Raw genomic sequence first — 57,671 nt, 5'->3', positions numbered from 1 at the left:
AATTCCCCTCCCCAAACCGTCCCGTCCCAGCCCAGACCGGTCCCGTCCCAGGCCACCCCGAGCACGGGTGGCTCCAACTCGTTTTCGACCAACACGGCAAGGACGTGGGCCAGATGATGCTGCACCGCGCGGCAGAACGGCGGTTGTGGTGCCGCCGGGTCGGCGGCAGCAGTCTCGCCAAGATGGGCCATTCGCAGGGCGTGCCGGGTCGAAAGGTAATCCGGGTGCAGGTCGCAAATCACAACTGCGGGCGGCGCGTTGTACAGTCGGGGCAGGTCCCGAACCACGCTCCGGAAGGCCCGTTCCGCGGCCTCGGTTTCGAGATCGCCGATGTGTTGGCTGAGAAACGCGTCCCGGCCGATCGCCAGGCCCACGGTGTTTTTCAGGTGGGCCCCCACGGCCAGCACGGACGGGGGCGTCTCCGAGGTCGCCGGGGTGCCGGATGCGGCACGCACGGGCAGGGGAACGGGCAGCGGTGCGTAACCGCGGGCCCGGCGCAGCAGAAGTTCGCGGCCATCCACCACACGGACCACGGAATCGTCCACGTGCCGTGCAATGGGACGGTTGTGGACGAGGAACAGGTCGGCAATGCCACCGAGCCGTTCGAGGGCTTCCTGCTCGTCGGTGCAGATGGGTTCGTCACTGAGATTGCCGCTGGTGGCCACCACGGGTTCGGCCAGTTCGCGCAGCAGCAAATGATGGAGCGGCGTGTACGGCAGCATCACGCCCAGGGACGGATTGCCCGGAGCCACCGCCGGAGCAATCTGTGGCGCGCCGGGATCCGGCCGGGCATGCCTCCGCAGCAGCACGATGGGAGCCTCCGGCCCGGTCAACACGCGCAGCTCCGTCGGCTCCAGCCGGCAGACCTGGCGAATCTGGGCGACCGAGGGAAACATGAGCGCAAAAGGCTTGGCCTCGCGGTGCTTTCGCTGCCGGAGCCGTTGGACGGCCTCCTCCAGGCGGGCCAGCACCATCAGGTGGAATCCGCCCAGCCCCTTGACCGCCACGATCGCGCCGGACCGCAACGCGTCGGCCACCTCCCGGAGCAAACCCAGCGTGGCTGCGGCCGCAGCCGAGGAATCGTTCCGTCCTTCCGGAGGCCGGCTGCTGGCGAGTCGGCGGCCCTGGGGCGACCAAAGCTCCAGGTGCGGACCACAGCGGGGACACGCATTCGGCTGGGCGTGGAAACGGCGGTTGGCGGGGTCGTGGTATTCGGCCTGACAGGCCGCGCACATGACGAACCCGGCCATGGTAGTGTGCGGCCGGTCGTAGGGCAGCGCGGTGATGATGCTGTAGCGCGGGCCGCAGTGGGTGCAATTGATGAAGGGGTACGCGAACCGGCGGTCCGCCGGGTCGAACAGCTCGCGCAAACAATCGTCGCAGGTGGCGATATCCGGAAGCACCAGGGCCCGGACTGGACCGACATGCTCACTGGGCTGGATCGTGAATCCCTGGTGACCGAGCGGGTCGAGCCACGTCGTTTCCAGGCTTTGAATGGAGCTGTGGGCCGGCCGTTCCTGCACAAGGCGGCTCAGGAAGAGCTCCAGGGTTTCCCGGGGGCCTTCGACTTCCACGGTCACGCCCTGAGGAGAGTTTCGCACCCAGCCCCCCAGCCCCAACTCGCAGGCGAGCCGATGCACAAACGGGCGGAATCCGACCCCCTGCACCACCCCGCGAATGGAGAGCCGTAGTCGCTCCATGGCAGCCTGCCGTTCCGGGTTCAGCCGGTGACGAGGCGGGGAGAGCTCGTCAGCCACGCGGCGTGAGCCGCCGGGGAGGGACCCCCGGCGGACGCGACGCCGTCCCGGCCGGCGCGTCGGCCAGCAGGGCCCGAACCCCGCCACTTCGTTCTTGTGTCAGTGAGCGAGGCGATAGAACCGGGCCCGGCTCTCGAGGGGCACGGTGTAGGGACTGGCGGCGTTCGCGACATCCGTGTACGGCCCTTGTACCTCGTCGGCTTGTTGCAATCGCAGCTCCGGCTGGTTCCAGCGCAACACCAGCCGCTGTCCGTCCCAACTGTACTGCAGCCGCTCCGGTTCCGGCGCAGCAGCCTCCCACACATCGCTCCATTGCGTGCCGATCTTGAGGTCGTCCACGCTCAGCTCCCCGATGCCGCCACTTTCCCGGAGGCTGAAGAAGTACAGCGTCACCGGCGTGGTCGGATCCGTCGCCGTAACCCCGCCGCTGGACTCCTCGGAGGGATTCACCCAGAGCGTCGTTTCGGCGGTGTCCACGTTGTAGCGGGTCAGGACGAGGTAGGTCGTGTTGGGTTGGAGATCGCGGGGCAGCACCGCGTTGGGCGTGGGACCGCCGTTGGCGACGCCCACTCGATACGTCCCCGGGGCCGCGCCGTTGGTGGTCACGAAGATGCGTCCCCGGTAATTGATGGTGCCGATGTCGCGGAAGTGCGCGAAATAGTCGCCGTTGGCCCCAGTGGGGAGGCTGGTGAGGTTGAGCTTGAAACTGGTGAAGAGCACGATGCCTTGGCCGACCGCCTGCAAAAAGTTGGTAAACGCAGCGCTCACATCCTCGGTTTGGGTCCGGGTCAGCAGCACCCGACCTTGCACCACCTGCAGCTGGCCCGTGGTGCCACTGTGGGTGCTCCAGAACCCGCCCGAGCTTTCGATCAACGGCCCGTCGGGGTAGTCGAAGGGATCGGCCAGGACCTGACCGAACTTCGGATAGAAGGTTACCTGAAAACTCGTGGGGATGTTCCAGGTTCCGTCGCTGAGGGTGAGGGTGATGGTTGCGGTGCCGGAGATGTCGGCAGCCGGGACAATGCGGACCGTCCGTTGCGTGCCGGAGCCGCCGAGCAGGATGTTGCCGGAGGGCACGAGCGCTTCATTGGAGGAGCTGGCCGTGACCACCAGTTGGTTGGGCGTTTCGGCATCCTGCACGGTGAAGGCAAGCGGGCCAATCACCGTATTGGTGGGCGCAACCTGATTGGCCAGCGAGGAGATCGTGGGTTCGCCCACGTAAACGCGGAAGCTGATGCTGCTTTCGAAACCCTGTCCATCGCGCACGGTCACCTGGATCGTGGCCAGCCCCTCCCGACCGGGCACCGGGGTAACGGTCAGGGTGCGTTGTTTGCCCGTGCCGCTCAGCGTCAGATGCTCTGGTTCGTTGGGCACCAGCAGCGGATTGTCGGACACCGCGGCGACCTGCAGCTGGTCGACTGGAGTCTCGACGTCGTCCACTTCGAAGGGCAGCGGTCCGGTGGTGGTTCCGGCGGCCAGATGTTGGTCAGGGATGCCGCTGATGGTGGGTGTGCCGCCCGGGGTGTGAACGTCCAAAAACTCGGTGCCAATGCGAAGATTGTCGAGAGAGAGGCTTCCCATCCCGTTGCCGCCCGAAAGCGCCTGGCGCATGGCCACGAACACAATGGGGACGCTGGTGGTATTGTCCGAGCCCTGCGCGCGGTTCACGGCGGACTCCTCGGAAGACGGATTCAACCACAGCGTGGCCACCGCGGTGGCCACGTCGTAGCGCACCACCAGTTTGTACTCGGTGTCGAGGTCGCAGTCGGTGGGGATGATCACCGGGGTGTTCCCCCCGTTGGCGATGCCGAAGCGGAATTTGCCCGAGCCGGCCCCGGTGGTCGTGGCGAACACCCGCGCGCGGAAATTGAAGGTGCCCGTGTCGCGGAAATGCCAGAAATACGTGCCGGCGCCGGAGGGCAACGCGGTGAAACGGACGGTGAACCCTGCATAAAGCAGCCCTTCGGTAATCGCGGCGCCGGGGACGTTGGTGATCGCCAGACTGACGTCTTCCGATTCAGCCTGGGTCAGGGACGCCGCGCCCGAGACCACGTCCACTTGCCCTGTAGTCCCGCTGTGGGTCACCCAACGGCCGCCGGAGACTTCGCTCAGTGGACCGTCGGGATAATCGAAGGATTCATCGACGTAAACGGTGGCCCGGGCGGCGCAGAGCCCGACCACCAGGCCGGCAACAAGGTGAATGGGTTTCATGGTTTGTCCGTGGTTGGGCGTTGGGGAGCGAGGTGGGAAAAGAACCGGGGATCGTGGCTTTGCGGCCAATCCACCCGTTCCGCAGGGAGCGGCCGGGGGCCGGGCATCCCGGGTGGATTTTCCGCGCGTACGCGATCCGTTTTAATTGGGCGTGGTTTCACTCGGGTACCAGTACATGCGGCGCTGGATTTTCCACTCTTCGGCCGCGCTGTTGGATTCGGCGGCCGTGCGCAGGAACTCGTTTGTGCGGGCCACGCGGCCACTGCCGTCCGCCATGGCGAAATTCCCCCGGTGATCATGCCGCGCCACGGCGTACTGCCCGGTCACATTGGACTGGGCCGGGGCGGTGTTTTGCGGAGAGTTCGGGTCCACCTCCGCCACTAGGATGGTGTCAACGGGCTTCTTGATGCTGGAGAAGCGCGTGTTGACGATGCCCAGTTGCGCACGGGTGTTCCGGTTGATGCAGAGTCGGCCGTTCTCGCCGTACATGAAGAAGGCGCGCGTGTAGTTCGGCGGGTTGGCATAGGGTATGGCCGCCCGAGAGGGATCCGGAGTGCTGGGACAGGAAAAGACACTCTTGGTGGTGGGCAGCGGGGGCGCCGGTGGCGTCCGCATGTAGAGGTCCGCCAGGCGGGGTTGGTTGATGTAAACGGCAACGGTGTTGTACCAGGCCTCCGTGTTTTGCGGGTCGATGATGGAGACCGTGGTGTTGCCCTCTTCAGGCACGAAGTCGCTGTTGTCGTCGGCGTACATGCGGAACCCGAGGGACCATTGCCGCATGTTGTTGAGGCAACTGACCGCCTGGGCCTTGCTTTTGGCACGGCCGAGAGCGGGCAGAAGCATGGCTGCCAGAATCGCGATGATGGCGATGACCACCAGCAACTCGATCAGGGTAAATGCCCCCGGCCGGCGCAAGCCGTTCCGGTGACCTTCGGTTTTTTGGCGCATCCGTCCTCTCAAATACCATCCAGTGTGCGGAGCCGCGAGTGCGGGTCGGATCCCCCGGATCCGCGCGGCGGTTGCGGCAACCGGCCCGAGGGTCGGGCCCGGCCCCGTGTCCGGGCCGCGACACCGTTCTACCCTAGCGCCTTTGCGGCCGGCGGGGCAAGCGCGACGGGCAGCTGCGGGTTGAAGTGTCACCCTCCCGTGACTATGCTGCCACACGCAGGCATGAAGACGTTTGCCCAACTCGGGTTCCCCGGACGCCTCATCGCGGTCGAGGGCATTGACGGTTCCGGGAAATCCACGCAGCTCCATCTGTTGAAGCGGTGGCTGGAGGACCAGGATCTCAAAGTTTTCCTCAGCGAGTGGAACTCCTCCGAACTGGTCAAGAGCGCCACCAGCCGGGGCAAGGCCCAGCAGTTGCTCACGCCCACGACGTTCTGCCTGATCCATGCCACCGATTTCGCCGACCGGTACGAGCGCCATCTGGTTCCGCTGTTGCGGGCCGGTTACCTGGTGCTGTGCGACCGCTACGTGTTCACCGCCTTTGCGCGCGACGTGGTCCGCGGCTGCCCGCCGGCCTGGGTGCGCGGCATCTACAGCTTCGCCGCCCTCCCGGACCTGACCTTTTTCTTCAAAGCCGACCTGGAGGTCTCCCTGGCGCGCATCCTCGACGGCCGGCCCCAGCTGAAGTTCTACGAGGCCGGCATGGATCTGCGGCTCTCCAGCGACATCTACGAGAGCTTTCGCATTTTCCAGGGACGGTTGTTGGAGCAGTACCTGGCCATGAGCACCGAGTTCCGGTTTCACGTGGTGGACGCCAACCAGACGATCGAAGCCCAACAACAGATCGTGCGCGCCATCGTCTCGGCGCGGCTGAACCTCGATGACTTCCGCCGCACGCGGCTGCCCCGGCGTTCCGCCGCGCGTTCGACCCGCACCTCTTGAGTCCCATGACAGGCAAGCCTGCTTCCCCCCGCCGGCCCTACGTCATCGTGCCCCGCCGCACGCCGCACCGTTTTTACGGGCACGGCATCCCCGGCGTGCAACCGGAGAAACTGATCGGTCACCTCATCGTGATCGAGGGGGCGGACGGCTCCGGCCGATCCACGCAGATCCGGTTGCTGGTCGATTGGTTGGAAAGCTGCGGGCATTCCACCGTACAGGTGGGGCTCAAACGCTCGCGGCTGGTCAGCGAGGAGTTGGAACGCGCCCAACAGGGCAACATCCTCAGCCATACCACGCTGAGCCTGTTTTACGCCACCGATTTTGCCGATCAGTTGGAGAACCAGATCCTGCCCGGGTTGCGCGCCGGCCAAATGGTGCTGGCCGATCGGTACATCTACACGCTCATGGCCCGGGACCTGGTCCGCGGCATGGACGAGGCCTGGCTGCGCAATCTGTACGGCATGGCGGTGGTGCCCGATGCGGTTTTTTACCTGAATGTCGCTCCGGAGGAACTGGTGCAGCGCACCTTCGCCAAATACGCCGCCCTGGATTACTGGGAAAGCGGGATGGACCTGGGCCTGTCCCGCGACATGTTCGACAGCTTCCTCAAGTATCAGACGTTGATGGCGGAACAGTTTCGGAGGCTTCAGAAGATCTACGGGTTTCACATCATCGACGGGCATCGGCCCATCGAGGTGATCAACGCGGAGCTGCGCCGCAAAATCCAGGCGGTCCTGTCGGGACGCCCCCTGAAGTGACGAGCCATGGCGAAACGGGACTCCGGTTGCTGGGTGGGGGTGGACCTGGGGGGAACGAAGATCCTGACGGGGGTGTTTGACGCGCAGCTTCGCTTGTTGGGCACGGCCAAGGTCAGTACGCGCGCCGAGCGCGGGGTGGAGGTGGTGCTGGAACGCATCGTGCGTTGCGTTCGGGAGGCGCTGGAAGCCGCGGGCAAAAGCACCGGGGACGTCGCGGCCATCGGCGTCGGCGCTCCCGGGGCCGTGGATGCCGCCCGCGGCACGGTCCGGTTTGCTCCCAACCTGCCGGGGTGGCGCAACATTCCGCTGGGTCGCAAACTGACCCGGGCCCTAGAGCGGCCCGTTGTGATCGGCAACGACGCCAACGTTTGCGCCCTGGGCGTGTACGAGGTGGAACTGCGGGCGCGTCCGCGTCATGTGGTGGGCGTCTTTGTGGGTACGGGCATCGGCGGCGGGTTGATTCTGGAGGGCCGGCTCTACGAGGGCTGCTCGCACACCGCCGGAGAGATCGGCCACATGATCGTCGAGGTCAACGGCCCCAGGTGCGGCTGCGGCAACCGCGGCTGTTGGGAGGCCGTGGCCAGTCGCACCGCGATTTTCCGCCGCATCCGCGAAGCCGTGGAAGGCGGGGAGAACACCGTCCTGACCGAGTGGCTGGGAGAGGATTTGGAGGACCTGCGGAGCAACGATCTGCGCAAGGCCTGGAAGCGGGGGGACAAACTCGTGCGCCGCATCCTGTTGCAGGCCGCCGATTATCTGGGCATCGGCGTGGCCAATCTGATCAATCTGCTCAACCCCGAAGTGGTGGTCCTGGGCGGCGGCCTCATGCAGGCGCTGGGGCCGGAACTGTTGCCCCGCATCAGTCGCACGGCTCGGGAACATGCCATGCCCGGAAGTTGCGCCCGACTCAAGATCATGGCCTCCCGGCTGGGCGACGACGCGGGGATCACCGGCGCAGCCGTTCTGGCCCGCCGGTGGGCCCTTTCCACCTCTTCCTCCTGAGACACGCGCCGTCACCGGCCGGCCATAGCGCCGGGACCTGTTGGCTCGGTCCCCGCCTGCCGTCCATGGCTCGCTTCTGCTGTTGCCCGGCCCCTCATGGGTTCGACTCCCCGGAAAGGTGGCCATGCATGCCGACCCCAAAAGGGGGCCTCAACAGCAGACCACCTTGCGGGCCGGGTGGAACAGGGGCCGGGTTTTCGAGGAGCTTCCAGCACGCCCCGGGCCGGGCCGGACTGCGGCCGCCCGCAGGACACGCCGGGAACCGACCGTGAGGGTCGAGGCCTTAACGACGCTCCCGCTCCAGCCGCTGCACGAAGCGCGCCAGCCGCTCCATGGCTTCCTTCAGTTTGTCCATGCTCGTGGCATAGGCACACCGCAGGAAGCCTTCGCCGCATTCTCCAAACGCCGTGCCCGGAACCGCGGCCACTTTCTCCTCGCGCAGCAGGCGCAGGGCGAAGTCCTTCGACGAAAGCCCGAACCGCGAAATGTTGGGGAAGGCGTAGAAAGCCCCCAACGGGCGCGTGCAGGGCAGACCGAGATCCGCCAACGCCGAGGCGATGAAATTTCGGCGGCGCCGGTATTCCTCCACCATCTCGGCCACGTCCTGTTCCGGCCGACTGAGCGCTTCCAGGGCCGCCTTCTGGCTGAGGGACGAGGCGCAGAGCATGGTGTATTGGTGGATCTTCATCATGGCCTCGGTCAGTTCCGCCGGAGCGCACGCGTAGCCGAGCCGGAAACCGGTCATGGCCCAGGCCTTGGAAAAGCCGTGCAGGAGGATCGTTCGATCCCGCATCCCGGGCAGGCTGACGATGCTGGTGTGGGGCTGATCGTAGGTCAGTTCGGCATAAATGTCGTCAGTGATCACCAACAGGTCGTGTTCCCGCACGAAAGCGGCGATTTCCTCCAGGTCCTGTCGGCTCATCACCGCGCCCGTGGGATTGTTGGGGAAATTGAGCAGAAGCACCTTGGTGCGCGGGGTTACCCGGGCCTCCAGCATCGCGCGGGTGAGACGGAACCCGTCTTCGGCGCGGGTTTCCACGGCCACGGGCACGCCGTGGGCAAACAACACCAGGGCCCGATAGGACACGTAGCAGGGCTCGTGGTACAGGACCTCGTCACCGGGGTTGAGCAGGGCGCGCAGGGCCAGGTCGAGGGCCTCACTGACGCCCACGGTCACGAGGATCTCGGTCTCCGGGTTGTATTCGGCACCGAACTGCCGGGCCACGTACCGGGACAGGGCGCGCCGCAACTCCAGGTAGCCGAGGTTGCTGGTGTAATGGGTGGCCCCGCGTTCCAGCGCGAAAACCGTGTACTCTCGCACATGCCACGGGGTGTCGAAATCCGGCTCGCCGATGCTGAGACTGATCACGTCCCGCATCGTGCTGACGATGTCGAAGAAATCACGAATGCCGGAGCGCGGGATGTCGCGCACCTGCCGGGCCAGCCGGTCACGGAGAGACAGCGAGGCGTTCATCGGGGGTCTCCGGATGCATCAACACACCGAGGCGCTTGTACGTCTTGAGCATGAAATGCGTGGCCGTGGACAACACCCCCTCCAGCGGGGCCAGTTTTTCGCTCACGAAAGCGGCCACCTCCCGCAGATTGCGTCCCTCGACAAACAGCAGCAAATCGTAGGCCCCGCTCATGAGATACGCGGAGCGCACCTCGGGAAACCGGCTGATCCGCTCCGCGATCCGGTCGAAGCCGCCCTCCCGCTGCGGGGTCACCTTGACCTCGATCACGGCCGTGACCTTGTCCAGGTCCAGCTGGTCCTCGTTCAGAATCGCCTGATACCCGCGGATAATCCCTGCGCGCTCGTACTCGGCAATGCGGGCCTGAACCTCTTCCACCGACAGGTTCAGCATGCGGGCAATCGTCTCCCGCGATTCCAGCGCGTTGCTGGCCAGGATCTTCAACAGCTCGTCCATAGGCGTGTCTTTGTCCACATTGGGCGGCAACGTACCGACCGGTCCGGGACGCGTCGAGAAGGAAACGGCGATTCCCGCCCGCCCTGATCGCCCGGAGCCGGCAGGCCGCGGCCGTCGGGTCCAACCGCTCACTTTGCGGTTGCCTTGCTTCGGCGGGGGTTATTAGTTGGAGGTCAGCAAACTGGCAACCGCAACCAAACGAACCAGAGGACAACCATGGCACAGCAAGTCTTCCACCCGAGCATCGAAGGAGCCCAGCACGGGGCCAAGTCGTTGGCGGAGTTCCTCGCCTATGCCAAACGTTCCGGCGCCACCGGAGCCCAACCTTCCAACTACATGTTGCAGGGCGGCAAGCTCTTCAAGAGCGCCAAGGAAATCAAGGACACCTTCGAGGAAGCCGGCCTGACTCTGGACGGCATTTCCTGCCACTGCCCCTTCTGGGTGCACACCACGGCCTGGACGGGCAGCCCCACCATTCGCCCCTTTATCCCGGCCGACGTGGCCAAGAAATCCCCGCCCGAAATCGAAAAGTGGGCCGAGAACTATTTGCTGAAGCTCTTCGACCTGGCCGCCGAGCTGGGCGTCAAAACCCTGCCCATGTTCTGGGGCGTGGCCTTTGGTTGGGAAGTGGCCACCGGCTACCCGTGGGGCTTCTGGAAAGGGGCCGACTACGACCTCATCAAGGAAGGCCAGGAGCGGTTCGTGAAAAAGACCGCCAAACTGCGCAAGGCCGCCAATGAACGCGGGCTGTTTCTGTGCCATGAAATCCACCCGGGCACCGCGGCCATGTGCGCGGATGACTTCCTGATGCTGGTGGACATCTGCGACGGCGACAAATGCCTGGCGGTCAATGCCGACCCGTCTCATTGCTGGGAGGGCGAAAGCTGGGAGACGCGCTTCCTCAAAGTCGGTTCGCGCGTGTATGCCGCGCACATCAAGAACTTCGTCATCCGCCCCGGCTTCCCGCTCCGCGCCATTCAGGCCGAATGGCCCAAACGGGCCATGCAGTTTGTGGACCTGCCCTCGGGGGACATCAACATGCAGCGCTACGCCGAATTGCTCCTGCACATCGGCTATCCGTCGCGTTACTGCCAGGTCACCGGCCGGTCCACCGCCCCATTGGTCGTCGAGGCCGAGAGCGCGCACAAGGACCTCGACTGGACCAGCGCCAATGGCATCGCCTATGTGCGCGATCACCTGACCTGGCCGATGGCCGCGGCGTCCTTCGAGGAAGGCATGGGCGCTTGAAGGCCCGGACCCCGGCACCCTTGAAGGTGCGCCGGGACCGGTTCATTTCCCTCGCGCCGTGCTGGCAGGCCAGCACGGCGTTCTTGTTTCCGAAGTGGCCGGAGAAGGCCGTAGCTCCTCTTCGCGGCCCGGCGCAGCGCAAGCTCGCTTGCCCATACCGCGCCCGGCCGAGCCCGGCGTTTCCGACATCCCTCCCCTCGGCGGACGTGCGCGGAGCCTGCCGGGGCCTCAGCCAGCCCCTGCCTTGTGCCCGCTTACCCCGTCCCGCGGCGCAGCAGCGCCCATGCCCCGAGGGCGTCTTACGGCCGGCGCACGTCAGGGTTTGGACGCCCACGGAAGCGCGGCGGAACTCTGGGCGTCCTCGGCACGTGGAAGCCGAGAGAAGACAGGATGCCGTATCCACGGCCCAAAGACGGAAATTCGCCCTCTGCTGTCCAAGGATTGCACGGGGCCATCAACGCGCCGAAGGCCCATCCCTTCCTCAGCCCGGGACAAACGCCCCGGGGACTCGGGCCCCTTAAAAGCCGCCGCGCCCTGAAAGGGCGCCACCCGGAGACGCCCATCCCATGGGCAGGGTGTGTCCAACCGAATCCCGCCCCTTCAGGGTGGAATCAATTGCGGAACCCGGTTACCCAGGGCGTTGCCCTGGGCTAATGACTCACTGCCCCGTTGGGGCGGACACGGACCGGGCCGAAGGCGCAAAACATGATCCGGGTCTTGGTACGTTGAGGTGGAATCGTTTTGGATGACGGTGGATTCGAGAATCGCCACTCTCAGGGCTGACGCAGGCCGGCTCCCGCCGTGCGGCGCCTCTCCACGAGGGCCAACATCGTGATGCCCCACTCATTAGTCACGCGGACGAATCCACGCGCCGAAGGCGCACGCATTCGTCAGCCCGGGGCAATGCCCCGGGGACTTGTGCCCCTCGAAAGCCGCCGCGCCCTGAAAGGGCGCAACGCCTTGCCACCAACGCAGGGCCCGGGCCTGTCAAAACGAATCCCGCCCCTTCAGGCCGACGTGAATCCGGTTTGACTGCCCGCTCTGGGCATTGCATTGGGCTGATGAAGCCTCGCCCCGTTGAAGCGGATCCAGAGCACGCTGAAGGTGGAGCCATGGATCCGGTATCGTGCAATGCGCTCTTTGTGCAGGGCCCTTGCGCTGGAACGCTCCACTCCAGCCCCGGTGGCGAGTGCACCGCCCCGTCGAAGAATCTCTGTCGCCACTTTATGCCACAAGACAGCCGGCCGTTTTTCCCGCACTATTTGAGCCGTGGATGGGGGCCCGCTACACCGGGACCCCAGGAAAGCTTGCTCCAGCCCATTTTGAATCGGAGGTCCGAGATGATGACACGCCGTCCTGACTTCGGTCCGATGGAAGTACCGTTCTTCCGCTCCAACTCTGCTACCGGCGCACCATGGCGCAGGTTCACGGCTCCCCTGCTGGTTGCCCTCTGCCTGGTCGGTGCCGGGCCGGTCTCCGGCGCGGTCTGGACCGGCACGGTGGGCTATTGGGATGACCCCGCCAATTGGGACACCGGAGTGCCGGACGCCGCAGGGGGCTGGGCCATCGGGAACGTCAACAACGGTGGCACCGCGATCGTGCGCACCGCGGTCCCGGCCGTGAACGAAGCGTGGGCTGGCAATGGCGGCGGCCCCGGCACCATCATCGTCACCAACGGCGGGGTGTTGACCGTGAACAACTGGTTGGTCATCGCCCGCATGTATCAGTCCACGGTGGAAACCCCGCTGAGCCGGCTGATCATCGAGAACGGCACCCTCAACAAGAGCGGCGACGGCCTGATCGTGGGCGACAATTTTCAGGGGCTCAGTTCGCCGGGGGAAATGATTGTGGCCGGCACGGCGACCGTGAACGTCACCGGGGGTTGGTGGGGCATCGGGAACGGCGCCGCCAGTCGCGGACTGCTGGTGCTGCGCGATCAGGCCACCGTCAACGCCTCGGGCTATGACTTCAACGTGGGCGATTACGGGGGTGCCGTGGGGCGCTGTTTCCTCTCCAACCAGGCCACGCTCAACGTCTCCAGGTTTTGGGTGGGGAAGTTCGATACGGTTTCGGGCGCACTCTGGCAAAACGGCGGCGCGGTGATCGGCACCGGGGCCAACGCCAACGAGTGGTGCATCGGCGGTGAAAATGCCGCGTCCGCTACCGCCTACGGATTCTATGCCCTGCAAGACGGTACACTCATTTGCCCGTTTAACTTCCAAGTGGGCCGATACGGGTACGGGGTGTTCTATCAAAGCGGCGGCACCAACGTACAGTCGGGCTGGTGCGACACCGCCCGGTTCCCCGGCAGCTTTGGTGTGGCCTGGTTTTCCGGGGGCCGGTTTCTCCACAACGGCGCGAACACGCGCTACATGATCGGTGAAAACGGGCGCGGCGAGGTGTCGATCACCGGCACTGCCGAGGTCGAAACCCTGCGGCCGGTGGCCTTCGCCAACGGGCAGGCACTCCTCGTCCTCAAAGGCGGGACCCTGACCGTGCCGGGATTCGAAAAATGGGCGGGCACTGCGTTTCTGGCCTGGGACGGCGGCACCTTGCGCGCCACCGCGGATCATCCCGACTTTTTGCCGGCGGGGGTCAATGATGTTCGCGTGTTTGCCGGCGGTGCGGTGGTGGACACGGGCAACCGCGAGATCACGTTCCGGCCCGCCCTGCAGGCGCCCGTCGGCCAGGGCATTCAAAGCATTCGAATTCTGAATCCCGGCTCCGGGTACATCGGCGCTCCGCTGGTGCAAATCCAGGGCGACGGCACCGGCGCCATGGCCGTGGCCCAGGTCGATCCGGCCAGCGGCCAGTTGACCAATATCGTCGTCACCTGCCCGGGCTATGGGTACACGTACGCATTGGCGATGCTGGTGGGCGGTGGGACCTCCGACCCGGCCACCCTGGACACGCCCGTGCTGGGCCCGGTCAGTTCCGGCGGCCTGACCAAGCGCGGCAGCGGCACTCTGACCCTGGCCGGCGCCAACACCTACTCCGGCCCCACCGTGGTCGAGGCCGGGCAACTGCGGATCTCCACGGAGCATGCTGGCGCCGGGGCCTTCGACGTCGCCGGAGGCGCCTCCCTGGTCGTCCGACGCTCCGGCAGTTCGTCCACACTGATCGTGGCCTCGCTGGCCGTGGGCGGCACCGGGTCCACGTCCCTCGGACTGGATCTCGACGATGCCACGGCGCATTCCGCGCCCCTGCTTGAGGTTCAGGGCACCCTCAACCTGCGCGGCCCCGTGGTGCTGCAGGTGGATGCCAGGAACCTCCGCCCCGGCAGCTATCCTCTGATTCGGTACGGCTCCCGCACCGGCGCCGGGACCTTCGCGCTCGGCCAGCTCCCCGTGGGTGTGCAGGCCTCCCTGGTGGACAACACGGCAAACCGCACCCTGGATCTCCTCGTTACCGCGGTCGGGCAGCCCCGATGGGATGGCCTGGCAGGGTCCGTTTGGGACGTCGGCCAGACCACGAACTGGATCGAGATCAGCACGGGCGATCCGACCGTCTATCAGGATGGCAATCCCGTGCTGTTCGATGACAACGCCCGGGGCACAACCTCGGTCACCCTGGACACGGTGGTGCGGCCGGCGGCGGTGGTGGCCGATCACAGCACGCGGGACTACACCTTGAGCGGCTCGGGCCGCATTAGCGGCGCCACCGGATTGATCAAGCGCGGCACCGGCACGCTCAACCTGCTGCTGCCCGCCAATGATTACACCGGACCGACGCGCATCGAGGGCGGCACACTGGTCGTCACGAACCTCGCCCCGGCGGGACAACCCAGCGCCATCGGCGCGGCCTCCGCCTCGCCCACCAACCTCGTGTTGGCGGGAGCCACGCTGCGCTTCGAGGGTGCGCCCGCGCAAACCGACCGCGGTTACTCGCTCCAAAGCACCAACAACGTGCTGGATGTCCGCGGCGACCTGACCCTGGGCGGCCCCGCCACGGCCCAGGCCGGAAGTTACGTTCACAAAACCGGTCCGGCCCGGCTCACCTACACTTACCCGGGCGTGTTGGACCTGTCCGGCGGGGGTTGGCCGGGTTACACCATCGGCGCCGGCACGGTCGTCTTCGACGGTTCCGCCGGCAGCCAGCTCGTGCGCGTGGCGCCCGATTTGTGGGTCGGCAACCAACCCGATCAGGGCGCCGCGCTCGTCCTGACCAATACCGCGGTGCAAGTGGATGCCTGGGTCGCCGTGGGCCGGGGCAACGGCAGCCTGGGCAACCTTTCCTCGCTCACCCTTCACAACGCCCAACTGCGCTCCGGCAACTTTGCCATGGGATTCGACGCCGGTTTGCCGAACAACCTGGCTCGACAACAACTGACGCTGCGCGGCAACTCCAGCATCACCAACCTGGGCGACATGAACCTCGGCGAGAGCACCGGTTCCGAGGCCCACATTCTGCTGGCCGATCAGGCCACGGTGTTCTCCGACTGGCGAGTCTTCATTGGATGGCACTTCAACGCCACCGGTCATCTCGCCCTTGTCAATCAGGCACGCATGTTCGTGGACGCGTGGCTGTCTTTCGGACATGAAGGCGGGCACGGCACCGCTTCGCTGCGCGACGACAGTTATCTCTGGGTCCTCTGGGACCTGAACGTGACCGACGTGGGCACCGGATATGGCCTTTTCGAACTCCACGACCGCGCCGTGGTGTCGGCGAACAACCTCTTTGTCGGCAAGGGCGCCGGAAGCACGGGCCTCTGGCGGCAGGACGGCGGACGGGTCGAACTCCGCAACACGGGCGATGTGTTCCAGATTGGTGCCAATGGACAAGGTATCTGGGAACAATCGGGGGGCACCGTGATCGCGCCGCGGCATTGGGTGGCCATCGGCCGTTACCCGGGGGTCAACGGCACGGTGAACCTTTCCGGCGGCGAGTTCACGCATACCGATGCCGGTCGGCTCTTGTTTGTGGGTGAGGAAGGGAATGGCACGCTCAATCTCAGCGGCACCGGCGTCCTGACGACCCTGGGCGACCGTTTGGTGGTGGCCCACACCGCCAGCGCCTCGGGGACGGTCAACCTCGATGGCGGCGTTCTGCGGGTCCGCCGCGTCGCCGGCGGTCAGGGCGTCAGCACCTTCAACTTTAACGGCGGCCTCCTGCAAGCCCTGCCCAATGCCGGGCCCGACCTGATGTACCAGCTCGGTGCTGCGTACGTGCTGCCGGGGGGTGCCGTCATCGACACGGACACCAACCAGCTCAGCCTCTCGCAACCCTTGCTCGACGGAGGGGGCGGTTTGATCAAACTCGGCAGCGGGACCCTCACCCTGTTGGGCGACAACACCTACAGCGGCGCCACCGTCATCAGCAACGGCACGCTCCGGATCAACGGCAACTCCGCCTCGGCGAGTATCACGGCACGGGCCGGCGCCACGCTCGGGGGCACCGGGACCCTCGCCGGCACCGTGACCATCGAGCCGGGGGCCAGCTTGAGTCCGGGCGAGAGCCTCGGCACGCTCACCCTGAGTCGCGCGCCCCAACTCCAGGGCACCGTCGTCATGGAACTGGATCGGTCCGCGAATCCCAGGGCCGACCGGCTCGTGGTGCAGCAGGGGCTCACTTACGGCGGCCGGTTGCACCTCATCAACGTGGGCCCGCCCCTGGCCGCCAACGACACCTTCCAACTTTTCGTGGCCCCGTCCTACGCCGGTGCCTTCACCACCGTCACCGCGGAAACCCCCGGCCAGACGGTTCAGTGGGATGTGTCGAACCTGGCGGTGGACGGGACGGTCCGGGTGGCTTCGGTGGCCCCTGCCGAAGTGAGCCTGAACTGGGTGCTGGCAGACGGCCAACTCACGCTCTCCTGGCCCGAAGCCCAGCGGGGTTGGATCCTGCAAGTGCAGACCAACAGCCTGACCGTTGGCCTGAGTACCAACTGGGTTTCCGTTCCCGGCTCCGAGCTGACGAATCGGGTCGTCATCTCCGTGGATCGCCAGGCCGGCAGCGTGTTCTACCGGCTTGTCCAGCCATAGACAAAGCGAGGATCCTGCTGCGAACGTATCCGGATTCCCGGCCCTCCTGAACGAGGAAAGGGCCGGCTCCTGCTGGAGCACCCTTTCCCCGTGGACTTGGGTGAATTGGGCACAAGCTCGATGAGGCTTCGGTTACCCGGCCCGCGTCCGGCGCGGGCATTCCGACCAAGAGAGGATTACCGCCGCAGTCGATGGAATTGCGGCCCGGTGGGCAACGGCAGGGTCAACTCCCAGAAATCGTCCCGTAACACGGGGCCGTAAGGTTGACGCATCCAGAGGCCCGCACCGCCCAGCGCATCCGTGCTCTCCAACTGAAACCCCAGAGCATAAGCCGGCCAGCGAAGCCGCAAGGTCGCGTCCCGTCGGTCCATGGCGAGTTTCACTGCCAGGGCGGCCTGACCCGGACCGGCCCATGCATTCGCTCGAACCTCTTCCGGGGTCAGCCGCCCACCATACACCCGGAAATCCCGCACCACCGCGCGCAAGGGAGGACTGTCCCCGAGAAGCGACCGGCCCAGATACGCCCGCTCCGTTCCGACCCCCAACAAGGAAGGCACGACCCCCTCGTACACGAGGGCTTGAACGCCGTTGGTGTACACCGTGACACGCCCTGCCGTCGAATCCAGCACGCAGACCAAATGCATCTCCTGCCCGTCCATGGCAGGGCCGACATCCAGTTGCGCGCCCGCGCCGGAATAGCTGAACGCAAAACGCGCCGTGCCCGATGCCGTGCGGGGAACGAATTGAACCCACCGCACGGGCGAGCCGCGCTGTACATCGCCAAATTCGAACAACCGCGCTCCGGGCAGATTCGTTCCAAACCGCACAAAACACTCCACGGTCACCGGATGCGACACGCTGATCAGACCACCCGGAAACTCGACTGACGCTTCGCTCGTTCCGTGAAAGACCAGGCCGTCGGAGGACTGGGTTACGCCGATCAGAGCCCGCGGATGCGCCGTGCCGATCCGGTCCCGCGTGTCCACGGCAAAGTCGTACCAGTGCGCCAACGCCGGGTGCACCCACGCCAGCCGCTGCACTTCGGTCGCCGTCAGCGCCCGACCATGGACGCGCAGCGAATCGATCCAGCCCCGGTAAGAAGGATCCGGCCACTGGCTCAATCCGAGATAGTTGCTCCGGGCCTGAATTTGCCAGGGCAGCAGGGCAACGTTACTGCGGATGGCCACTGGAATCCCGTTGAAATACAGCACGGCTCTCCGCGACTCGAAGGTCACGGCCACGTGCGCCCAACTGCCCGTGGGGAAGGCCATTGGCGCATCCAGGCGCAACTCGCCCGCCGGACCGCTGGTGGTCAGCGCACACCGCAGGCGTCCATTGTCGGCCCGCGGCGTAAGGAAGAAATATCGGCTGGTGCCGTCTCCGAAATCGAGGAATCGCTGCCAGTTCGGTCCGCCGTCCCACCGGGCCCAGAAAGCCACCGTCCGGGCGTTGGCCAAGGGGGTGGGCAGGCTCACATACTCACCCGTTCCGTTCAAGCGAGCGGCTTGTCCCCGGTCCGGCACCGCTTCCAACCGGGCACCGTTGTGCAACGCGCCATCATACAGCCGGCCATGGTCGCGGGCATCGGTTTCCAAAGAGTAAAACGCATTCCAATCCAACCCGGCGACCGGCCAACCATCGCTGGTCCATTCCACGCGTGCCATCCCCAGCTTGGGGATCCCCCGGTCCAGGCCGTCGTAGTAATGGAACGTGACCCAGGACAGGGAGCCATCATGGAACAGGGCCGCATGACCGGGGCCCACGAACCGGCCGCTGCTTTCCAGGAACACCTCGCCCCCGCGCTGGACCAGATCCACGCCGTTGCGATCCCGAAACGGACCGGTCGGCGACAGGGCCCGGCCGACGCGAATCTGGTACGTGCTGTCGATCCCGGCGCAGCAGGTGCCCCAGTTGACGAAGAGGTAGTAGTAAGGCCCGCGCCGGGTCAGGTGGGCCGCCTCGATCTGGTCGTTCCACGCCAGTCGCACCGGGGGTGCCGAGGGCTGGAGACGCATGCCGGTTTGCGGATCCAGCTCCACGATGTAAATGCCCTGCCAATAAGATCCGAACACCAGCCAAAGCCGACCATCCCAGTCGCGAAACACACTCGGATCGATGCAGTTGTACGGATCGCCCACGCGGGATTGAATCACCGGCCCCTGATCGGTCCACGGGGAGACCCCCTGGACGGGCTCGATCGTCGGGCTCGTGGCCAGGCCGATGGCGGAGACCTGACTTCCCCAGGAGGAGACCGAGTAGTACAGCAGATATCGGCCCTCGACATACACCACGTCCGGGGCCCAAAACGTGCCGTCGAACTGTGGGACCGCGTTGGTGGTCCAGGCCGGGGCACGATCGACCGGGAATACCGTCCCTGCGGACGACCAATGCAGACGGTTCGTGGAGACTTTGATGGGGATTCCGCGCCCCGTGGTGAAGACGTAGTACCGGTCCCCCGCCTGAATCATGGAGGAAGGATCGTGGGCGCCGAGGCTGCCGGTCAAAGGTTCTTGGGCCTGTGCAGAGCCACGGGAGAGGAACAGCCCCATGAAGAATCCACAGAGCGCCAGTCGGGCCCCTCGGCAGGTGGAATGCGAGTTACCAAACCTCATCGGCACCCTCAAGGTGGTGTTTCTTCGCGGACCTCGCAACTGCGAAGGACCGAAGTTCGAAGCCAGGGTCAGCGGTCGCTTCCGATCCGTCGTCTCTTTGGTGTGGAACATCGGCGTGCTGGCGATCGGCCGGGCCGCGGAATGCACGGCTTCCCCGGCGGTGCGCTCTGCTGGACGGCGCAGTCAGTTCGCAGGCGGCAAAGGGAGCTTCCCCGGTGTCCAAGAGCGGTTCCGCCACCGCATCGGCACCGGGACCGGCACCGCAAAAGTCAAAGGCAGGTGCAGCCGGGGCCACCTCCCTGGAGGGGGCGCTTTCGTGCCGGCTCATCCCTCGGGCTGCAAGACCAACACGGCCAACGGCGGCAGCGTCAACGCGGCGGACCAGCCTTGACCGTGCCAGGGAACCGGCTCGGCATGAACTCGGCCGCCATTGCCGAGGTTGCTCCCTCCGTAGTGGGCGCTGTCGGTGTTCAAGCGTTCCCGCCACGCGCCGCCCCGGGGCAGGCCCACCCGGTATCCGTGCCTCGGCACGGGAGTCAGATTCAGGATCACCACGCACTCGGGGGCCGGACGCAGGGCGCGTCGGATGAACGAAAGCACGCTCTGTTCGTGGTCGGAGCAATCGATCCATTGGAAACCCGCCGGATCGTGATCACCCTCCCACAGGGCCGGCTCGGCGCGATAAAGTTGATTCAGGTCTGCCACGAGCCGTTGCAGTCCCTGATGAAGCGGCTCCCGGTCCACCAGGTCCCAGGGGAGCTCCGCGTTGGCGTCCCACTCGGTCCGTTGCCCGAACTCGCCGCCCATGAACAGGAGTTGTTTGCCCGGAAACAGCCATTGATACGCCAGCAACGCCCGCAGATTGGCGGCGCGCTGCCAGTCGTCGCCCGGCATCTTGCCCCAGAGCGAACCTTTGCCGTGCACCACTTCATCGTGCGACAGCGGCAGGATGAAGTTTTCGTGATGATGATAGAGCATGGCAAAGGTCAGCTCGTTTTGATGATACTTGCGATAAATCGGATCGCGCCGGAAATACCGCAGCGTGTCGTGCATCCAGCCCATGTTCCACTTGAAATGGAAGCCGAGCCCGCCCAGGTGGGGCGGCCGCGTCACCATGGGCCAGGCAGTGGACTCCTCGGCGATGGTCAGGACCCCGGGGAAATGCGTGTGCACGAGCTCATTGGCCTGACGGAGGAACTCGATGGCCTCGAGGTTCTCGCGACCGCCGTAGCGATTGGGGATCCACTCGCCCGGTTTGCGGGAATAGTCCAGATACAGCATGGAAGCGACGGCATCCACCCGTAACCCGTCCACGTGATAGCGATCGCACCAGAACAGGGCATTGGCGGTGAGAAAATTCCGAACCTCGTGCCGGCCGTAGTTGAAAATCAGCGTACCCCAGTCCTGGTGGGCGCCCAGCCGGGGATCCTCGTGTTCATACAGTGCGGTGCCGTCGAAACGGGCCAGGGCCCACGCATCCCGCGGGAAGTGAGCCGGCACCCAGTCCAGAATCACCCCGAAGCCGGCCTCGTGCAGGGCATTGACCAGGTATTGGAAATCCTCCGGAGTGCCATAGCGACTCGTCGGGGCGTAAAAGCCGGTGACCTGATAGCCCCAGCTGGGGTAGTAGGCATGCTCGGCCACCGGAAGGAACTCCACGTGCGTGAAGCCCATGCGGCGCAGGTAATCGATCAAAGGCCCTGCCAGCTCCCGATAGCCGAACGATTCGCTCGGGGATTTTTTCCGCCACGAACCCAGATGGACTTCGTAAATGCTCAGGGGCGAGCGAAACGGATCCCGCCGTTGCCGCTCCGCCATCCAGTCGCTGTCGGTCCACGGAAAGCCGCGCGTGTCCCAAACGATCGCAGCATTTTTCGGCGGCACCTCGAAAAACTGGCCGTACGGGTCCGTCTTGAGGGTGATCTCCCCGTGGCAGTTGCGAATCTCGAACTTGTAGAGCGCACCGCGGCGTACCCCGGGGATGAAAATCTCCCACACCCCGGAGGCCCCCAACCGCCGCATCGGATGCCTTCGGCCGTCCCACTGGTTGAAATCCCCCACCACGCTCACCCGCTGCGCATGCGGAGCCCACACCGCGAAACTTGCCCCCGGCACGCCGTCCAACTCGCGAAGCTGCGCCCCCAGTTTCTCGTAAATCCGGCGCTCGTCCCCCTTGCCGAACAAGTAGAGGTCCATCTCCCCGATGGTGGGCAAAAACGAGTACGGATCCCGGGTCCGCATCACCCGGCCCGCCTTGTCCGTGATTACCAGGTCATAGGCGTACACCCGTTGGACCTCGCGGCTGACGCCTTCGAACAATCCCACCTCGTGGATCTGCTTCAAGCGGATCCGAGGCATCTGCGGCTCGTGGACCGGGACCGCCTCGATGGCGGCGGCTTCCGGGACCAGCGCGCGCACGACCACCCCGGATCGGTCTCCCAGGACGTGCATCCCGAGCAAATCATGGGGGGTGGCGTGACGGAACTCGACCAGACTGCGCAGCTCATCAGCGCTCAACAGCATGGCCGCAGCATAAGACCGGGTTGGCATGGCCTGCAATGCCAACGCCATCGAACGCCGGTCCCGGGGCGCATTTCCTGCTTTCGAGCCCGGCATGCGTGTCCGCCCCAAACGGGGCGGCGAGTCAATAGCCCAAGGGCAACGCCCCGGGTGACCGGGTTTGCGCAATTCATCCCGCCCTGAAGGGGCGGCATTCGTTGCAGGATGGCCGGCCCTTGGGATGGGCGTCCTCGGGTTGCGCCCTTTCAAGTTGCCTTGGCGGCAAGGGGTCGCTAAGGTGGGGCCGTCTGCGTGAATCAGCCGAGGCCAGGCCGGAAGAACCAGTAGGTCATCAACCAACAGCCGGTGTTATGAGCGCGACGCAGCCTTCCAATAATTACCCCAAACTCCACAACGCCATGTGGCCCGGGTTGGTCGGCAAGGGCAGTCCGGGAGCCGAACCGTGTCTGGACCTGGACACGATGTTGAATCTGACAGCCCAAGCCGAGGTCAACGGGGTGCGGTTCGACGGGGTGGACCTGTTTTTGTACGACCCGCACGTGAGCATCGACATCGACGACGACGGAATCCGGCGGCTGGCGGACAAGATCCGATCGCACGGCCTGGTGGTGGGGTCGCTGGTGGCCCCGGTCTGGCCGCCCACGGGCGGCGGATCGGCCATGGGCAGCGAGGAGGAACGGAAGCGTTTCCTGGAGCAGGTGCGCAAGGCCTGTCGCATCGGCGCAAAACTGCGCGAGGTCGGGATTCGCTCGTACGGCGTGGTGCGAATCGACTCGGCGTGCAGCGTCAGTGACTGGGCCAAAGACCCGCGGGGCAACACCCGCCGCATCATCGCCACGTTCAAAGAAGCGGTGAAAATCGCCCGCGACGCCGGGGAACGATTGGCCGCCGAGGGCGAGATTTGCTGGGGCGGCATGCACAGTTGGAAGTACATGCTTCAGATTCTCGAGGGCGTGGGGCAGCCGAAGTGGCTCGGCTTCCAGGCGGACATGGCGCACACCCTGCTGTACCTGCTCGGATACAACGCGCCGGAACATCGCATCGTGCCGGAAAAGTTTTCGTGGGAACCGGACAAGTTTCATCAGGGCATGAAAAAGCTGACGAAGGCCCTGAGACCGTGGACGGTGGACTTTCACGTGGCTCAGAACGACGCCACGGTGCGGGGCAGCGGCACCCACGACAAGACCGGCAAGCATTGTCCCGTGACCGATCCCAACGGCAAGCTCAACATCCCGCGGGACTCGGGCTACTGGTTGCGGGACGAGGCGGGCCGGGTCACGCGCAAGTTCCAGCACATCTGCTGGGACGGCTGCATGTTCCCCAACGAGGTTCTGTTGCGGCCGCAAACCTGGAACGACGTGTTGGCTGCGATGATTCAGGTGCGGGAAAACCACGGTTGGCGCGCCTGAACCGCGGCCGGGCGAGGGCCGGCGGTCGCGCCCTCCCGAGACCTCCCAACCCCGGAATGACAGGAGACGACGGCCATGGCGAAGAAACCCATTCGGATCGGACTGATCGGTTACGGCTTCATGGGGCGGGCGCACAGCAACGCGTATCTCAAGGTGGGGCACTTCTTCGACCTGCCCTACGAATGCGTGTTGCAGGCGGTCTGTGCGCGCGACGAGGCGAAGGTCCGCGATTTTGCCCAGCGATGGGGGTACGCCAGCGTGGAAACCGACTGGCGAAAGCTGGTGCAGCGGGACGACATTGATCTCGTGGATATCTGCGTGCCGAATCATCTGCACGCCGAAATCGCGATCGCCGCCGCCCGCGCCGGCAAAATGATCCTGTGCGAAAAGCCGCTGGCCATGAACGCGGCCGAGGGCCGCAAGATGGTGGCCGCAGTGGAAAAGGCCGGCGTCCCGAACATGGTCTGGTACAACTACCGACGCGTCCCTGCCGTCACGCTGGCCAAGCAACTGGTGGACGAGGGCCGGTTGGGCCGCATCTTCCATTACCGGGCGAAGTTCTTGCAGGACTGGACGATCAATCCGGATCTGCCGCAGGGAGGCACGGCCTTGTGGCGCCTGGATGTGAAAGCCGCCGGCAGCGGAGTAACGGGAGACCTGCTGGCGCATTGCATCGACACGGCCCTGTGGATCAACGGCCGCATCGCAAAGGTCTGCGCCATGACCGAAACCTTCATCAAGGAGCGCAAGCACGTGGAGACGGGCAAGGTGGAGAAGGTGGGCATTGACGATGCCTGCGCCTTCCTGGCGCGGTTCGAGAACGGATCCCTGGCCACTTTCGAGTCCACCCGGTACGCGCGCGGGCACAAGGCGCTGTACACCTTCGAAATCAACGGGGAGCACGCCAGCCTGTTCTGGGATCTGCATGACCTGCATCGGCTGCAGTATTTCGATCACCGGGATCCCAGCGTGGTGCGGGGCTGGCGCAGCATCCATGTCAGCGACGCCGATCAACCCTACATGAAGCACTGGTGGGTGCCGGGTCTGCAGATCGGCTACGAGCACAGCTTCGTGCATCAGGTGGCCGACTTCCTCAAGGGTCTGGAGACCGGCCAGCCGGCCCGCCCGACCTTCCGCGACGCGCTGGAGACACAGTTGGTGTGCGACGCGGTGTTGAAATCGGCCCGGACGGGTCGATGGGAGAAAGTTGGCACGGTCAGTTGAACGGCTTATCGTGGCGGGCCATGAAACGGATGCATCGAACCTGGTGGAGTGTGGCGGCCGTCGCAGCCCTGGTCACAACGGCCCGGCCTGCCGAGGTGGACGTGACCAAGCTGCCGCCCCCGGCACAACGGACCGGCGTCACCTACGAAAAGGACATCCGGCCCATTTTTGAAAAGCACTGCTTCAAGTGTCACGGCGAGGAAAAGCCGAAAGCCGGTTTGCGACTGGACAGTCGGGAAGCGGCCTTGAAGGGAAGTCGGGAAGGCAAGGTGATCCTGCCGGGCCAGAGTGCCAGGAGCCCGTTGGTGCACAGCGTGGCGCGAGTGGGCGAGGAGGATCACTGGATGCCGCCCGAGGGCAAGGGCCAGCCACTGACGCCGGAGCAGGTCGGGCTCATCCGCGCCTGGATCGATCAGGGGGCGAAATAGGGATGGCCGCGGCAGGCGGCGTCCCCGTCGAAAGCGCACCGCGCGATCGGCACGGGTGCTGTCGGCGGCCGGATACCGCGGCGTGAGCGGGGTCGGTGCCGGGCGCCGGATGTGCCCGCGCGGCCGGGAGAACCGGGCTGCGCTTTTCGGCGCCGATCCCGAACGTGGCCGGGGGAGCGTGCGGTCGGGTGGGAGAAGAGCCATGCGATTGGTCGAGGCCATCGTTCATGCCAATCACCGCGCCCTGGCGGGGGACGCGACAGCCGGCCTGCGCCCCTCGGAACATGCCGACGCGTTGCCGGTGGTCGCGCTGAGCTGCCTGGATGCCCGATTGAATCCGGTCCTGCCCGAGGTGCTGGGGATCCCGGAAGAGGCCTTTTTGTGGGTCCGCAACGCGGGCAACGTGGTGACGGGCCCGTTCAGCGACGTGGTGCGGTCGCTGGCACTGGCCTGTCTGGCCGACGGCGCACGGGAAATTCTGATCCTCGGCCACACCGATTGCCGCGTGGCCCGGCAAACGCTGATGAGCCTGTTGGATCGCCTGGCCGCGCTGGGCATTGCGCGGGATCGGTTGCCCGAGGATCTGCAGGGATGCTTCCGGTTGTTCGGCAGCGAGGTCCAAAACCTGCACCTGGCCTGCGAGGTGGTCCGACAGAGCCCCTTGATCAGTCCGCAGGTGCCGGTGCACGGGCTCATGGTGGATCTGGAGACTGGCCGGCTGGACTGGGTGGTCAACGGCTACGAAACCTTGCCGAGCCTGACGGCGCGGGTGGAGCGGGTGGTGGAAGCCGCACGCGAGACGGTGGAGGCCTTCCAGGGCTTGACGGACTTCCGCGTGGGCTCGTTGGAACTGCGCGAAACCCCCATCGGACGGACCCTGGGACAAGCGGCCGACTGGCTGACAGAGAAACTGCAGCAGGCCGAGCGGGTGTTGGAGGGCCCCGGGTCGCGCGCCGGGGCCGAAACCGGGGCCCAAGGCGAGGCTACCTCCGGCCGCCCCACGCCGCCCGTGCCGCCGCGGATTCCCGGGCTCAAACTCCGCAGGCCCTGAAGGCGCGGCCGGTCCGAAGACAGGCCGCCATCAAGAGGCAAGTAGTTCCTGCACGGAGACGCCACGCAGCTCGAAGAGCCGACGGATGACGTCCTCGATCAGGTTGTTCGGACAAGACGCCCCGGCCGTGATCCCGACCGTGACGGGGCCATCGGGCAGCCAGTTCCGGGTCTCGATTTCCTCGTGCCGTTGCAGGCTGTAGTGACGGATCAGGTCGGACGAAACGAGTTTGCTGGCGTTCTTGATGAAATAGGTGGGCAGGCGCGCCTCACCCATCTCGGCCAAGTGGGACGTGTTCGAGGAATTGTATCCCCCGATGACCAGCAGCAGATCCAGCGGCTCCTGCAGCAGCTTTTCCAGGGCATCCTGCCGGTCCTGGGTGGCCCCGCAAATGGTGTCGAAATAGCGAAAATGCTTGTGGAGATTGGCCTCTCCGTATTTCTGGATCATCGCGTTGCGCAGGCGGCGCTGCACTTCCTCCGTCTCGCCCCGGAGCATGGTGGTCTGATTGGCCACGCCGATGGCTTCGAGATGGACGTCGGGGTCGAACCCCTCGGAGTAGGCTCCGGCGAACTTGCGCAGGAATTCCTCCTTGTTGCCGCCGTGCACGATGTAGCGGCAGACGTAATCCGTTTCCTCGAGGTTGTAAACGACCAGGTAGTGCCCGTGGCCGTAGGCGCGGGCCTGCGAGCTGGTGGCCTTGGTCTCCTCGTGCCAGGCCTTTCCGTGGATGATGCTGGTGACCCCCTCGCGCGAGTATTGACGCACCCGTTTCCACACGCTCATGACGTCGCCACAGGTCGTGTCCACAAACTGGCAGCCGATCTCCTCGAGCCGGCGCCGCGTGGCCACGTCCGTGCCAAAGGCGGGGATGATGACCACGTCGCCGGGCCGGAGGTCGTCCATGCTGGCGTCCTTTTGCGAACCGGTCAGGAACTTGATTCCCATGGCGCGGATCTGGTCGTTGACCTCCGGGTTGTGAATGATCTCGCCCAGGATGTAGAGGGGGCGGTCCGGAAAGACCTTGCGGGCGGCGTAGGCCAGGTCGATCGCCCGCTCCACCCCGTAACAAAAGCCGAATTCCTTGGCCAGTTTGACCGTCAGGCCCCGGGCGGAGAGCTGGTGACCGCGGGCGCGAATGCGCTCGACCAGTTCGCTGCGATAATGGGACATGACCTGCGCCTGCACCGCCTCCATGATGTCGGGGCGGCGCAGATTGATCTTCCCGGCCGTTTGCGTTGTGGATTCTGCCATCGGCAACAACCTTAGCACAGTCCGGACCGCGGTCGAGTGCGCGGATCGAACCCGGCAAGGGCCCGAAACACTCCGGCGGAAGAGGCGGTTTCCCCGCCGGGCATGCCATCGCAGGCCCCGCGTTGGACGATCTGGCGCCCTGCTCGGGGAAGACAGGGGCGGTCCGCCACGGCCGAAGCCTGCAGCGCCCGAGGGACCTCCGGCCACTTGCCAGACCCCAGCCCGGTCCTCGCAGCGCCAATCCCGACCGCCGTGGACCACTCATCGTTTTGTGAACCTGGCAGGCTCCCCAACGCGAGAACCCGGCCGCAGGCGTGGGACCGTCACGCTCTTCGTCGCGGTGGGAACCCTTGGCGGGCGGAGCCTTCCCCGGGTGCCGGAAGATAGTTCCCGCGGTTTCAGGTGCCGGGACAGGTCGGGCGGGGCGTCGCTGCAGGATTTGGTTTGTCGACGTGACCCGGTGGCGGGGCCGAAAGAGATTGTGTGGGACGCGTGGTTGAGCGGGCCCGCGCTGGGGCGCGGGCGGTGGACAGTGAGGGTTGGGCGGAACGAATGCGGCGGGCTTGGCCAGATGCACTGAGCTGGCGGGTCATGAATTCCGAGGGCTCCGTGGCCACGCCCCGGTACGATTCCAGTGCGCATCCATTGGATGGGCCGGACGCCTGGTTGCCGGCGGGAGCACATACCGGTGGCGTGGGAGAGGAGGGGGATCATCGAGTTGGAACGGCCCGGCACGCTCCAGGGCGGCGGCACCCCGGGTGCTCTGGCACTGGACCACAAATCCTGTGAAAACGTCTTGGTGCCGGAGATCATGCTGGACGGGTTCCTCGGGTTCCGACGGCGGGCCGAGGGAGTCGAGTTGCCTCCGCGCCTGCCGCGGGACCGACCGGAACTTGCGGTGAACCGCATCCGATTTTTGGACCTCAGGTTCCGGATTGCGGTGTCGCGACACCAACGGGAGATTCAGACGGAGGGCCGTGCTGCCGAACCGTTGTGGTTGAGGTCACCGGAGGGGCCGTGGTGCAGGACCCGGCGCGGTCTTGACGGCAATCCGATGAGCGGTCATCCCGGGTGGTGGACAAGGGCCGGACCATGTGGCGGATGGCCCGGCCACCGCGTGGAGTGCCGCAGTGGGAGCGGCCAGAGGGCCGGGAAGATCGATTCCAACGATGAAACATCAAGGCGGTTGCAAACGGGCGTGTGGCCTGTGGCTGCGCGTGGTCTTCATGATCGGCGGGTTGACAGTGGCTGCCGACCTTCCGGCCGCGCAGCCTCCCGCAGCTTCCGAACCGCCGCAGGTTTCGGACCGACCGGCCCGTCCGGATGAAATCGGGTACCGCCCAAGGGAGGGAGAGGTCGTGCCATTGAATCCTCCCGCGTTCACATGGTTGGTGGACCGCGGAGCGACCCGGTGGGCGGTTCAATGGAGTCGAGAGCCCGACTTTCGGAAGGCCGAGACCGCCGAGGACCTGCCCTTCAATGTTTACGTACACGCACGCCCCTTGGAGGCCGGCCGTTACTTTTGGCGTTACCGTTTCGTGACCCAGGAGGGCCGGACCTCCACTTGGAGCCGGGTGCGATCCTTCGTAGTGCCCACGAATGCTGTCGTTTTCCCCATGCCGACGCGGGCTGAACAACGGGCCCGGCTGCCTCAGGGACGGCCCCGGTTGTTCCTGCGCCCGGAGGATTTGTCCCGTCTGCGGGAGTGGGCGAAGGGGCCTGGCGCAGCCGAGTTCGCGACCTTGCGGGCCGCGGCGGATCGGTACATCGAAGCCGGCCCGACGCCGGAGCCCGAACACCTGGGCTCGATCAACGACCGGAGCAATCGGGAAATGGTGCGTTACTGGTGGCCCAACCGGGAACAGGCGCTCCGCGCCTGTCAGGAAGCCGAGACCATCGCCTTCGTCTATCTGATTACCCGTGAACCCAAGTACGCCGCGGCCGCACGGCGCTGGATTCTTCACCTGGCCTCGTGGGATCCGGACGGTCCCACCAATTTTCGCCTCAACTGCGAGGCCGGCAAAGTGATGCTGCACCGCCCCTCGCGCGCCTACGACTGGGCCTGGGACGTGCTCACGGAATCTGAGCGGGAACAGGTCCGCCAGGTAATGGCTCGCCGGGCCCGGGATGCGTGGAACAGCGGCGAAGTGGGACGCGGCGTCGGCCATTTGGAGCGGCCATTCAGTTCGCATGGCAACCGCACCTGGCACAAACTGGCCGAGACCGCCATCGCCTTTTACGGGGAGATCCCGGAGGCGGAAACCTGGTTGGACTACGCCGTGCACAAGTTTTACGCGGCCTATCCGGTGTGGGCGGACGACGACGGGGGCTGGCACGAGGGCCTGAGCTACTGGGCCGGTTACATGGGGAAGATTGTCTGGTGGTGCCAGGTGGCCGAAGCCGCCCTCGGCATCGACAGCTTCCGAAAACCGTTCTTCTCCCGCGTGGGTGAATACGCGCTGTATGTGGCGCCGCCGGGCTCACCCAACATGGGGTTCGGCGACCTGTCCCATAACACGCCTTCGCGGAGCTGGGGTGCGTTTTTGGAGTATTTCCTGCGGCGCGGCGGACACCACCCGGACGCGGCGCACGCTCCCGAATGGCGTTGGTGGGCGGAGCAGTGGCGGATGCAGCCGGCCGAGGGTGTGCTCGGCTTCCTGTATCGCGCCACCCTGGCCCCGTTGCCCGGAGCCCGGCCCCCGACGAATCTGCCGGTGTCCAAGGTGTTTCATGGCATCGGCGTGGCCAGTCTCCATACCACGCTGCTGGACAGTGCGGACGACGTGCATGTCCTGTTCAAGTCCAGTCCCTTCGGATCGCAGAGTCACGGACACAATCCGCAAAACAGTTTCCAGTTGAACGCCTTTGGCGAGGCGTTGCTGACCACCTGTGTGTATCGCGATCTCCACGGCAGCCCGTTTCACACGCGCTGGGCGTGGAGCACGCGGGCGCACAACGCCGTGTTGGTGGATGGCGAGGGCCAGGTGCCGCACTCGGCCATGTCCACGGGGCGGATCGTGAAAGCGATCCTGACTCCCGCCTGGGATTACGTGGAGGGCGACGCCGTGGGCGCCTACGGAGGCCGGCTGACACGGGCGCGACGGAAACTTTTGTTCGTGAAACCGGACCTCGTGGTCTTGTGCGACGATCTGGCAGCGCCGCGACCGGCGACCTTCCAGTTCCTGCTCCATGGCCTGAGTCCGTTCCAAGTGGACGAGGCCGCGGGCCGGCTGCGACTGGAACGGCCGCGCGCCCGTTTGACGGCGCAGTATCTTGCGCCCGTGCCGCTGCGGTTCCGTCAATGGGACGGCTACGAGCCGCCACCCGACCGGGCCTTCCCGAACCAGTGGCACGTGGAGGCGTCCACGCAAGAGACCCGGGATCGCATCCAGGTCCTCACAGTGTTGCAAGTCGCCCGCCCGGGCGGAGAACCCTCGTGGGGAGAAGCGGAGGGGATCTGGTCGAAGAGCGCCGTCGGGGTGCGGCTGCGCGGGCCGTCGGGCGATCTCTGGCTGGGCTTTCGTCTGGGCGACGAAGGCCGCGCGGAGCTGGGCCCGGTCCGGTTCGACACCCCGGTGATCGTGCAGCGCGAGGGCAGGTGAAGGAGTCTCTCCGCGCCGATCCAGCGAGATCGGCGAGGGCTCTCCCGTGGGAAAACGAAGGCGCCGTTCGATCCGAGGCCGAACCGGCGCCTGCTTTGAAATGCGCGAACCGGGCGAAGAAGGATCAGCGGACCAGCTTGCGGCGCAAGCCCCAAACGCCCAGGCCCAGCAGCGCAAGGGCTGCTGCGGAAGGTTCCGGAATTGGCGCGATGATCCCGATGAGGGTGGTTGTGCCGCCGTTGAAACGAGTGTCACCGTTGGCGGTCAGGAAAGGAGCCTCCGGAATCGGCGTCCAAACGCCGTCGTCGTCGGTCACGGCAGCAATCAGACTGAGGCTGCCGATGTCCCAGTACTCGACGCGCCGGATCCCGTTGGCCAGGTCGTTGGGCACGTAAGCACCCCAGCGGCCGGCAGTGACGTTGGTGTGCCACAACGTTGAGGGCACATCCGCGATCCCGTCGGGTTCGACCCACGTGGCCCAAATGGGCCGGCCGGCACCGGCGACGTTGTCGTAAAGCAGCACCATGGTCTCGCCCGGGGCCCCGAGGGAATCGCCCACCAGGAACGTGGCCTGGTTGGCACCTTCGGCAGTGCCCGGACCAAGCATCAGGAGCGTGCTGGTGGTGTAAATGTTGCCAGCGACGCTCGTGCCGCCCGCCCCGTCATTGAAAACCAGGCCAAAGCGCACCTCGTTCCCCACGGCGAATCGGTTGTTGCCCGTGGGCACCAGGGCAAACCACCCGGAGTAGGAGCCGGAGGCGTCCGTGGTGAACTCGGAATACCGATTGGCCATCGCAAACTCGTCATTGGCGAGCAAGGATCCCCCCAGTCCCTTTTGCGTCGTATACCCCTGGATGTAGCCCGCATTGTTGGCGACGGAGTTGATCCCGAAGTAGTTCCCCGCACCGGTTCCGGTGGGAACGTTTGTGTCACCCGAGACGTAGTATCGATAGGTTGCGTTGGGCTGGAGACCGCTGATGGTCAGCCATGCCGCGCTCGGGGCCCGCAGCGCGGTGCTGTTACCGTTGATGCCGTAGCGGGGCAGCGCCACTTCGGTGAGGGTTTGCGCCGTCAAACCGGTGGCCGACAGCGCGAGGATCAGTGGGAACCATCGGATCGTTTTCATCGCAGACCTGGATCTGGAGTGGTTTCGTTTGACTTCCGATGGCGCTATTGAACGCCGACCGAAGCCGACTGGCAAGGCAAACCGGACGGCAGTCAGGTGACGGTTTCATTACAATGGAAACCGGCCGGTGGGCGGTGTGTAAGGAATCCTGCCGCTCCTTTCCGTGGTGGACCGAGAACAGGGTCCCGGTCCCTGGTGTGCGAAGACCGGGTGGGCTTGGGCCCGACAGATTCCGGGGCTTGCGCAACGAGAGCAGGGCTGCGGAGCGACGACCGCAGGCCCAACGTCGCCAATCAGAGCCGGGCAGTCTGGCGATCTTCGAACCGCGGCTGCCCCAGCCCGGCAGGCCAGGGCAGTCGCTGCCTCGAGGGACGGGAAACTGTCGGGGACCGGCTCCGGCACCGAAGAGGGTCCGCCCGCGGGCGGGAACAGAGGGTTCGCACCTCCGCCTCGAGCCCCAGGGCCGAGCCCGACTGCTGCGCGGCAAATGCTTGCCGCCGGACCTGGAGCGGGAGGATGTTTGAGCCGAAAAGGGAGCATCGCCATGTTGGAATCGATCTGTCCCGTTACAGGCCGGCTGGTGCGGCGGGTACCGACGATGTCTGGCGAAGAAGTGGAGCGTCGCCTCCGGAACGCGGTGCGGGCCTTCGAGCAATGGCGCCGCATGGAATGGCCCGAACGGGCCGGAGCGTTACGGGCTTTGAGCGGGGCCCTTCGATCGCGGGCCGCCGAGCTGGCGCGCCTGATGGCGGAAGAGATGGGCAAACCGGTGGTGCAGGGACGGGCCGAGGTGGAAAAATGCGCCTGGGTCTGCGAGTTCTATGCCGAGCACGGTGCGGCTTTCCTGCAGCCCGAGTCGGTGGCCACCGAGTGGCGGCGCAGTTATGTGGCCTTTGAGCCGCTGGGACCGATCCTCGGCATCATGCCGTGGAATTTCCCCTTTTGGCAGGTGTTTCGCGCGGCGGCGCCGGCCCTGGCCGCCGGCAACGTCTTTGTCCTCAAGCATGCGTCGAATGTGCCGGGCTGTGCGCTGGCGATCGAGGAACTGGCCCTGGCCGCCGACCTGCCCGAGGCCACCCTGCAGGTGTTGATGGTGGGCGCCGCCCAGGTGGAGAACCTGATCGCCCACCCTGCGATTCGCGGCGTGACCTTGACGGGCAGCACATCGGCCGGTCGCACCGTGGCGGCACGAGCGGGCGCCATGCTCAAAAAGACCGTGCTGGAACTCGGGGGCAGCGATCCCTACGTGGTTCTGGAGGATGCCGACCTGGACCTTGCGGCCGAGACCTGTGTGAACGCGCGGCTGATCAACACGGGACAGAGCTGCATCGCAGCCAAGCGATTCATCGTCGTGGAGGCGGTCCGTGCGGAGTTCGAGGCACGCGTGGTGGAGCGCATGCAGGCCCGGGCGCCGGGCGATCCCTTGCAGGAGACCACGGCTTTGGGACCGCTGGCACGGCGAGATTTGCGAGACGACTTGCACCGGCAGGTGGAACAAAGTCTGGCATGCGGCGCGCGGCGACTTTGCGGGGGAACCATCCCCGAGGGACCGGGGGCGTATTACCCATGCACCGTCTTGACCGATGTACGCCCCGGGATGCCGGCGTTCGATGAGGAGACCTTCGGCCCGGTGGCGGCCGTCGTGCCGGCGCGAGACGAGGCGGACGCGCTGCGGTTGGCGAACCAGAGTCCCTTCGGATTGGGCGCAGCCATTTTCACCCGCGACGTGGACCGGGGCGAGCGCCTGGCGCGCGAACACCTGGAAGCAGGGGTCTGCTTCGTGAACGATTTTGTGCGATCCGACCCGCGCCTCCCCTTTGGAGGGATCAAAGACTCGGGGTACGGACGCGAGCTGGGCGTCTTCGGCCTGCGGGAGTTTGTGAACATCAAGACGGTGTGCGTGCGGTAAACCCCGGGACGCACAGGCCCCAGAACCGAGGGAGGACCGCGCAGAAAGCCGTTTGGCGTGAGGAGCAAAGTTCAGGGGAAGGGACCGTAAGCAGCACACCCGCCGGCGTCTCAGCTGCTCTCCACGATGCCCAGTTCGCGGAGGGTGCTTCGGAGCCAGGCCAGGGACTCCTCGAGCATGGGGCCACCGGCGCCCTCGCATTCGATGCTCAGAACGCCGGTGTAGCCGGCATCGCGGAGCAGGCGCAGACAACGCCTGATGTTCTCCGCATTGACCCCCTGGCCCAGCGGACAGTGACTGACGGCGATGCCGGTCAGTCCCCCGCGGAGGGATCGGGCCAAAGATTCTGAAACGTCTTTCACATGGACATGGCTGACGCGCGGCAGAAAACGGGCCAGAAAATCCGCCGGGTCCTGCCCGGCAATGAACGTGTTTCCCGTGTCCATGTTGAGGCGGAGACAGGCACTGTCGCTGAAGGCGAGCATCTCGGCCAGGTACCCGGGGCGGGTCGTGAAATAACCATGGGGTTCGATGTTGACGATCACCCGGTGCGCTTCCGCCACCCGGAGGATTTGTTGGTAACTGCGCCTCATCTGGGCCATCACTTCCGACTCCGTCATGCCTTCCGGGGCGTGCAAGCCGTCCGTGGTGTCCACGCAGGGACAGCCGGCATGCGCCGCCCAGGCAATGGCCTTCATGACATACGGCACGCCCCGCAGCGGCCCGTCCTCCTGCGACAGCGGGAAGGCGGCATCCACCTGCGAGAAGCGGACACCGTATCTTTCCATTTTGCGCCGAAGCAGCACGGGGTCTTCATAGAGGGCCACGTGCGGCTGATAGCCCAGACCGTGAATCCAACTGACGCCGTCGATGAGACCGCACTCGATCCAGTGCACCTGATGGCGCTGTGCCCACTCCAGACACTTGTCGAAGGACCAATAAGCGGAGTTGAACGCGTCGGTGTGGAACCCAATTTTCACGGCTCTTCCCTTTCCCTTTGCGCCGGTCATGGCTGCGCGAGCGGCAGGCCAACTCCCCCCTCGCTTCCGGGGAGGAAGCGAGGGGTTTCCCGCCGAGCATGTCCTGCTCGGTTTCGCCTGCCGTTCCGACGGCAGCCGGGTGGATGCCGGCTGTGTTTTCCGTCCCTGACACCGGGTGCGGCTCATTGCCGGACCCGGAAAAACTGGCGGACCTGTTCGATGGGCAGGGTAACGCCGGAAGAGGCGTCGGGCACCTCGCTCCAAGGGCCGGTGATTTCCGGGGCTCGTTCCAGTCTCCCCCCGCCGCTCCATTGGAGCGTGATCTGGTTGCCATTCCGGCGGATGAAAAGGCGCGGGCCCGCGAAGATCGGCTCAAAATAGAAGGTGCCGGCGGCATAGCGGTTCACCGGCCCCGTATCGGGCGTGGCCGGGAACTGTCCCGCAGGGCCGTACCTTCCGGAACCGACGAAGATCAGCGACCCACCGCTGAAGACCTGGAGATCGGGCAGACCCTGGGCGTTGCTGAAGTACCGCTCGTCTCCGCGCTCGTCCGACCCGTAGCCCGAGACGGCGATGACGCCTTTGAAGCCGGCCGGCAGGACCAGGGGTTCCGGCAGGGGCTTGAATCGGCTGCTGTCGCGCAGGGTGCCTGGGTCTTCGGGGGTGAACTCCAGACTCGCCAGGGCCTGGCGCGTGTCGCGGTCATACAGCACCGCCAACAGGGGCAGATAGAGCCCGTCGGCCCCGTCGTCGTACACGCCCAACTCGGTGATCCGAACGGGCCGGGCCACGTCGAAGTCCATCCCCAGGGACCCGCTGAAGGTGCCGGCGGCCGCCAGACCGACCGGCACGATGTAGGCCACGCCGGCCTGGCGCGGATTGGGCGTGGAACGCACCAGATTCGAGTCCCGGCTCTCCTGACCGCCTTCCGCGACCGCGCGGATTTTGTAGAAGACCTCGACACCGTTTTGCAGGCCGGTGTCACGGAAGGTGGTGTGCGAAGTCTCGGCCACCGTGACAAAGGGCCCCTCGGGATCCGTCGCGCGCAATACCCGATATTTTACGGCGGGCAAGGGATTCGTGATGGCCGACCAGAAAAGGGTGACGGCGGCGTCCTCGTAGGGGACCACGACGAACAACGTGGGAGTGCCGGGCCGCTCGGGGGGGAGCACCTCGTACTCGAAGGTGCCCGCCGAAAACCTCGCCGCCGGTCCCTGGTCGATGACACTGGGGAAGACTCCGGCGAGCGAAGCCCACCGACTCGATCCCACGAAGCGAATCGACCCGTTCCCGTCGTGCAGGGACCAGATGATGGCGTTGGTGTCCCCGTGCGAGTTGAGCAAACGTTCCTCGGCTCCGTAGCCGTCGGCCTGAATCACGCCCTTGAATCCGGCCTCCAGCCGCAGGGGAGATTCCAGTTCCTTGAATCGCATCCCCTCGATGAGCACGCCTTCGCCCGGCGCAAAGCCCACTTCGGCCAGCACCTCCTCGGTTTCGCGATTGAAGATCCGGGCGGTGAGCGGCCGTTTCAGACCGTCGGCGCCGTCATCGAACACGCCCAGCCGCTTGATGACAATGGGGTTTTCCACGTCGAAATCGAGACCCAGAGACCCCCCGAAGGCCTGATTGCCGCGGGCCGCAGGGGTGAAGTAGGCAATCCGATGGTTCGAGGCCAGCACATAGGGCGCCGTGCACCAGATGTCGGAATCCGGTCCCGGCCGACCGTTGGAGGCGATGGCGCGCACCTTGTAACACAGTTCCACCCCATTGGTCAGATCGAGGTCCAGGTAATTCGTGGACGACACGCTGGCCAGGGTCACGAAGCTGTCTGTGCCGGCCGGCGCGCGCAACACCTCGTAGCGCACCGCGGGCACCGGGGACGTGACTGCCAGCCAGAGCAGCAGCACTTGACGATCCCCCGGCCGGGTTGTGAGCACCGGTTTTCCGGGCGTCACGGGCGGCGTGGTCTGAAACTCGAACGTACCCGCCGCATACCGGGCAGCCGGCCCCTGGTCCACGTCGTCCGGAAAGGCCCCCGGCGTCGTGCCCCAGCGGCTGCTGCCGACAAAGGCCAAAGAACCGTCGCCGTCCTGCGTGGTCCACACAATGTTGGCCGGGTCGTTGAGTCGGTTGCGCAATCGTTCGCCGGCTCCGTAGCCTTCAGCCGTGATGGTGCCCTGGAACCCGATCTCCAGGCGAATGGGACTGGACAGCGACTTGAACCGGCTGCCCCCCACCAGTTCGCCGGGATCGTCCGGGGTGAACTCGATCGAGGCCAGCTCCGTCTGGGTGGAGCGGTCCCACAATCGCGCGGTCAGGGGGAGAGTCAGCCCGTCCGAGCCGTCATCGAACACACCCAGCCTGGTGACGAGGATGGGGTTGTTGACGTCGAAGTCCATGCCCAGCACGCCTCCGAATTCCTGATTGCCCTGGGTCCCGGCGGGCACCACGTAGGCGATGAACGTCGCCTGGCCCGAGGCGGTCGACGGCAGGGCGAGCAAGGCTACCAGGGCGGTTGCCAGGGTGGAGACCAAAGCGTCCCGGCCAAGGGGACGCCCGCGCAGGACCCCGCGGGTCCGATGGTTCGAGGTTGCAGTGTTCATGGTTGCATGGGGTTGGAGTTGAACAACGTGGGGTTAAAGGGGTGTGGTGGGCGGTGGTTGGTCGGAGTCCCAACCTTCGAAGCTGTGGTTGAGCCACCAGTCGGTTTCCCTGGGATTGCCGCGGATGCGTTGGGCGCTGTTGTCCGCCTTCACCACGTTCATGCCGTTTTCGTGCGGCATGTTTTGCGCCCGATGATAGGGAATCTCCCAGATGAGGACGGCCTTGCTGGGATTTCGTACATCACTGGCTCTGCGGCCGCTGATCGGTCTGTTCAAGGCGTAGGCGCGTTGCCAGGGATCATAGTAGATGTGCGACCAAACATAGCTGACGCCGTCGTTGTCATAGAAAAAGTCCCGGCTGAAGACGTCGTCATAAGATCCGCGCAACACGATTTTGGCCCGGAGTCCCGAGGGGCAGGCGTAGAGGCCGTGGAGGGGCTGATAATTGGGGCGCGGCCCCTGGGGCTTGACCGGATTCGGCCCCAGGTACGGCTCGAACATTTCGGGCATCCACTTGTCTCCGATTCGGTATTCGAGCCCCCAGGCCCTGCCCCAGTTGAGCATGCGCGGGATGCGGTTGTCGAAGTCGCCGGCATAGAGGGCGGAGGCCAGCCCCATTTGCTTGGCGTTGTTGAGACAATAAACGCGGTAGGCCCTGGATCTCGCCCTGGCCAGGGCGGGCAACAGCATCGCCGCCAGGAGGGCGATGATGGCGATGACCACGAGCAGCTCGATCAAGGTGAAGCCGCGGCGGCTCCGGGGCGGGGTCGTGGGACGGCAGCCGATTGGCACGCCGCGACCGGGTCTGGTTGGAGGGGGACGGTACTGCATACTGTTCGGTATGGAGGGGGAGCCAAATGTACTGGTCAGTATGGTTCGCAGCAGGAGCTCCCGCTGCCGGGGCAAGCACCGGAAGTCAGCCGTTTCGGGATGGCTTCGGGGCCGGGAAGCCGAGGATCTCCTTCAGACCTTCCACCAGCCGTTCTTCTTCCGTGGGAGAACAGATCTCCGGTTCGAACAACGCCCGCAGCTTGATGCCCTCCATGGCGGCCAGCATCAGATTGACCGCCTGCTCGGCATCCGCCACGTGCACCGCGCCGGCCACGGCTGCGGCCCGCACCAGCCCGATGTAGAACTCCCGGACGCTGTCGTAGAACTGCTGCCAGCCCCGGCGCAACTCCGCATCATGGACGGCCGAAGTGAAGATCTCCATGGTGAAGACACGGTTGGCCTGGTCCATGAGGCAGGTGCGCACGGCCACGCGCAGGGTGTGCTCCAGGCGCGCGGCGGGGTCGGTGACGCCTGCCAGCGCCTCGTTGATCCGGCGCTGATACATGCGGTAGTAGTGCGCGCAAGCGGCGTGGATCAGTTCCCGCTTGGAATTGAAATGCCAGTAGAGACTGCCCTTGGTGACGCCGGCATGCGCGGCGATTTGGTCGAGATTGACCCCGTCGAAGCCCTTTTCGGCAAACAACGCGAAGGCGCTGGCGGCCAGCTTGGCCGGCATCCGCCGATCCGCCCGGGCACGAGGCGATGGGAGGCGAGCCTTCACGCAGGCGACAAAATACCGATCGGTATGGCGTTGTCAAGCGGCTTTTGTTGATGGTTCGGATTCCGCTCCGTCTCGGCAGGGGCTCCGGGCAAACCAGGTCTCTCCCGTCGCGAGGCCGTGATCCCTCGACATGTTCGCAGGGCGCGTTGCCCACATCCGGGTCGCCCGGCCGGCGCGTCTCGGATTCGCGGGTGCGGCAGGGCTGCGGCGCGAGCCGTCCACAGGGTTTCTCGGGCTCGGCGCGCACCGATCCGGCCGTGGGTCTCTTGGGAGAGCCGGGCTCTGGCGGGCAAAAAGCGCCGGGCTCGGATGTGTGTGGGCTGAGGGCCAACACTGGCTGCTGCACTTGGACGGGGAGTTCTCCCAAAGAAGCCGGGCTGCGAGATCGGAGCCTTCTTGTCGGCGGCTTGCAGGCCGTACAGAGGGGCACAGGCCTGATCGGCTTGGACTCGCAGGGTTGCTTGCGGGCTCAGGGTTCCAGGCGCGCCCGCCAGAAACGCTGCGGGGCGGTCGGCTCGACGGGCAGTTCCAGGGTCCAGAGACCGTCGGTGGGCTGGTTGGTCGCCACGGCCACCCAATGGAGCAGGTTGGAGGAGCTTTCCAGTACGTGGAGGACTCCGGGTGGGCCGATGGTTTCCAGTTGCCAGCGGAACGGATCGGACGTTCGCGTCAAGCCCAGCCGCGGCGGTTCGAGCGGCGCCGGGTCGAAGGTCCACAACGTCAGGGAAAGCGGCGGGCACAGATTCGTCAGCACTGGGCCGTCCACGGCGGCCTCGAACCGGGTCAAATCCTGCGCGGCGGCCGGACCGTTTGTCCGGGCGGCCTCGTCCTGAGGGATCCCGTAAAAATGCACCGTGGCGGAGCTGCGGGGGCGGAAGCCCCGGATTTCGAGCCGGGCGGTCAGAGGGGTTTGCGTCGTTTTGTTGAGCAGCAGGACGGTGAGACTGCCGTTGGTGCGGCGGGCGGCGTGGGCGGCCAGCCAGGGGGATTCGGAAGTGGCCTCCACAATGGCATCGCCCGCGCGGGCAAAGAGGGACATCAGCTTCGCGGCATAAAAGACCGGGTGACGCGTGGCGGGCCCGTTGATCATGCCGAGGTCGCCATAGGTGCGCCACCCGTAGAGGGTTTCGTCGAAGGCACCCTGCGTGTCGGTGCCGTTGCGGAGGTTCCACCAGACGAAGGCATTGAACTCGGTGCGCATGAGCCGGCCGAGGCTGTCGGCGTAATACAAGGCATTGACCAGGCTGGTGGATTGGCTGCCCTGGGAACCGGCGTCGATGTTGTTCTCGGTGACCACCAGTTCGATCTGCTCCCCTCCGGGGCCGAAGTAATCCTCGATTTGCCGACGGAGATCGGCCGCGTCTGCGGCCCATGTTTCCGTCGAGAGCAGGGCCATGGCATCGCTGACCGGAATGTGCAGGGGGTTTTCCGGGGTCCACTGGGGGTAATGATGGTGCACCAGGAAGTCGGGGCGCACGCCGAGGTTGCGCAGGGCGGTGAGCAGCCGCGGGGTCCAGCCGTAGCGGCTCTGCCCGGTCCGCAGGTTGACGCCGGGAAAGTCGCGGTAATCGTTGTCGTAACTGTCTTCACCGGGCACGGCGACCACGCCCACGCGGATGGTGGGATCGACGGCTTTCATTTGCCGGATGTACTCGGCGGCGCGCACGGCATACGTGTAGGCGTCGTGCGGGCGTGCGTTGGTGTCGTATTCCCACGGGCCATAACATTCGTTGCCGATCTCCCAGTAACGAATCCCGAAACGCCGGGTTACGTTTGCGTACCGCACCCAGGCCGCGGCTTCCTCGGGGGTGCCGCTGCCGTAGTTGACCGTGATGAAGATTTCGGCGCCCAGGTTGGTGGCCACGCTCATGAATTCGTCGAAGCTCGTCTGCCACTGCCAGGTGTTGGTGAGGGTGCGGTTCGACTGCCAGTGGTACTGGTCGGAAAGGGATCCGCCCGGGAAGCGCAGTGTGGTGATGCCCGCTTCGCGCAGCAGGGCGACGGTGCGCTCTCGTTCGGGGGTGTTGTCGGCAAAGTCTCCGTCCCAGATCACGGCATTCACTCCGAACCAGCGGGTGTCCGCGACACGGACGATCCGCGCAGCGTCCACAGCGACTTGAACGGGCGAAGGCGCGGGCCTGGCGGTCAGCGACATGTCGTCGATGTAAAAGCTGCCGGAAGTGCCGTTGGCGCGAAGTTGCAGGGTGATGCGGTGGAGGTTGGTGCTGGAGGCCTTGCCGAGGGCGCTCAAGGGGACGACAAACTGGCGCCATTGATGGGCGGGCAGCGGATGGGGCAACACGTAGGCGGGGCCGGCGCCCGCGTCGTCCTCGGCCAGCACCTGCAACCGTTGTCCGCCGGTGGTGCCGCCATGGGCCCAAAAGACAAGGCTCTCGTACAGGCGGGCGTCGAAGGGATCGCGCCGAAACGAGAGGCCCGGCCACTGGGCGGCGTTTCCGGTGGCGCGAATCGCGGCGGTCCCCCGGTGGACCACGCCGGTCTCGAAGAGGTCACGGTCGATCCAGCTCCAATCGGCGAAGCCGTTGACGAGTCGATCGGTGTAGATCCAGAGTGGCGCCTGGCCGCGGGCCGCGGAAGCACCCAGGAGAATCAGGAGCAGGGGCCAAATCATCGGGTCACGCCTTCGAGGGAGAGGTTCTGGATGCGTGGAGACCGGGGTGTTCGGGCGTCGTCCTGATCGCAGGCTGCACGGCTCAATGACCAATCGGATCCGGGTGGGTGGGACTTGAGGTTCTGCGATGAACCCGGGTGCCGCCAGCCCGCCGAGAATGAAGCACGGGAGGGTGGCCCGTACCACCCTCCCGTGTTACATCTCGGCTCCAACCGGGCCACTCGCCCGGGCGTGGAGGGCCAGTTACTGCAGTGGCCTCACGACGACCGCGCTACTGGTGCCGGTCTTGGTTGGATCATCCACGCTGGTGGCGGTGATGGTCCAAGTGCCTTCGGAGCCGAAATAGGCACCTGCGAAGGTGACCGTGCCGTTGACCATTGCGGCGTCGGGCGGGAACACCGCCATGGTGTCGTCACTGCTGAGATGAATCACGTGATTGATGCCGCGCACGGGATACCAGTTGTCGTCCACGGCCATGACCACCACATCGAAGGGTGTCCAGGCCATTTGCGGCGTCGGCGTACCGGTTTTCCCGGTGGGCGTGCCGGGCGCTGCAGTTTCTCCGGGCAGCAGCACGAGCAGTTTGCTGAACACGCGCTTGCCCAGGGCAAGGAACAGCGAGGAGGAACTCGGCAGGTTCTCCGTGGTCAGCAATACTTGTCGCGCCCCGCCCAGGGCAATCGGAGGCCCGGCGGCCAGTTCGAGCCACGGGCTGGCCGTGAGGTTGGTGCGGGCCATTACGATGGCATCGGAATCTGCCGGCAGGGTCCAACGGAACCAATAGCGCGCGGTTGGCGGCACGACCAGCACGCCGGCGGCGTTCTCGGCGGCGATGCCCCAAAGTTCGGTGTTCAGGCCGGAACCGGAGAAGTCGTCGTCCAGCGGGGTGGGCACGCCAGTGATTTGCACGCGCGAGAGAACCACCGATTTGCCCAGGTTGGCGAAGGAGTTGGGCTGGGCACCCACGTGGACCGCCACCGGCCCGTTGAAGTATTGGACCCACTCGGCCGGAATGGTGAAGTTGGTGGACGTGCCACTGGGCGTCAGGATCGTGACGTCGGTGTTGTTGTTGAAGATGACCTGCCAGGTGCCCTCGTCTTGTTCACTGTACACCGTGGCCAGTGTGCCGTGGCTCCAAAGCATGCTGTTGCCCGAGCCCTGGTTGGTCTTGACCATGAACCGGGCACTGGCACCCGGACCGGCTCCGCCGGAGATCTGAACGAACACAATGTTGGTGGCGTTCCAGTCGATGGCCGCGTCGCCCACGCCCCAGGGCAGGTTGTCCTGCGTCGGGGCCAGGAAGATGTGCGCCTGGAAGCCATTCCAGCCGCCCTCGGGACGTTTCTTGATGGTGACTGAGTAGGTGACGGGTCCGGGAGCCCCCACCCAGCCATAGGTGTCGCCACGGGTGTAGATGCTCTGGCGCTGGTATTGGCCGGAACCGGAGGCAATCAAGTTGAGCCCGGTGACCGTGGGCGCGACGGACACCGTGGGCGGGGGCGGCGGGGCCACCGCGGCTTGCAACTCCAGGTTGTCGATCCAGAACGCGATGGTGTGATTGAGGTTGGCCGACGGATCCCAGCGTTTGAAGACCAGCGCCGTGGCTTCTTCAATGCCGGCCAGTTGGGGGTTGATGGGCACATCGATGCGAACCCAACGGTTGGAGGCTTCCTCCGGCACGGTCACCGTGCCCAGCGACACCAAGCGGCCACCATCCCAGTTGGCGCTCTGGGGATGAATGAAAACGCCGAGCCGGTCCCCCGAGGTGTTGAACACGCTCAACGGCATGGACGAATTCTGGCTGTCCCACTTGAGCCAGATTTGGAGGTTCGTGAACAGCGTGAAGTTCACGGGCTTCGCGTTATGCCACGCCCAATCGCCGAAGGACCGCGCGACCACGTACGTGTTCTGTCCCCGAATGGTGTCCGCGGTGATGTACGCAGAGCCGGAGTTCGGGTCGCCGTTGGCGTCCTGACCGGGGTCGAAACTGATGGATCCATTGCCCCACCAGGTGGCCCACCATTGGGAAGGCACGCCGGTGTCGAAAGTATCAATGACGTAATTGGTGTTCTGCGCCTGGAGGCTGCTGGCGGCCAATACCAGAGCGGCCGCACAAGAGGCCCAAACGGACGGTTTTTGCATGGCTTTCATAGGAGGTCTCGGTTCCGGGCATCCCGGGATGCGGGGCCGGACAACAACCGTTCGCCAAAGATGTCGTAAAGTCGACATCTCCGCGCCGGCCGACTTGTCCGTCCGACAGCGTCCATGCGATGCCCGTATGGTTCCGGGTTTGCTTGCTTTCAAGCTACCACTGCTCGGACGGCTGTCATGTCCCCAGAATTCATGACACGCGCGCAGGGCTCTGCGAAGGGCGAGGGGTCCGAGAGGCATTCTGGCAAGCGACGGTCAACCTGCCGGGGCTTCCGACACTTTTGACATTGAGTTGGCTCGAAGAGCACCGTCGAATGGGCCCATGCGCATTTCAAGACGAGGCTTCTTGGCGGCCGGCACCCTGGCCGCCGCCGCACCGGTCCTGGGCTCTCCCGGCCTGTCGGCACGGGCGCCGATTCCGCAACGGCGCATTCGTTTGGGCATTTCCACGTACTCCTACTGGCATTTTCGCAGCGAACGCGTGCCGATCGAACGGGTAATCGAAAAAGCGGCCGATCTGGGCGTCAGCGGCGTGGATGTTCTGCATCGGCAAATGGACATCCCCGAACAGGCGCCCTTGGATGCCGAGGCCCGGGCCTACTTGCGCCGGCTGAAACGGCATGCGTTTCGCAACGGCGTGGATCTGATTTGTCTCTCGACGCACCAGAGTTTCGTCAGTCCCGATCCGGCGGTGGTCAGCCGGAATGTCGAGCACACCCACAAGTGCATCGAAATCGCGTACGAACTGGGCATCCCGTGCATCCGGATCAACACCGGCCGGTGGGGAACGATTCGCAGCTTTGACGAACTGATGGCCAACCGCGGGGTGGAACCCGTGCTGCCGGGATATACGGAGGAGGACGGGTTTCGGTGGTGCATTGACGGGATCGGGCGCTGCCTGGACAAGGCGGAACAGTGCGGCGTGATTCTGGCCCTGGAGAATCACTGGGGATTGGCGCGCACCGCGGAAGGCCTGTTGCGCATCGTGCGGGCGTTGCCGTCGCCCTGGCTGGGCGTGCTCATGGACACCGGCAATTTCTTGGACAACACCTACGAACAGCTCCAGCAGATTGCGCCCCTGACGGTGTTCGTCCAGGCGAAGACCTACCCCGGCGGCGGCGAGTGGTATACCCTCGACCTGGATTATCGGCGGATTGCGCGCATCCTCGCGGAGGCCGGTTACACCGGTTACGTTTCGCTGGAGATGGAGGGCAAGGAAGATCCGGAGACCGCCGTGCCCAAGAGCCTGGCTCTGCTGCGGAAGGCCTTTGGTCTCTAACTGCGCCCTCCGGGAGAGAGCGGGCCCGTCGTCAGAACCGGCACCGCGCCGCCCCGGGGCAGAGCCGTTTGCTTCCGGCCTTTGTCGGCCCCGGAGTTCCCGGGCTCCGGGCGGTGCAGATTTTTCAGCATCCCCTGCACATTTGCGAAATGGGCATGCCTCGACCGCGGGCGTAGGTTGAATCGTGCGGTCCGGCCCAAGGGCCTTATGAACCCGCCCGGCCCGAACCAGCGGGCAGGGTGGCAATACGACCCGGGCCGTCCAAGGTGAGTCGTCATCGTCGAGAGACAACCCATGAGCGCGCAAACCCCGATTCGTCGCTGGCTCTTTCCGCAAGGCATGCTCCGCTACACGTCCTTCCTGTTGATGCTTGGTGCCGGGTTGGCCGCCCGGGCGCAGACGGCGTACTGGACCGGCGGTGCGGGCAACGGGTTCTGGCACGACCCGGGTAACTGGGACCTGGACGGTTTGGGCGTTCCGACCCTGCCCGGGCCAGGGACGAACGTGGTCATCGGAGCGGGCGCGGTCGTGACTTACCTGGAGCCGACGGCCGCCATGCCGGTGGGGCCATTGACCCTGGCCGGCCAATTGTGGGTGTCGGCCCCCGGTCTGGTGGTGGACGGGGCAGGCCTGGCCGGGCTGACCCTGGAGCCTGGCGGCTCGTTGCAGGTGACCGCAGCCGGAGTCCTGGTGGTGACCAACGGAGGGACCCTGGCCTTCAATACCGACAGCAGCTTGTCCCTCGACGGCGGCGCGGTGTTTCTCACGAACCATCCGTCCGGCACGGCCGTGCTCAACATCGGGGTCAACGGCAACAACAACGGCGCGGGTGTAACCAACCGTGGCGGACACCTTGTGACGGAGATCCCCGTGCTGCTTCGGGGCCGGTTCAGTCGGTTCCTGCACCAGGGCGGGCGACTGGAGCTCCGGGCCGGCGGGGGCATTTACGAAGGTTCCAATGACCAGGAACGGCCCTGGCTGATCGACGGAGGGGAGGTGTTCCTGGGCGATTTCAGCATCTCTCGAACCACACCGGCCGGTGGCCTCTTGATCAGCAACGGCAACGTGGTGGCCACCAGTTTGCGCGTGGGCACGCACAATTCGCGCGCTTACGCCACGATCTACGGCGGCGCCCTGACGAACACGGGCCTCTTCACGATCGGCGATCGCACCAATGGCGCCACCAGCGGCGATCGTCGCATCCGGTTCCAGGTCCGCGGCGGCACCGTCGTCAGCACCGGCCCGGACGGCATTGTGGTGGGGAACCAGTCCAACACGGGCGTCGCCGGCGACAGCGTCATCGGGGCCACTCTGGAAATCAGCGGTGGTCAGGTGCTGGCGGAAAAACTCACGCTCATCCGCGACGCCACCTTGCAAAACGCGCACGCGACGCTGGCCCTCTCCAATCCGGGCGCAATGTACCTGGGCAGCGGCGGACTGCAGGCCCACGTGGGCGTGGCCAACACGTCCTATCGGGTGTACCTGGCCGGCGGCCTCTTGGGGGCTCTGGCGGATTACGAGATCGGGGCAGATGCGACGCTGGCCGGGGGCGCCACGACGTTTCACACGGCGGATCCCGTCGGACAGCCCCGAAGCATCACCATCGGGGGCACACTGGGCGGCAGCGGCGGCCTGCTCAAGACGGGCTCGGGAGTGCTCGTGCTGAACGGGCCGGCGCCTTACACGGGTCGAACGTTCGTTCGGGAAGGGCGACTGCGGATCGGGCACCCGGAGGCGCTTCAGAACACGCCGGCTTTGGAGCTGTCCGAGGGGGCGGTGCTGGACGTAACCCCGGTGCCGGGATTCACCTGGGCAGGGACGCGGACGTTGAGCGGGCTGGGCCGGGTGGAGGGTGGATTGACCCTGCAGAACGGCGGCATCCTGGCGCCCGGCCTGACGAATCGAGGCGGCCCCTTGGTTGTGAGCGGTTCGCTCACCCTCGGGGAGGGCGCCATCTGCGAGCTGGTTTTGGCCCGGGATCCCAACGCCCCCGACGGCGATCGCGTGGAGGTCGAGGGCGATCTGATCGTGGCCGGCGCGGTCACCCTCGTGCTTTCCGGCGGGGGGCGGCAGGCAGCGTGCACCCGCTGATCCGCTACACGGGAACGCTGGCGGGGGATCTGTCGGCGATCCGACTCTCCGGTTTGACGGGCGTGCTCAGTAACAACACGACCACGGCCAGGGGGCTGTACCTGGTGATCACCCAGGCGGTGCGAGCGCCGACCTCGCTGGTGTGGGTGGGCAACGCACAGGCCAATGTGTGGGACACTCTCGGTCGAACCAACTGGCTCAATCTGGCACTTCAATCGCTGGATTCGTTTGTGCCAGGGGACCGCGTGCTGTTCGACGATCGCGGCACCGGTCAGGGACCGGTGCAGATTCCCGAAGCGGTCCAGCCGGGCGAAGTACGCGTGGACAGCGTGGGCGATTATCGCTTCACCGGGCCGGGAGGCATGGGCGGAGCGATGGCGCTTTTGAAAACCAACCACGGCACGCTCGTCGTCGAAACCACCAACACCTACACCGGCATCACCTGGTTGGCCGGCGGTGTGCTCGAGACGCCGATTCTGACCCCCGGCGGAATGCCCAGCGGCGTGGGCGCGGCCACCGCGGATCCCCTTCACCTGCAGTTCGCCGGCGGAACGCTTCGCTACACGGGCCCGTCGGTGACGGTGGACCGCGGGGCGTGGCTGCACGAACCCGGGGGCACGATCGCAGTGGCGTCCGAATCCACCACACTGACCTGGCAGGGATTGCTCACGGGGCCGGGCGGGTTGACGAAGGCCGGTCAAGGCACGTTGACGTTGTCCTCTCCCAATACCTACGTGGGCCCCACGCTCCTTCGAGAAGGCACGTTGCGCCTCCAGGTCCCCGGTGCTGCCGGCACGAATCGAATCGAGCTGGCCGGAGGCACCCTGGCGTTGACCCTGCCCAGCGACAACGACCTGCTCAACCCGCTGCATGTGGCCGCGCGCAGTCGGCTGGTCATGGGCAGCGCCAACAATCGCATCAACGGTCCGGTGACGGGCTCGAACACGCTCGACGTCAGCATCGCCGCCGGTACGGTCCTGACGTTCAACGGCGATCTGACCAATTTCACCGGCACCTTCGCTCTGGGAGACAGCGCGGGCACCTTCCGGTTCAACAGCGGCGGCGGCAACACGACACTGGGTTGTCCGAACGCGACCGTGGACCTGGGGCAGGGCAGCGCCACCTTGCAGGCGCGCAACGCCGGCACAATGTATGTCGGGGCTCTGCGAGGAGGCCCCTCCACCCAGGTGCTGGGCCAGGGGAGCGGCAGTGGCACGCTGACGTGGACCATCGGCTCCAAAGAAACGGAATCCTTCACCACGTTCGAAGGGACCATCGCCGATGCCGCCGCTTCGCGCCTGGCGGCGTTGACCAAGGTGGGCCCGGGCACGCTGCGCCTGACCGGTACCAGCACCTACACCGGCCCGACACGGATCGAAGCCGGCGTGCTCCAAGTGGATGGCTCTCTCGGCTCGACACCGGTCACCGCCGCGGGCGGCACGTTATCGGGCACGGGGATGTTGAACGGACCGGTGGACATCCAAAGCGGCGGCACGCTCGCCCCGGGCGCCGGGCTCGGCACTCTCACCGTGGCCCACACCCTCACCCTCGGGCCGGGGAGTGTCACCGCGGTGGAGGTGGATGCCGCCACCGGCGCGAGCGACCTCGTAACGGGTTTGTGGGCAGTCACCTACGGCGGCACACTGCGGGTGATCAAAGTGGCCGGTGCGTTCGCCCCCGGGCAACGCTGGAAACTGTTCGATGCCCCCGGCACTTATTACGGAGCCTTCGACGCGGTGGAACCCGCTGCGCCAGGGCCCGGCCTGGCGTGGGACCTGAGCCAGTTGACGGTGGACGGCACCGTGGGCGTGGTGAGCGTGGGCGAAATGCCGCGTCTGGAATTCGTGCGGATCCCCGGGGCACTGCAACTGCACTGGACCGGAACCTACCGGTTGCAGGTCCAAACCAACGCGTTGAACGTGGGGCTGGGGACGGAGTGGATGGACTATCCCGGCGCACCGGCCAGTGGCGTGATCATTCCGCTGGACCCGACCGCGCCCTCCGTCTTCTTCCGCTTGGTGGCACCATGAGGACCGAGCGGGCGACCGGGCTCGATGCGCAGCGCAGGGGTTACCACTGTCGCAGCCGATAGAAAGCGCCCGGGTCGCGTTGCACGGCGTTCGTGTCCACTGCCGGTGGCTCCAGATACACCGGGCCCCACGGCTGCCACGGTCCCTCGAGAGTGAGGGCGCGTTCCAACTGGTAGAACCGCCCGTTGCCCGTCCAGTCGAACTGCAGATGCGATGTGCCGGGCGGACGCCACAGCTGCAACCGCGGTTCCATGGTCACCGCAGACCAGACCGGGTCCGTGTCCGAGACGATCTGGAGCGCGTCCAGGCCGAAGTCAGCCAGATCCTCCAGGGGCTGAAACGCGGCCAGTAAATCTCGATTGTGCGCGACCACCCACCCCTGGTCGCTCAGCAGGTCGCCCGCACCGTACCGGTTGCCCTGCTTGTCTTGGAAGAAGTTCTCGACCGAAAACCAGATTTCGCCGTGGGGCCACACGTAGAGGGCATCCAACCCGGGGTCCTGCGCGGGATCGGCAGGTTCAAAGGGCGACAGAAGCTCGGGAAAGCTGCGGACTACGCGGCCCGCGCTCGAGAGCAGGTCGCCGCGGCGAAGTATGCGACGCAGCCTGGCCGAGGTCACTTCGCGGTCGATCGAAAACCAAAGCTCCCCGTCCGGCCGGACCACCAGGGCGTCCACGTTTACCTCCTCCACAGACCCTTCCGGCTCGAACGCAGCCAGCAATCTCTCCACCGCTTGCACGACCCGACCCCGCTCGGACAACAGATCGCCCTCGCGCAACCATTGGCCGAGGGATTCGCTCCACGCGCGGGCCCGCACCGAAAACACCACTTCCCCACCCGGCAGCACGTCCACCGCGTCCAGGCCCAGTTCCGGCGGCGGCGGCATCATGCCCAGCCGTCCCAGCAGCTCCCATTGGGACCGAACCACCCGGCCCTCCCACGACACCAGATCGCCTTCACGACGCGGCTCGGCCGTCCCCGTGCCGGAACCGGGCGTAAAGCCGTGCACCGTGGAAAACCACAAATCCCGGACCGGGGCGGCCTCCACCAGCAACTCGAACGTTTGAATGAACGTTCCGTTCGTTTGCAGCAACGGGACGCGAAGAACGGGCCAGCGCCGTTCCACCACCGGTGAAAGGTTCGTGAACCAGGCCTCCCGAACTCCCTGAGCGGTTTCTATGGTCAACCCCAGCACCACCTCCTGAAACACCGCCAGCTCCCCGAACCACCGCTGCACCCCCTGACCCCGCACACGATAAAGGGGCAGGCCCGCCCCGCCGGCCGTCCAGTCGATGCCTTCCCATGCATACACGACCTGGATCGGGTTGGCCTCCACGAATCGCACCCGAAACCGCCCGCGCAGCGGCAGCGGGATTTCGGGTCGGCCACAAATGTCGCAACGATCCACCAGGCGGCTGGCAGGGAGCAGGGTTTGATGAATCGGGCCGGGGGTGGGTTCTTGTCCGGAAAGGCTTCCCGCCAGGAAACCTTCTGCCACCGACCAGAGCACCAACAGGATGCGGGTTGTTTTCATTGCGACCAACTCCTTGGCATTTCGGGTGACACGCGCGCCGGTCCGGACCGGGTGGAGTCTGCGGCCCGAAAGTGAACCACTGCGGTACACTACGCCGGCGGGTGCCGGGCCTCAAGGGCCCCAATACACTTGCTGCCGCTGCGGCGGATCGTAGGCTGCAAAGGCGTGACGGTCAGCGAAGCCATGGATCCTCTGCCGCCGCAGCCTTCCGGCCGCAGCGCTTTCGAAGGTTCCTTCTCGTTGGTTGTGCTCGGCCGCCCGCTGATCCGGGCGGCCCGGACCGCGCGCGGTTTGCTGGCGTTCGCGCTCATCACGCTGGGCGTGCTCTGGACCAGGGGCGGACGGGCTCCGGCCCTGGTGGGGCGCCTGGTGCGGCAGCAGGTGGTCCGCGCGGGCGTGAAGCTGCTGCCGCTGTTTCTATTCCTCGCCCTGGCCCTCGGCTTTCTGGTCATCGGTCAGACGGTCGCCTGGCTGTCTCGACTGGGCGCCATCGACTACCTGGGCACGGTGATGGTGTTGGTCATGGTGCGCGAGTTGGGACCGTTGCTGACCGCGCTCGTGGTCCTGACCCGGGTGGGCACGGCCCTGGTGGTCGAGCTGGGCACCGCGCGAGCGCTGGGCGAGGTGGAAGCATTGGAGGCACTGGGCATCGATCCCGTGCATTACCTGGTCGTGCCTCGTGTCGTGGGCCTGGCGCTGTCCGTCCTGGCACTCACAGTGTACCTGCTTCTGGGCACGATCCTCAGCGGCTACCTGTGGGCCTTCCTTCAGGATGTGCCGCTGACACCCGGCGAGTATTTTCGCCAACTGGCCGCTTCGTTGCGCTGGTTGGACTTCGTGGTGCTGGCTCTGAAAACCGCGGGCTTCGGGACGGTACTCGCGGTGGTGACCTGTTATCACGGCCTGGCGCGACCCCTGCGGCTCGATGATGTGGCCCCGGCCACCGTCCGTGCCATGGGCCAGGCACTGGTGGGCTGCGTGTTGTGGGATGCCCTGTTCCTCGTGGTCTATCTGGTCGGCGCATGAACGACGAACCCGCCACCGGGCAGGTCCTGCTGCAAATGGACGATGTGGAGGTCGGTTGTTTTCACGATCCGCACCGCGTGGTGCTCCGGCATGTGCACTGGCGGGTGTCGGAGGGCGATTTCTGGATCGTGGCGGGATTTCAAGGCAGCGGGCGCACGGACTTTCTCCTGACGGCTGCCGGTCTGCTGCCGGCACGCGCAGGTCGCATCCAATGGTTTGGGCAACCCGCTCCCCAAACCGAGTCGGCCCGGCTGACTCTGCGAAGGCGCCTCGGCCTGGTGTTTGAAGACGGTCGATTGCTGTCGGAACTGACCGTGTTCGAGAACCTCGCCCTGCCCCTGGCCTACCACGGCATCGGTTCGGACGCAGAAATCGCCCGGGCAGTGGCGAACATGCTGGACGCAACCGAGCTGGGTCCGTGGGCCCACCGGCGTTCCACAGCTTTGCCGCGCGCATGGCAGCGGCGTGCCGGCCTCGCGCGCGCATTGATGCTGCAGCCCCGCTTGTTGCTGGTAGATTGCCCGCTGCAGGGTTTGGACCGGCGACACGCGGGCTGGTGGCTCGCCGCTTTGGAAGCCCTGCATGCAGGTCGATTTCCCGGCCTACAGCATCCGCTCACCCTCGTGGTCACCGCCGAGGATCCGGCGCCTTGGCGGTCTCCGGGCCGGACCGTGGCCTGGTTGGAGCAGCAGCAGCTCAAGCAGGAACCCAACCCCTAGCCGCCATTGCCCAAACCTTTCCCATTGCAACCCGGGGCTCGCACGCACCGCTTCCGACCCGACCAGACCGCGCCCCACCGTTGCCAATCCAGTCGACCTGCGACACACTGCGCCGCAGATGAGCAAGCGGTTCTACATCACCACGGCCATCGATTACGTCAACGGGCAGCCTCATCTCGGGCATGCCTATGAAAAAGTCGTGGCCGACGTCATTGCGCGCGCACGCCGCAGCCTCGGGCAGGAGGTCTTTTTCCTCACCGGCCTGGACGAACATGGCCAAAAAGTGCAGCAGGCCGCTCAAGCAGAGGGCAAGGCACCGCAGGCATATTGCGACGAGCTGGCCCGGCAGTGGATCACCTTCGTACACAAGCTGGGCATTTCGAACGACGACTTCGTGCGGACCACCCAGCCCCGCCACAAGGCCGTCGTGCAGGCCCTGCTGCAAAAACTTTACGACCGGGGTGAACTCTACAAAGCCCCCTACCGCGGCTGGTACTCGTGGAAGGAGGAAACCTTCCTTACGGAAAAGGACCGGCGCCCGGACGGCACTTTCGACCCGGTCTGGGGCGAGGTGACCGAGCTGGTCGAGGAAAACTGGTACTTCCGCATGTCGAAGTACCAACACTGGCTCATCGGCTACATTCAGGAGCATCCCGAGTTCGTTCATCCAGAAACCCGGCGCAACGAGGTCCTCAGCTTCTTGCAGTCCCAGCCCCTGGAAGACCTTTGCATCAGCCGCCCTGCCGCCCGGCTGAGCTGGGGCATCCCGCTGCCCTTCGACCCGGACTACGTCAACTACGTCTGGTTCGACGCGTTGACCAATTACTTCAGCATTCCCGTGGCGTGGGGCGACCCGGAAGCCCGGGCGGCACTGGCCGGGTATTATCAGCCGGCAGCCGAACCCGCCCCGGGCCTGCGGCTGTGGCCCGCCGACATCCACGTCATCGGCAAGGACATCGTCCGCTTTCACGCCATTTACTGGCCGATCATGCTGCACGCCGCCGGCATCGAACCTCCCCGCCAGGTTCTCGTCCACGGCTGGTGGCAAAAGGATGGCCAGAAAATGAGCAAAACCACCGGCAACGTCGTCGATCCGGTCGCCGTCATCGACGAGTGGGGATTGGACGCCTTCCGGTATTACGTGTTGCGGGAACTCGACATCGGACCGGACGGCAACTGGACCGACGCCAGCTTCCGGGCCCGGTATTCCGCCGAGCTGGCCAACGGGCTGGGCAATCTCGTCAACCGATCCCTCTCCATGTTGCGGCGCTATCGGCAGGGCGTCGTGCCGGCCCCTCACGACGAACTGGCGCCGGATGCCCAACGCGTCACCAGCGAAGTCCGTTCCTGCCTCGAACAAAATCGCCTCCAGGCCGGGCTGGTGAGCATTTGGACCCTCGTCACCCGGGCCAACCAGTACGTGGACCACACCGCCCCGTTCAAACTGGCCAAAGACCCGGCCCAGGCCTCCCGCCTGGATCAAATCCTGTACAACCTCGCCGAGACGTGCCGTGTCCTGGCGGTCCTCCTCTGGCCCTACCTGCCGACCACGGCCGCCCGCATCTACGCCCAGTTGGGTTTGCCGGGCGAACCGTCCCGATTTGCCGAGGCGGCATGGGGCGGGCTGCGCGCCGGACACGTCGTCGGGCAGCCGGAAGTGCTCTTCCCGCGCAAAGACCACTGAGCCGCTCCCGCCTGGCACGCGCCCTCGCGTCCTTGGCCGAGACCGGCCCCGCCTTCGAGAACCCTTCAAAGCCCGCCCGAGCCGGACCCGGGCCCCGAGGTAGGTCGCGCCTGCGACCGGTCGAGCTCCTGGTCCTCCCACGAACTGGGATCGTCCAGCGATTCCAGATGAGTGAACACGGTGCTCTCGGGCAGCATCTGTCGAATCTCGGCTTCCAATCGCTCCAGCAGCGCGTGCCCTTGGTTCACCGTCCAGTGGCCCGGCACCAGCACATGCACGGAAACAAACTTCCGCGCCCCGGCTTGCCGCGTCCGTAACGCATGGTAGTCCACCCCTTCGGCGGCCTTGTACCGCTCCAGAATGGAGCGCACCGCGGCGACGTCCTGACTGCCCAGGGCCGTGTCCATCAGCCCGGACACGGACCGTCGCACAATGCCGATGCCCGTCACCAGGATGTTGCCCGCGACGGCCAGGGCCACCACCGGATCCAGCCAGCGCCACCCGGTCCAGCCCACCAACCCCACCCCGGCGATCACGCCCGCCGACGTCCACACGTCCGTCAGCAAATGATGCGCGTTGGCCTCCAGCGTGATGCTGTGATGTCGCCGGCCCACCCGCAGCAACACCACCGCAACCGCCAGATTGATCAACGCGGCCAACCCGGCCACGGTCAGGCCCATCCCCACCGCCTCCAACGGTTGCGGCCAAATCAATCGGTGGACCGCCGCAACCCCGATCCCAAACGCCGCCAGCAGGATCAGCCCGCCCTCCAGACCGCTCGAAAAATACTCTGCCTTGTGATGGCCGTAGGCATGATCCTCGTCCGCCGGTCGGGAGGCCACCGCCAACATCGCCAGTGCCATCACCCCGCCGATCAGGTTCACACCCGACTCCACCGTGTCCGACAACAGCCCCACCGAGCCGGTGATCAGGTACGCCGCGGTTTTCAGCAGAATGGTCGCCACCGCCGCGCCCACCGACAGCCATGCGTATCGCGTCAGCGGCACTCGTTTCACAGGCCGGCGCTCACAGCAGATGACAGAAAAGCCCGTCCCGCAGCTTGGGCTCGAACCACGTGCTCTTGGGGGGCAGGATCTCGCCGCGATCCGCGATCGCCAGCAACGCCTCCATCCGGGTCGGGTGCATGGCAAAGGCGCATGCGGCCTGCCCGCGCCGCACCGCACCCTCGAGTCGTTCGGGCCCGTGAATCCCCCCCACGAATTCCAGTCGCGGACTGGTGCGCGGATCCTCCACCCCCAGCAGCGGTCGCAACACCCGCTCCTGCAACAAACTCACATCCAGACTCCCCAGCGGGTCCTGCGCCGGGTCCGGCACGTTGCGAAACTGCAACCGGTGCCAGCGTCCCTCCACGAACACGTCCACCAGATGCGGCCGCGGTGGTCGACCGTCGCCGGGACCCAATTCGCCCACGCTCCGCAGCCGCTCCAGAAATGCCTCCGGCGTCAACCCGTTCAAATCCCGAACCAGCCGGTGATAGGGCAGGATCCGCAGTTGATCGTGCGGGAACAGCACGGCAAGGAAATGGCTGCTGCCCCCGGTCCCGCCCCGTTGCTGGAACACGCGCGCCGCCGCGGCGGTGCGGTGGTGCCCGTCTGCAATGTACAAACGCCTTACCGCCGCGAACAGCTCCGACACCCGGGCCATGCCTCCCTCATCGCCCAGCGTCCAGGTCGAGTGCCGGACGCCGTCGTCGGCCACGAAATCCACCTCGGGAGGCGGTTCGGTGCGCCGGGCCAGGAACTCATCCAGCGCCGGCTGCGCCTGATAAATCAAATAGGCCGGCCCGGTCTGCGCCTGGAGCGCCTCGATGTGCCGCACCCGATCCTCCTCTTTCTCCGGCCGGGTCAGTTCATGCCGGCGGATGTCGCCCCGCAAATACGCTGCGCAACTGGCCACCGCCACAAGGCCGATTTGCGTGTGGCCGCCCGTGCTGAGTCGATACACGTAAAAGGCCGGACGTTGCTCCCGGTACAGCGCCCCCGTGCGCAGCAACTCCTCGAATCGAGCCCTGCCCCGCGCATACACCTCCGGTCGGTAGGGATCCGTCCCCGGCGGAAACTCGATCTCGGGTCGGCTTACGCGCAGGAAGCACAGCGGATTGTCCGAGGCCATGCGCCGGGCCTCCTCGGTAGACACCACGTCATACGGCGGGGCACAAATGCGTGCCGCCAGCTCCGGCCGCGGCCGCACCGCGGCAAACGGTTGGATGAGTAACTCTCCCATGCTATGGCGGCCCGAGCTTAGAGGCGCGGCCCCGGCGGCGCACGAACAATTTCCAACGCCGCCCGGTCCAATCGCGGGCGCCACAAACCCTGCCCGAACACCGAAGCCCCTCCGAATCCCGACTCAAGCTCGACCGGCTTCGGCCCGGTTGCTGCGGACACCCCGGGGACCGCGGCCGGGCCTCCGGGCCCAGAGCATGGCCTGCCGGCAGCCGGGTCCAGCCCTTGCAGGCACTGTGAAGAGACGAAAGTCCTCCGCGGAACCCCGGGTTGGGAGCCGATCGGCAACACTCCGGTGCGCCTCAAGGAACCCACCAACCCCGGCCTCCGGCGCAACCGGCCTCGGCTCGGCTCACACTTCTGCCCGGCCGCAGCGCCTCGCGCAGACGGACCTTGGCCGGCGGACCGCCTCATTGACACTCGCCGTCCCCGCTTGATAGCGTCCGACCCACGCTGGGAGTCCGACGCATGGATTACAAAAACACGCTCAATTTGCCGCGCACCGAGTTCCCGATGAAGGCGGATCTGGTGGTCCGGGAACCGGAGCGGCTCAAACAGTGGCAGGCCGCGCGCCTGTACGAACGCATCCAGGCCGCGCGCGCCCAGGCGCCGGCGTTTGTTCTGCACGACGGGCCACCCTTCGCCAATGGCGATGTCCACATCGGCACCGCGCTCAACAAGATCCTCAAGGATTTCATCCTGAAATACAAAACGCTGCGCGGCTACCGGGCACCCTATGTCCCCGGCTGGGACTGCCACGGCCTGCCCATCGAGTTCAAAGTCGTCCAGGAACGCCGCACGTCCTCGGCCCCCGCGACGGATCCCGCCGAAATCCGGCGCGCCTGCGAAGCGTATGCCCGCCGATTTGTCGAACTGCAGCGCCAACAGTTCCAGCGCCTGGGCGTACTGGGTGACTGGGAAAACCCCTACCTGACGCTGGATCCCGCTTACGAAGCCGAAGAACTGCGTCTTTTTGCGGATCTGGTCGAACAAGGCATGGTTTATCGCGGCAAAAAGCCGGTGTACTGGAGCATCCCGTGCCGCACGGCCCTGGCGGAAGCCGAGGTCGAATACCAGGAGCATGTCAGCCAGAGCGTCTATGTCAAATTCCCCGTCGTCGGGCGGCCGGGCGTCTATCTGCTGATCTGGACCACCACCCCTTGGACCCTGCCGGCCAACCTCGCCGTCGCTTACAACTCCACTTTCAGCTACGCGGTCGTCCGCGTGGGCCAGGAGG

36 protein-coding genes (2 of these 36 running past the window's edge) are annotated in these 57,671 nt (G+C 65.9%); 18 read left to right on the top strand and 18 right to left on the bottom strand.

Going from position 1 to position 57,671, the window contains the following annotated elements:
- From hypF to ACPDIT_RS05775, 3 genes are all read right to left on the bottom strand, one after another.
- Positions 1 to 1,700: the 5' portion of a carbamoyltransferase HypF gene (gene hypF / locus ACPDIT_RS05785; protein ID WP_423442227.1), read on the bottom strand. 733 nt of this gene lie to the left of the window's left edge; the window shows 1,700 of its 2,433 coding nt (coding positions 1-1,700); its start codon is at positions 1,698 to 1,700; its stop codon lies off the left edge, out of view.
- A gap of 156 nt (positions 1,701 to 1,856) precedes the next feature.
- Entirely contained in the window at positions 1,857 to 3,968 is a 2,112-nt protein-coding gene (locus tag ACPDIT_RS05780; RefSeq protein WP_423442226.1) for a hypothetical protein, read from the bottom strand.
- Between the two features lie 141 nt (positions 3,969 to 4,109).
- On the bottom strand, positions 4,110 to 4,916 hold the full coding sequence (locus tag ACPDIT_RS05775; RefSeq protein ID WP_423442225.1) for a DUF1559 domain-containing protein: 807 nt from the start codon (positions 4,914 to 4,916) through the stop codon (positions 4,110 to 4,112).
- Between the two features lie 204 nt (positions 4,917 to 5,120).
- Here ACPDIT_RS05775 and ACPDIT_RS05770 point away from each other — a divergent pair, with 204 nt between their 5' ends.
- The 3 genes from ACPDIT_RS05770 to ACPDIT_RS05760 are packed head-to-tail and all read left to right on the top strand — an operon-like array spanning position 5,121 to position 7,618.
- Positions 5,121 to 5,858, top strand: coding sequence for a dTMP kinase (locus tag ACPDIT_RS05770; RefSeq protein WP_423442224.1), 738 nt, complete (start codon positions 5,121 to 5,123; stop codon positions 5,856 to 5,858).
- Positions 5,859 to 5,863: 5 nt separating this feature from the next.
- Positions 5,864 to 6,616, top strand: coding sequence for a dTMP kinase (locus ACPDIT_RS05765; RefSeq protein WP_423442223.1), 753 nt, complete (start codon positions 5,864 to 5,866; stop codon positions 6,614 to 6,616).
- Between the two features lie 6 nt (positions 6,617 to 6,622).
- Positions 6,623 to 7,618, top strand: coding sequence for an ROK family protein (locus ACPDIT_RS05760; RefSeq protein ID WP_423442222.1), 996 nt, complete (start codon positions 6,623 to 6,625; stop codon positions 7,616 to 7,618).
- A gap of 283 nt (positions 7,619 to 7,901) precedes the next feature.
- On the opposite strand, the gene ACPDIT_RS05755 is transcribed toward ACPDIT_RS05760, so the two are convergent.
- Together ACPDIT_RS05755 and ACPDIT_RS05750 are read right to left on the bottom strand one after the other, a co-directional pair.
- On the bottom strand, positions 7,902 to 9,092 hold the full coding sequence (locus ACPDIT_RS05755) for an aminotransferase class I/II-fold pyridoxal phosphate-dependent enzyme (RefSeq protein WP_423442221.1): 1,191 nt from the start codon (positions 9,090 to 9,092) through the stop codon (positions 7,902 to 7,904).
- Complete coding sequence (locus tag ACPDIT_RS05750; RefSeq protein ID WP_423442220.1) at positions 9,067 to 9,546, bottom strand: Lrp/AsnC family transcriptional regulator; 480 nt, start codon at positions 9,544 to 9,546, stop codon at positions 9,067 to 9,069. Before ACPDIT_RS05750 ends, ACPDIT_RS05755 begins: the two co-directional genes overlap by 26 nt.
- 216 nt (positions 9,547 to 9,762) lie before the next feature.
- On the opposite strand from ACPDIT_RS05750, the gene ACPDIT_RS05745 reads away from it, so the two are divergent.
- Both ACPDIT_RS05745 and ACPDIT_RS05740 read left to right on the top strand, forming a co-directional pair.
- A complete protein-coding gene (locus tag ACPDIT_RS05745) occupies positions 9,763 to 10,794 on the top strand; it encodes a sugar phosphate isomerase/epimerase family protein (protein ID WP_423442219.1) in 1,032 nt (343 codons plus the stop codon).
- Between the two features lie 1,340 nt (positions 10,795 to 12,134).
- Positions 12,135 to 16,775 (top strand): autotransporter-associated beta strand repeat-containing protein, encoded by a 4,641-nt coding sequence (locus ACPDIT_RS05740; protein WP_423442218.1) that lies wholly within the window; start codon positions 12,135 to 12,137, stop codon positions 16,773 to 16,775.
- Between the two features lie 176 nt (positions 16,776 to 16,951).
- Here ACPDIT_RS05740 and ACPDIT_RS05735 read toward each other — a convergent pair whose 3' ends face one another.
- On the bottom strand, positions 16,952 to 19,324 hold the full coding sequence (locus ACPDIT_RS05735) for a family 43 glycosylhydrolase (RefSeq protein ID WP_423442217.1): 2,373 nt from the start codon (positions 19,322 to 19,324) through the stop codon (positions 16,952 to 16,954).
- A gap of 387 nt (positions 19,325 to 19,711) precedes the next feature.
- On the bottom strand, positions 19,712 to 21,937 hold the full coding sequence (gene glgB / locus ACPDIT_RS05730; RefSeq protein ID WP_423442216.1) for a 1,4-alpha-glucan branching protein GlgB: 2,226 nt from the start codon (positions 21,935 to 21,937) through the stop codon (positions 19,712 to 19,714).
- A gap of 320 nt (positions 21,938 to 22,257) precedes the next feature.
- Between glgB and ACPDIT_RS05725 the strand changes: the two genes are divergently transcribed.
- The 4 genes from ACPDIT_RS05725 to ACPDIT_RS05710 all read left to right on the top strand — a co-directional run bounded on the left by ACPDIT_RS05725 (position 22,258) and on the right by ACPDIT_RS05710 (position 26,019).
- The gene (locus ACPDIT_RS05725; protein WP_423442215.1) at positions 22,258 to 23,316 is read left to right on the top strand and encodes a sugar phosphate isomerase/epimerase family protein; all 1,059 of its coding nucleotides are present in this window, start codon (positions 22,258 to 22,260) and stop codon (positions 23,314 to 23,316) included.
- Between the two features lie 75 nt (positions 23,317 to 23,391).
- A complete protein-coding gene (locus ACPDIT_RS05720) occupies positions 23,392 to 24,540 on the top strand; it encodes a Gfo/Idh/MocA family protein (RefSeq protein ID WP_423442214.1) in 1,149 nt (382 codons plus the stop codon).
- 20 nt (positions 24,541 to 24,560) lie between these two features.
- A complete protein-coding gene (locus tag ACPDIT_RS05715; protein WP_423442213.1) occupies positions 24,561 to 24,968 on the top strand; it encodes a c-type cytochrome domain-containing protein in 408 nt (135 codons plus the stop codon).
- A gap of 202 nt (positions 24,969 to 25,170) precedes the next feature.
- Positions 25,171 to 26,019, top strand: coding sequence for a carbonic anhydrase (locus ACPDIT_RS05710; RefSeq protein ID WP_423442212.1), 849 nt, complete (start codon positions 25,171 to 25,173; stop codon positions 26,017 to 26,019).
- 30 nt (positions 26,020 to 26,049) lie between these two features.
- Here ACPDIT_RS05710 and ACPDIT_RS05705 read toward each other — a convergent pair whose 3' ends face one another.
- Positions 26,050 to 27,273: a 4-hydroxy-3-methylbut-2-enyl diphosphate reductase gene (locus tag ACPDIT_RS05705; protein ID WP_423442211.1), complete on the bottom strand. Its 1,224-nt coding sequence runs from the start codon at positions 27,271 to 27,273 to the stop codon at positions 26,050 to 26,052.
- Between the two features lie 1,169 nt (positions 27,274 to 28,442).
- Between ACPDIT_RS05705 and ACPDIT_RS05700 the strand changes: the two genes are divergently transcribed.
- Positions 28,443 to 30,875 carry a DUF4962 domain-containing protein gene (locus ACPDIT_RS05700; RefSeq protein WP_423442210.1) on the top strand — a complete coding sequence of 811 codons (2,433 nt, stop codon included), beginning with the start codon at positions 28,443 to 28,445 and terminating at the stop codon, positions 30,873 to 30,875.
- A 124-nt stretch (positions 30,876 to 30,999) separates the two neighbouring features.
- Here the strand turns inward: ACPDIT_RS05700 and ACPDIT_RS05695 are convergent, their stop codons facing one another.
- Positions 31,000 to 32,001, bottom strand: a complete 1,002-nt coding sequence (locus ACPDIT_RS05695; protein WP_423442209.1) for a PEP-CTERM sorting domain-containing protein — start codon at positions 31,999 to 32,001, stop codon at positions 31,000 to 31,002.
- A 544-nt stretch (positions 32,002 to 32,545) separates the two neighbouring features.
- Between ACPDIT_RS05695 and ACPDIT_RS05690 the strand changes: the two genes are divergently transcribed.
- Positions 32,546 to 33,910, top strand: a complete 1,365-nt coding sequence (locus ACPDIT_RS05690) for an NAD-dependent succinate-semialdehyde dehydrogenase (protein WP_423442208.1) — start codon at positions 32,546 to 32,548, stop codon at positions 33,908 to 33,910.
- Between the two features lie 110 nt (positions 33,911 to 34,020).
- Here ACPDIT_RS05690 and ACPDIT_RS05685 read toward each other — a convergent pair whose 3' ends face one another.
- The 6 genes from ACPDIT_RS05685 to ACPDIT_RS05660 form a co-directional block, all read right to left on the bottom strand.
- Positions 34,021 to 34,890, bottom strand: a complete 870-nt coding sequence (locus ACPDIT_RS05685) for a sugar phosphate isomerase/epimerase family protein (RefSeq protein ID WP_423442207.1) — start codon at positions 34,888 to 34,890, stop codon at positions 34,021 to 34,023.
- Between the two features lie 182 nt (positions 34,891 to 35,072).
- Positions 35,073 to 37,493 (bottom strand): hypothetical protein, encoded by a 2,421-nt coding sequence (locus ACPDIT_RS05680; protein ID WP_423442206.1) that lies wholly within the window; start codon positions 37,491 to 37,493, stop codon positions 35,073 to 35,075.
- 33 nt (positions 37,494 to 37,526) lie between these two features.
- Positions 37,527 to 38,231: a hypothetical protein gene (locus ACPDIT_RS05675; RefSeq protein ID WP_423442205.1), complete on the bottom strand. Its 705-nt coding sequence runs from the start codon at positions 38,229 to 38,231 to the stop codon at positions 37,527 to 37,529.
- A gap of 178 nt (positions 38,232 to 38,409) precedes the next feature.
- Positions 38,410 to 39,045 carry a TetR/AcrR family transcriptional regulator gene (locus ACPDIT_RS05670; RefSeq protein ID WP_423442204.1) on the bottom strand — a complete coding sequence of 212 codons (636 nt, stop codon included), beginning with the start codon at positions 39,043 to 39,045 and terminating at the stop codon, positions 38,410 to 38,412.
- A 469-nt stretch (positions 39,046 to 39,514) separates the two neighbouring features.
- On the bottom strand, positions 39,515 to 41,677 hold the full coding sequence (locus ACPDIT_RS05665; RefSeq protein ID WP_423442203.1) for an alpha-L-arabinofuranosidase: 2,163 nt from the start codon (positions 41,675 to 41,677) through the stop codon (positions 39,515 to 39,517).
- 243 nt (positions 41,678 to 41,920) lie between these two features.
- Positions 41,921 to 43,819 carry a hypothetical protein gene (locus tag ACPDIT_RS05660; protein WP_423442202.1) on the bottom strand — a complete coding sequence of 633 codons (1,899 nt, stop codon included), beginning with the start codon at positions 43,817 to 43,819 and terminating at the stop codon, positions 41,921 to 41,923.
- A gap of 331 nt (positions 43,820 to 44,150) precedes the next feature.
- Here ACPDIT_RS05660 and ACPDIT_RS05655 point away from each other — a divergent pair, with 331 nt between their 5' ends.
- The 3 genes from ACPDIT_RS05655 (at position 44,151) to ACPDIT_RS05645 (ending at position 49,228) form a co-directional block, all read left to right on the top strand.
- On the top strand, positions 44,151 to 45,107 hold the full coding sequence (locus ACPDIT_RS05655; protein WP_423442201.1) for a sugar phosphate isomerase/epimerase family protein: 957 nt from the start codon (positions 44,151 to 44,153) through the stop codon (positions 45,105 to 45,107).
- 294 nt (positions 45,108 to 45,401) lie between these two features.
- Complete coding sequence (locus tag ACPDIT_RS05650; protein WP_423442200.1) at positions 45,402 to 47,198, top strand: hypothetical protein; 1,797 nt, start codon at positions 45,402 to 45,404, stop codon at positions 47,196 to 47,198.
- Complete coding sequence (locus ACPDIT_RS05645) at positions 47,186 to 49,228, top strand: autotransporter-associated beta strand repeat-containing protein (protein WP_423442199.1); 2,043 nt, start codon at positions 47,186 to 47,188, stop codon at positions 49,226 to 49,228. Before ACPDIT_RS05650 ends, ACPDIT_RS05645 begins: the two co-directional genes overlap by 13 nt.
- A gap of 40 nt (positions 49,229 to 49,268) precedes the next feature.
- On the opposite strand, the gene ACPDIT_RS05640 is transcribed toward ACPDIT_RS05645, so the two are convergent.
- A complete protein-coding gene (locus ACPDIT_RS05640) occupies positions 49,269 to 50,762 on the bottom strand; it encodes a hypothetical protein (protein ID WP_423442198.1) in 1,494 nt (497 codons plus the stop codon).
- A 165-nt stretch (positions 50,763 to 50,927) separates the two neighbouring features.
- On the opposite strand from ACPDIT_RS05640, the gene ACPDIT_RS05635 reads away from it, so the two are divergent.
- The 3 genes from ACPDIT_RS05635 to metG all read left to right on the top strand — a co-directional run bounded on the left by ACPDIT_RS05635 (position 50,928) and on the right by metG (position 54,191).
- Positions 50,928 to 51,788 (top strand): MlaE family ABC transporter permease, encoded by an 861-nt coding sequence (locus ACPDIT_RS05635; protein WP_423442197.1) that lies wholly within the window; start codon positions 50,928 to 50,930, stop codon positions 51,786 to 51,788.
- A complete protein-coding gene (locus ACPDIT_RS05630) occupies positions 51,785 to 52,507 on the top strand; it encodes an ATP-binding cassette domain-containing protein (protein WP_423442196.1) in 723 nt (240 codons plus the stop codon). Before ACPDIT_RS05635 ends, ACPDIT_RS05630 begins: the two co-directional genes overlap by 4 nt.
- Positions 52,508 to 52,625: 118 nt before the next feature.
- Complete coding sequence (gene metG / locus ACPDIT_RS05625) at positions 52,626 to 54,191, top strand: methionine--tRNA ligase (protein WP_423442195.1); 1,566 nt, start codon at positions 52,626 to 52,628, stop codon at positions 54,189 to 54,191.
- A gap of 65 nt (positions 54,192 to 54,256) precedes the next feature.
- Here metG and ACPDIT_RS05620 read toward each other — a convergent pair whose 3' ends face one another.
- Positions 54,257 to 55,207 carry a cation diffusion facilitator family transporter gene (locus tag ACPDIT_RS05620; protein ID WP_423442194.1) on the bottom strand — a complete coding sequence of 317 codons (951 nt, stop codon included), beginning with the start codon at positions 55,205 to 55,207 and terminating at the stop codon, positions 54,257 to 54,259.
- Positions 55,208 to 55,217: 10 nt separating this feature from the next.
- Positions 55,218 to 56,435 (bottom strand): DUF1015 domain-containing protein, encoded by a 1,218-nt coding sequence (locus ACPDIT_RS05615; protein WP_423442193.1) that lies wholly within the window; start codon positions 56,433 to 56,435, stop codon positions 55,218 to 55,220.
- Between the two features lie 467 nt (positions 56,436 to 56,902).
- Between ACPDIT_RS05615 and ileS the strand changes: the two genes are divergently transcribed.
- On the top strand, positions 56,903 to 57,671 hold the 5' portion of the coding sequence (gene ileS, locus ACPDIT_RS05610) for an isoleucine--tRNA ligase (RefSeq protein ID WP_423442192.1). Its footprint extends 2,093 nt past the window's final position; 769 of the gene's 2,862 nt are visible here — the first part of the coding sequence; its start codon is at positions 56,903 to 56,905; its stop codon lies beyond the right edge, outside the window.

The organism is Limisphaera sp. VF-2, from assembly GCF_049537125.1.
Taxonomy (GTDB): Bacteria; Verrucomicrobiota; Verrucomicrobiia; order Limisphaerales; family Limisphaeraceae; genus Limisphaera.
Note: the sequence above shows the minus strand (reverse complement) of the source record. Positions and strands in the feature narration are given on the sequence as shown.

Bases quoted from the DNA above. Each gene is read 5' to 3' on its own strand.
- ACPDIT_RS05700 (WP_423442210.1), top strand. From the start codon at position 28,443: ATGAAACATCAAGGCGGTTGCAAACGGGCGTGTGGCCTGTGGCTGCGC.
- ACPDIT_RS05720 (WP_423442214.1), top strand. From the start codon at position 23,392: ATGGCGAAGAAACCCATTCGGATCGGACTGATCGGTTACGGCTTCATG.
- glgB (WP_423442216.1), bottom strand. From the start codon at position 21,937: ATGCCAACCCGGTCTTATGCTGCGGCCATGCTGTTGAGCGCTGATGAG.
- ACPDIT_RS05715 (WP_423442213.1), top strand. From the start codon at position 24,561: ATGAAACGGATGCATCGAACCTGGTGGAGTGTGGCGGCCGTCGCAGCC.
- ACPDIT_RS05695 (WP_423442209.1), bottom strand. From the start codon at position 32,001: ATGAAAACGATCCGATGGTTCCCACTGATCCTCGCGCTGTCGGCCACC.
- metG (WP_423442195.1), top strand. From the start codon at position 52,626: ATGAGCAAGCGGTTCTACATCACCACGGCCATCGATTACGTCAACGGG.
- ACPDIT_RS05705 (WP_423442211.1), bottom strand. From the start codon at position 27,273: ATGGCAGAATCCACAACGCAAACGGCCGGGAAGATCAATCTGCGCCGC.
- ACPDIT_RS05740 (WP_423442218.1), top strand. From the start codon at position 12,135: ATGATGACACGCCGTCCTGACTTCGGTCCGATGGAAGTACCGTTCTTC.
- ACPDIT_RS05750 (WP_423442220.1), bottom strand. From the start codon at position 9,546: ATGGACGAGCTGTTGAAGATCCTGGCCAGCAACGCGCTGGAATCGCGG.
- ACPDIT_RS05665 (WP_423442203.1), bottom strand. From the start codon at position 41,677: ATGATTTGGCCCCTGCTCCTGATTCTCCTGGGTGCTTCCGCGGCCCGC.
- ACPDIT_RS05735 (WP_423442217.1), bottom strand. From the start codon at position 19,324: ATGGGGCTGTTCCTCTCCCGTGGCTCTGCACAGGCCCAAGAACCTTTG.
- ACPDIT_RS05765 (WP_423442223.1), top strand. From the start codon at position 5,864: ATGACAGGCAAGCCTGCTTCCCCCCGCCGGCCCTACGTCATCGTGCCC.
- ACPDIT_RS05755 (WP_423442221.1), bottom strand. From the start codon at position 9,092: ATGAACGCCTCGCTGTCTCTCCGTGACCGGCTGGCCCGGCAGGTGCGC.
- ACPDIT_RS05640 (WP_423442198.1), bottom strand. From the start codon at position 50,762: ATGAAAACAACCCGCATCCTGTTGGTGCTCTGGTCGGTGGCAGAAGGT.
- ACPDIT_RS05780 (WP_423442226.1), bottom strand. From the start codon at position 3,968: ATGAAACCCATTCACCTTGTTGCCGGCCTGGTGGTCGGGCTCTGCGCC.
- ACPDIT_RS05770 (WP_423442224.1), top strand. From the start codon at position 5,121: ATGCTGCCACACGCAGGCATGAAGACGTTTGCCCAACTCGGGTTCCCC.
- ACPDIT_RS05690 (WP_423442208.1), top strand. From the start codon at position 32,546: ATGTTGGAATCGATCTGTCCCGTTACAGGCCGGCTGGTGCGGCGGGTA.
- ACPDIT_RS05650 (WP_423442200.1), top strand. From the start codon at position 45,402: ATGAGCGCGCAAACCCCGATTCGTCGCTGGCTCTTTCCGCAAGGCATG.
- ACPDIT_RS05760 (WP_423442222.1), top strand. From the start codon at position 6,623: ATGGCGAAACGGGACTCCGGTTGCTGGGTGGGGGTGGACCTGGGGGGA.
- ACPDIT_RS05615 (WP_423442193.1), bottom strand. From the start codon at position 56,435: ATGGGAGAGTTACTCATCCAACCGTTTGCCGCGGTGCGGCCGCGGCCG.
- ACPDIT_RS05745 (WP_423442219.1), top strand. From the start codon at position 9,763: ATGGCACAGCAAGTCTTCCACCCGAGCATCGAAGGAGCCCAGCACGGG.
- ACPDIT_RS05630 (WP_423442196.1), top strand. From the start codon at position 51,785: ATGAACGACGAACCCGCCACCGGGCAGGTCCTGCTGCAAATGGACGAT.
- ACPDIT_RS05775 (WP_423442225.1), bottom strand. From the start codon at position 4,916: ATGCGCCAAAAAACCGAAGGTCACCGGAACGGCTTGCGCCGGCCGGGG.
- ACPDIT_RS05710 (WP_423442212.1), top strand. From the start codon at position 25,171: ATGCGATTGGTCGAGGCCATCGTTCATGCCAATCACCGCGCCCTGGCG.
- ACPDIT_RS05660 (WP_423442202.1), bottom strand. From the start codon at position 43,819: ATGCAAAAACCGTCCGTTTGGGCCTCTTGTGCGGCCGCTCTGGTATTG.
- ACPDIT_RS05680 (WP_423442206.1), bottom strand. From the start codon at position 37,493: ATGAACACTGCAACCTCGAACCATCGGACCCGCGGGGTCCTGCGCGGG.
- ACPDIT_RS05725 (WP_423442215.1), top strand. From the start codon at position 22,258: ATGAGCGCGACGCAGCCTTCCAATAATTACCCCAAACTCCACAACGCC.
- ACPDIT_RS05655 (WP_423442201.1), top strand. From the start codon at position 44,151: ATGCGCATTTCAAGACGAGGCTTCTTGGCGGCCGGCACCCTGGCCGCC.